Genomic DNA, 57,671 nt, shown 5'->3' with positions numbered 1-57,671 from the left:
CTGCCTGAGTCAGGCGAGCAACGATGCCCTTGGGCGCGTTGTCGGTCAAACCCATGATGGCAGTTGCCACGAGTCTGAATGCTGTTGAGTAGTCAGAGTGGATATCGCGCACCATGGCTGCCTGGGCAAGCATCTTAGTCGTTCCCACGCCAGGCGCACCCTCATGCCCAGCCAGCTCGTCGGCCCACTTGCGTGCACGGCAGAGCACGGCCGAGCGTCCAGGGTCCAACCCGGCGGAGACCAGTGTTGCCTGGAAGGCAGCCAAAACCTTCTTCGTATCGGCGGTCGTGTACGGAACGAAGTAGGCCCCATGGAGCGTAGACGGCGCGGTCCTATCCGGATCGTCTGTACGCGCTGAGATTGCGTTGGCAAGATCGAGCACGGCCGGTACGGACCGATAGTTGCGGGTCAGGGCGGCTGCAGAAACACCGGGTTTGCTGTGGTAGCTTGACAGGAACGAGCCGGTCGCGCCCATGAACTCGTAGATGCCTTGATTGGGATCGCCAATAAGGGAAATCTGAGAGCCTGCTTGGCTGAGCCTCTCAATGATCACCTGGTGCAGGATGCCGATATCCTGGGCTTCATCAATCAGGATGTGGGGATAGCGACGCGCGAGGACTCGCAAGATCTCGGGTTGGCTGCGGAGGGTAAGGTCGACCCAATAGCGTGCCAGCTCGTGCGTGTAGGCCCCTAGTTTTCCCAAGGCCGCGGCAGCCTTCGGACCATTATTGATCTTCGTCAGCATGCCGGAGTTCTGGTAAAAGAAGTCCGTTCCAGCCCCAGAAGGGCCAATGACAACGCGATGGATATGCCCTGGTGGCACTGGGTAGTTTTTGGTTCTCGGCGACTCCACCCAGAAGCAATAGTCCTTTCCTAGCAGGAATGACTCGCTCCCTGATAGCAAGAACGGGGTCGTGGTACACCCCATCGTCCGATGGGCGTGGGGTCGCAGAATGTTTGTCGCAATGAACCCGTCCAATGTGTCGATCTCAACACGCTGGTGGGAAGGGATCTTGAGCGATCCCATTGCGAGTGCCTGGTACTCGCGCCTGAAGGTCTCCACGGCGATGTTCGAGAAGGACAGGAGCGCAACTCGGCCCCGGTGATCACCGAGGCATTGACGTATGTGGGCCAGCCTGCGTACTGCCGTGAAGGTCTTCCCACTTCCCGCGCAAGCGATGACCGACATGGGTTGCAATGGAGCCGAGATGATCTGACGCTGTTCTACTGAAGGGGTATCCGTGCTCATTCGCCCTCAGCCTTCTTCGGGCCAGGCTGGCAAGCGTGTTCGACTGCAGACTTGATGTACTCCGGAACAGTGAAGTCTTCCTCTTTCGCCTTAGCGATCAGGTACGCCAAAGCTTGTGCAAAGCGCCCCTTCTGGACGTTTCCGTTCTTCCTCTCGAACATTCCGCTGAACAGTGCGCGAGCCTTCTCTGCATCTCCCGTAGCGGCGTCCACCTTCTTCTCCAGGTTCGCAGAGATCTTCGGGTGTAGCTCCTTAAGCGCCGCAAGCATGATCTTGCGATTGCTGGCGTACAAGGCCAAGTCATACTCAAGCGTCTTCAGCCCATGGAAGATCTTGAGATATGAATCCTCGAACTTGAGCATACTCAAGGTATTGGCGGACACCTGCACCTTGTCGCCAATCGAAGGGTAGACAGGAGCAGCCTTCTTCTTTCCACTGGAGGTCACATCTTCCGGCGCATGGTCGTCCGCTTCTGCGCTGCCATCGCCCTCTTCCTTTTCCTCTTCCTCTTGCTCTTCATCCTCTTCACTCGGACCCGTTGGGTCTGCATCCGTAAGCACGGAGACAGGAATCTTCAGAGCTTTCTCGCCGAACAGTGGAATGAATGAGTCGAAGTTGAGTCCTTCAACGCTAATGAGGCTGACACCATGCTTGCGTAGATCGTGGCCGCACCTCTCCGCGAGCACACTGACAAGCACCAACTCCGCAGCACCCTCAACTAGGATGGCCCGGCGTGCAAAGAAGAGCTCAGCCCGGGTTACGTCCAAATAGCGCTCAAGCTTCTCACGCTTTCCGACGGCAAACTTGATGTCTCGGGGAAAGAACGTCTCCACCTTGATTCCGGTGTCGACCAGGCAAGTCAAACTGTCGAGGTTGGCGATGCTGGCAAAGTTGGGGGAGTGGCTGGTAACGAACAGCTGGACAGGCTTCTCCTTGTCCACTGCCTTGATCTTTTCAAAGTAGCCCAGCAGAACAGCCTGCAATTGGGGATGCAGATGTGCCTCGGGCTCCTCAATGATCAGGCCTCGATAGCTGGCTTGTGGGTTCTTGGTCAGCTCGCTGAGAACGACCGCCATGAAGATAAGATTGTTGAATCCGAGCCCGTTCTGCTCAAGCTCGAACAGGTCCACGGTAAGGGAGAGACGCGAAGCCAAACGTTGGAAATCGCTGACGCTAACCCCGAGCCCGAGCAGCTGAGATAGCTGTGGCCCCAGCATCTCGGAGTGGCGGGTGGTTATGGCCTTATGGGTACTCACAATGGGCGCTTTCGTCTTGAGCTCATCATCCAGGAGCTTAAGTGCCTTATTGATCTCGATCTTGCCATCGTCATCAACGAGCAGCTGAAACAATCGGGACAGCTGGCTTGTGCGGCCGGGTCTTAGGGCATGAGATGCATCACGTAGGGGCTGTAGATAGACCCCACGAAGGTTTTCCATCATGTCCGCTGTCAGGCCGACATCATCATGGTCTCCGCACCAGCGCTTTGCTCTAAGTCGCCCCGTCTTGTCCGCCTCGGAGAAGCTGATGGTGATATGCGCCTCCATCTGCCCATCCTTAGCAGGCTTCAGGGCAGTCATGAAGTCAGCTTCATCATCGGGGCTCAAGCCTCGAAATATGTACTTGAACACGATGCTGCCGCTAGGCGATCCCGTCTTCGGCCGATGAATATCCTCCGAGTCCAGCCGCGGGTAAGGTTCGTCGTGCCCGGCAAGGAGCGACCTCAACGCATCGACAATGGCAGTCTTACCCGCGTTATTTGCACCAACCAGGACGTTCAGTCCGCTTTGGAAGTGCAGGACTGCGTTGTTGATCTTGCGGAAGTTCGAGATAGTCAGCTCGGCCAAATACACCCTAAGGTCTCCTTGTGCTCATGGCGGTGTAGCCGCCCTCCTGTCCATAGCTGCAGCACGATGACGGCCGGCTGACAGCACCTATCTACCTGCACCGATTCTACTCAATTCATGGGTATTGGACGGTCCCCTCGCCCTCATTCGCGCATCGCTTTAGGTTGCCCGGGACCTTGGCTGGACTGCGGATCGGCATGCTGGAGGGAAACGCTGACGATGGCTACATCGCGCTTGGAACAGGTATCGGCAATATTCGAAATGTGAAGACCGCCGCCGAGGTCGCCGAATGGCCAAGGAACGCCGGGGACTCCAATGCACCCGGCGGACGCTATGGCGACCGTCGGTGCACAGAGCAGTCGCCGAGGTACCGGCTCACGGCAGGCAGCACACCGCAGGCGTGGATTGATCGCCTGTTACCGGGCGCAGACTACCCGGGGGATGTAGGCCGGGCAGTGACTGCGCACTCATCACCTTTTCCGGGATGGTCGCGACCTCGTTCCCTCGCACGCGACGGGATCGCCAGCAACTGAGAAGGCTCGAGAGCTCATCGCCCTTACAAGGACCACTGCCGTCCGGGCGCATTCCCTGGCAACATCCTCGGTCATAGGAAGTCTATTTAGCAGTTGGCGTGCCACCTCGCGTTCGCTGATCTGAATCGTCCAACCTTTTGTAGACACGTACTAGCCATAAGCTATGGCCTAGGCGGAGAGGTCTGAGCACGAATCGGAACACCCCTGGACTCAATCGAAGCGTCCGGCAGATCGCTGAATACGCCCGTCCGAGTAGGTGGCCAAGCGAGCGCCAAGGGAACAAGCCTGGCGGCCACTGTTCCCTTTCTAGCCCCTATGGGAATGGGGCGTCTTCCTTCCGGAGGACGCGACGGGATCACCAGCAACCGAGAAGGCTCGAGAGCGCATGGCCTTGGTAATAATCATCGCCGTCCGAGCGCATTCTCGAGCTGCCTCTGCCGTAATAGCAAATCTCTTCACGAGTTCGCTGGCGACGCCCCGCTCTCGTGCGCCGGCTGCGAGGCGGGTCATGGAGAGGTCCATGATCGCTTTTGTCACTCCCCGACCCGCCAAGAGATCCTGCCCAGGCCGCATCTGGAGATCCCTGTAGACCCGGAACGAGGGTGCACGGTGGATAGAACTATTTGACCTCGAAACCAACAGTACGCCGAGGAACTCCTGACTCGGAAACACGCGCGTATTAAACTTGCAAAGCGCTTGGAGCACGACTTCGAACTTTCTTGCGTGCGCTCCCCAGTCCTCAAGATCAAAGGCGATCTCACCGTCCACTTCATGGTTTGGAAACAGCGACGTCGATGAGGCCGGAACTGGATTGGTCAGAATTCCGATGATGTCTACAGATTTTATCGCAGATAAGTTGAGGAGTGTTCTGAACGTGGTAGTAGATCGCCTGAAGCGGATTGCGTCCCTCCAGAATCTGTTGTGAACTAGCTTCAGCCTGTCCAATGTCCCATCTTGGCGAAGCCCTTCAAAGAAGCGCTGATAGTTCTCTGGAGGAATGACCACATCGGGGTTGGTCGCCGTCCAGCCCACAACGTCCTCGATTGAGGCGTTAGCCCACGATTGAAGCGCGCTGGGCCTCTCGTGGGTGGCTGCGCGCGCTAGTCTGCCACCGCAGCAGGCGCATAAGGCCGCCTTGACCCTTCGCAACTGCTGGATGTTCCCGCAATCTGGGCAACGATCAACGATTCTGGCTGAGTGCAACGAGCAATGTGAGTAGTGAAGGAAATTCCAGATCAGCCTTTCGCTTAGACCATTACTCTCGCCTGCCTCGAGTAGGCATTCAGGACACCAGCGGCGATTTATACGGGTAAGGCCACCATCCCTCATCTGCAGAACCTTGATGAAAGGCGAGAGGGTGCAGCCCACCAGCCGTTGATTGGTCAACTGCTCTAGCGCGCGCGCGCGGTTCAGGCTCACCTGTCCTGGTCCCACGAAGCTGTTCCGCTGTAGCAGACCATTGACTGGCTGACCTGCAATCCTGTCAAGCACTCCTGCGAGATGTGTCTTGGTGAACCCGGTAATCTCGCACATCCTCTGGAAGTATCCCCCAAGGGATTCAGTCTGGGCAGTGCCTCCATCGATGGGCGCAAGTGGCGGAAGAGTGGTCCACCGGTACCCCGCGTTTGTCATGCTCGTCATGACTCTGGACCGCCAGTACCGACTCGTTTGAGGAAGTCAGCGATTCTCTTCGCGCCGTTCAAAGGCTTCTGATCAGCAAGCTTGTTGAATGCGTGCACACTGCTCCACACCGTTCCCAGGTCCCTTTCACTGGAGGAGCTTGCGTGCAGATGCGCTTCCGTAATGGTGCTTGCGCCCTCATTCTTTCGGCGAAGCTCAGCGCGATGTACAACATCGATAGTGGGTCCAAACACGCCGGCACCATTGGCATACATCAGATCGACGTTCTTAACGAGAACCTTAGGATCCTCCAGACGGAAGCTCTGACCCATACCCTTGAGAACTGCAACGAAGTCGCGCTCGTCCTGGGGATTGCTCAAGTTGTACGGACGGATATAAACGAACCGAGATCGATTCCAGACGTCGGGATGTCCCGCCCACAGGCTCTCTGCCGTGTGGTTAGCCAGCATCACCATGACGCAACCGATCTCCTCTATCAGTCTCACCAGGTTCGACATATAGCCATAGCTGGATTGATGAAGATGCACCATGGTCAAAGTAGCCGCCTCTTCAAGGAAGATGTACTTCAGCTGACGCTGCTTCGCCACCGCTTCGAAGCTGTGCTGCAGTCTCGGTTGCGAATGCGTTGCCCTTACCTTCCTCCACAATTCACTATTCACCTCCACCTCGGCCTGGAGATGGTGCGCATCAGTGCTGATTGACCGATCCTTGGACTCGAGCCAGCCGAAATCCGGCGCCACCACGGCATGATGCAGGCGAAGCGTAAGGTCCTTGGAGTTGAACTTTCCCCGATCATTGGCCATTGCTCGCACCGATATCAAAGGTAGGGTACCGGCTGGCCAGCAACTCTGTTTCCCGGCCAGTGCAGGAAGAATAGCTTGCCGGATTTCGCTCTTACCCGATCCAGAAGGTGCTAGCGCCCAAACGAACGTACCTGAGCGCGCACTTTGGATGGCGTTCAGGAGCTCGGAATAGGCCGTCTTCATGCGGCTATGGTTCACAAAAGGGATTCCAGAGTTGCTGACCACTGTCGCTTCCTATGAATTTGAATGATTGGCTTGGTCTTGCCTTCAATGGAACAAGCTACGGCGCCTCAATGGAGTCAAAGTCATCCACGGCGCGTTTCTTGATCCCGCGCAGATCCAGTTCGTCAAGAGCATCATCTGATGGCGAATCGAGGCTACCCGAGTCCGCCTCACCCGGTTTGGGATGAGCCGCGGTGATGGGCTTCGCGTTCGCGGCTGCCGTACGCATCGCCTGAGCGTGCCTCGCGGTCTGCTTTGCTTCGCGGAGCGATGGCGCGTAGAGCTGGTCATACATACCCCTGAACGACCGCTCAATCAGGGTGGAATTAGCTAGAGGCCCGATCAAGTTGCAGAACGCCTTGAACAGTCCACGATTCGTCCTAACCCAAATGAAGCTCGGGTCCTCCGGGTCTGTTCGAAGCTGCTCAACATCGAATGACGTGTCGAGCTCCCTCAGTTCACTGGAGTGAAAGTACCGACCATTCACCTCGAACCCTCGTCCGGGTACATACTTGTTATTGCTGTGCGGGATCGCGGTTCTGAAGAGGAATTCCTCATCAACCACTGCGTGCAGGCCGGCACTAGGAAAGAGAAGATCTGCGTGGGCTGCACGTTCGGCCGGACTTGCGAAGCCTTGTACAGGAACGCTCGGGAAGTGCTCATAAAGCGTTTCCTTGGCCACCGTATGAACGGTTTCAAAGCAGTGCCTGGCAGTTTTGTAGCTCTTGAACTTCCCGTCCACGCCCCGACCCGCCTTGTCGGGATCGGTGCTGCCGACAAGCTCATGGCTGACTTGGGAATTGAACCTTTCAAAGTATCGCTCTACGTTCGAGTTGAACCTCGAACCTGCCGTTGGGCAGATATGGATTGAGAATTGATATCGCAAAGCCAGAGCTATGAGAAAGTGCGACTGATTCTCCGTTCCCCGATCGACAAAGATGCTGTTGAAGAGTCGTCCATGTCTGCGGACGTAGTTCCGTATCAGGATGGCCAAACCATCGCGCCGTGCTGGCCCGAAGACAACGGAATGCGCCATCGGCAAATCAGTCGCCTCATCTGTTCCTAGATAAATCAGAGGGGACTCTGCGCTTGCACTCATTCCATCGTCGCGCACCACCCTGACGTCAACTTTGGTACTGTCGACGTGCAGGACTGCATGTTTGGCTAAGGCTGTACCCGACCGGTCGCGCGCGTCCGAGCGCGGCCGTTGCTTTTGGTAGCCACGCATTCCCTGCGTTGCAAGGACCTTACGCAGCTCCAGGCGCGGATCAGCGAGCTTGCGTTCGAAGGCCTGGCGGCTCTGTGGCGACTCGCCGTCAGATTCACAGGCCTCCTTGAGCGCAGCGTATGCGTCCTTCTTCTGTGAATACTTGCCTGCGGCGTATGCGCGAATTGCCTCAGCCGTCCTCTTCTCCTGAACGGGGGTAAGCCGGCTCATTCGGTTGCCGCTTGCATGAAACCTGGTAAGGCACTGCTCGAGTTCGTTGTCACCTCTGCTTCGCGCCTCGGCCACATTCCGCGCTACCCCACGCAGGTGTTTGGGGACGGCTGTACCCTTCGCATGCGCGGATTGAATCAATGCGAGCCGCTTTTCGGCGTTGGTGGCGTCGACTAGCGTCGCCGTTGCGAACGCCGAGTTCAGTTGATTGCGAGATTGCCTGGCAACCTCAAAGAAGTTGCCTCCTATCTCAATAGCCTGAGCCTGACTCAAGGTCAAAAAGAAGTTGCTCGTGTCCGTAAGCGGAACATGCTCAACTGGACCGAAGGCCCAGCGGGTTCCAAGCAGAAGCGCCGCTTGGCTCACGTTGAATCCCTCGATAGTCTCGATCATCCAATCGAGGCTCTTGGGGCCGTCGGCGAGATGCGCATGGATGCGCCTGCCCAAGACTTGAGCCTCGTTGGCAGGTACCATGCGCACCTCGTTATAGATGACCTGCAGGTTCCGGAGTGGCGTGTCGACGCGGGAGGGACTGAGCCACAGGACGTGCTCCATGCCGCGCTGCCTTGCCCAAGGACCATAGGCAAGGTTCTGAAGATTTCCATCGACATCGATCCATTCACCGGACTTTGCCGTAAGCAAGCTGTCACGAGCGGAGCCGGCCTTGCATTCGACCAGCTCAACGCGACGGGTGCGGACGACCAGAAAATCCAAGGTGCCGCTCCTTACATGATTGCCAAGTCTCACTCCCTTACAGGCGACCTGCGGGAAGTAGCCAAGCACATCCGGATCCAGCTCCAGAGTCAGCGCGAACAGATGTTCAACGGTATGACTCTCCAACGTGAACAGCTGGCCACATTTCACTGAATTGAAGTGGGTCACAACGTTGTTCAGCGCGCCCTTTCCTGGCCTCCGCGCTGGACTCGAGCTAGCCATCTCAAGGATGTGCTGTCGCTGTTCGACAGTTAGGCCCTCAAGCTCCCGCAGACGCTGGGCCAGTTCTTCTTGATTCATGGAACCCTGCCTATCTACTGGGAGGCGGGCAGCCGCCTCCCTCCCGGAATGCCTAGGGGTTGATTCTTATCGGGGTAAGGGGGTAGATTCGGCATAGCGGTTCTCATCGCTGCGCCTCAAACAGACCCCGGCCTGCAAGCCGGGGTTTGTCTTTTCTGCCCCAGAAGACGCCTTAGCTCATCTGGAGGTCCTCCATGTGAAAGTTCGGGATCATTGAGTGGCCTGCCGATTGCTGACGGTCTCCGCGCTGCGCGCTGCGGTGAACAGCCATTGCGCGAGATCTCTGGAGCGGATCATGCGGCCCTTCCTCCCAGGGATGGTTGAGGTCGCTATACCCAGTCGGTTGTCATATGCCGCACGCCTGGCGGCGCTGATGCTGTTATAGCCAAGCAGCATCCAGACTTCTGAGAGCCGGACATAGAGCCCGTACTCCTCCGCCACCTGCTCGGCGAGCTGGTCAGGAGTCGTTGCGCGAAGTGCGAGCGTTTGTATCGACAAGGGCACCATGTAGGCGAGCATCACTCACTCTCTTTCATATTGCAAACAGAGAGCACATTCTCATATTTGCGGTGCACAAATTATCTGATTACGTATCAGATAATCTGATGTGCATACCGCTACAGCGGTTGTCATGTCAGAAAACTCAGCACGAGATGCAGTTCGTGGATTGCGATAGGATGGGCATGCTGCTGGCCGTTGAATGAGATGACGGCGCATTTGTAGGCGTGGGGTTGTGGCACGCCACGATGTGCTTCTAAGAGAAGTCGATTGGAAGACGAGCACATGATGAGCGTCCCTACAGATCAGCTCAGTCGCGAAGAGCTTTCAGGCTCGGCATTAAGAGCCTTCTTCAAACTCGCTGCGAGGTGGGATCTGTCGGGACTCCAGCAGAGAACGTTGCTTGGAGGTCCCCCTGATGCTTCTTACGAGGCATGGGTGCGAGGCGCTTACGAGCATATCGATGACGACGTATTGATACGGATTAGCTATCTACTTGGCATCTACAAAGCTCTTCATATCCTTCTGCCGGACTCCATTCAGGCGGATGGCTGGATAAGGCGGCCGAACATGGCACCCATGTTTGCTGGGAACACCGTACTGGAGTTTCTTTGCCGCGGAGGCTTGAGCGAACTTAGGGATGTGCGATCTTACTTGGACGGGCAGGACGCCATCACCTAGACAAGGGGGTGCCATTCACCTTGGGCCGCGTAACAAGTCGATGAGGTTGACCGGGTTTATGCAGACCTGGACCCATCAGTCTCCGTCGTATGAGATCACGGGGATGAATAAGAGTCGCTGTTCTTGCAATGGACCTGGATTCAACTAAGGGGAAGCGTCGACATTCACCCTACGATTGTCCTCGATGTACGCGTCGCAGAAACTTGGCTGAGCCTCTGTCTCGGCGGTTGGCGGCTGCTGCATCGTCACCAGGTGAGCATAGCCATGGATTGCTGGAGGCCTGCAAGCCGCCAAACTGTAGGCTTCCGCGTATTCGCTCTCAACTAGTTCCGCACTGCCAGACTCAGTTTAAATTGAAGGATGTAGGGTAGACGCTAGCGTTGAGTCATCTCGGTAAGGCCCCTCTCAGACATCCTCTTCGAACTCGCAGTGCACTGCATACAACACGCGGGCTGGGTCTACACTCAGCATCGCGGCCGGTGCCGCGCCCCAAAGCAACGCGTGCGGCGACAAGAACCACTCGGCCTCGCCCCAACCGGTACTGCGACGCAGACCATCCGGCTCACGCTGGAAAGGACCAAAGTCCCGCAACACTGCTAGGATCTCGGCTAATCGCTCAACGGGCTGGCCATCTGGGCGGAACTGCCAGGTCGGGTAGCGGTAGCTGCCGATGGGGTGCGTGACATACACGCCCAGCAGCTTCCCCTGACGTCGCAACTCGCTTGCACTGTGGCAGCCGCTGCCGAGCTTCAAGTCTAGCCCGGCATTGACCTGTGCTGCACTGAACCACTGTGAGGCGAGACTTTCGCGCCGTGCTGCGGCGGCATCCAGGATCTCTCGTGGGGGCACGGAGCGAGTCATGCGAGCCTGAGCTGAATCAAAGATGGATTGCGCATGGCTACGCGTCTCCGCTCCGGGCTAGGGGGCGCAAGTCAGCGTCCGCATTACGGGTACGATCAAGCAAACGGTGGAGTACGAGGTTGAGGCCATCATCGTCTGATGAATAGGGAGAACCGAACAACGGGGCCTGGACCCAAAGTTGCTCCTGTCCGGGATGGACATAGGGGCCGTGATCATCGAGTAGTAGTGCCTCGCCCAGATTTGGCGAGGCGAGACGTAGGTCTTTCGTCTTTCCCGACCATCTGATGTAGGGCAGCTCCACGAACCAGGCCGGGGCACTGCCTTCGCGAGCCAACATCGCAGCGATGCTGCGAAAGCGATCTTCGGGAACTGTTGTAAACATCGTCAGCTGATCAAACAGCGCCTGGATTTCCTGAAGGAACCGGTAGAGCCCGGGCCTGGGAATCTGGCTGATTGCGTTTGAGATGAGCGTTCCCTCAAGGTCAAGTGCCAAGATCGTCGGCTTCATATGCTGCCTCTATCGTTGGTGCGAGCGCCCAACCTTGCTCTCTTGGCTGATCGCTGTCTATCGTGTGAGCCTACTGGTACGCACGGGAGTGCGTCTCCCGGCGCGAGCGTGGCGCGCACAGCCAACAGGTGTACCGCAGAAGCCACAAGTTTGCGGGCATCGTTGCTATTCTCATCCAGTCGTCGAGATTGCTAAGTTCTGCCCGCGGCCGTGGCGCAGTTCCGAGCGGTTCGCGCAACGTAGCTGCAGCTGACTGACGACGATCAGTTGCTCCAGAACGCCAACGCCGAACATCTTTGTTGGTCCGGCCGCGGCAGTGATGTTTCCCAGCAATTGCGCAGGGTCTGGTGCCAGTTGTGCGCATGAAACCTGCAGATATGTAGGATCTGTCTATCTAGGCTTCTATTCTGCTGGAAATTTCACGTCATTACGATGAGTTATGGAAGTGCCAGAGTTGCGCGTTTTTCCGCGCACAACGGAAGAAGACACCCCTAATGAGCACATTTGCGCGCAAATGAGTCACATGCCGATCCAGTCCCCTGAGGAAATTGCCGAGGCCCTAGGACGGCGGATCAGGGCGCGCCGCCTTCTGGCCAACGTTTCGCAAGCATCGTTGGCCGACAAAGCAGGGATCTCTCGCAGAGCATTGGTGCAACTGGAGAGCGGGCAAGGATCAACGGTCCACACGCTGATCTCCACCCTTAAAGCGTTGGGCTTGGAAGAACAGCTGACTCTTCTCGTCCCGGTCCCGACCGTTAGTCCAATGGCTATGCTGAAGGCTAAGCGTTTGCGCAGCCGAGCGTCCTAGAGCCCGGAGAGGCGCCTGGTAGCCTCCCACGACGCAAGCGTAGCCATCTCTTGCCATCGTGTAGGGAATGAAATTTCACGAGCGTTGCAAATTGACTTTTAAAGTACAGCGCTACTGTGACGCCATGTCGGAGCGCGCGGCCGCCGAGCGGTTAGGAAGATTTATCGGGGGTAGAGCGGATGTCAGCTACTGGCTGGAAGCAGTCGTGGGCTCGACATGGCAGCAACCGACCCTAAGCCGACCTTATTGCGTGCCCGTGAGCAACTTCCGGTAACTTGCACGGACTTGCACCAGGGCGGGTCATATCCTCGAGCAGCTTAAATAGCGCAGTGAGCGTCTGGGATTCGAGCATTCGTGTTATCGCCAATAGGTTTGAGGACAAGGTTCTTCTCGTTGGACAACGGCAGATCCCCAAACTTCTTTAGCGTGCGCAGTCTACGAAGTGCGACCGACTATTCTGGAGTACAGGGCATCAGACCAACGCAGCGTCCGCGTCGTTGGCCCGTACGATTGCTCATGACATCGGCGGCCGAGAGTTCAGATCTAGCATTGCGCACTCGCCATCTCACGTGGTCGGCGCTGGATGGTGCTATCGCCTATCCAGGCGCCTTATCCAAAGCCCGGGCCGTGACCACGAACCTAGTGGCACGTGAGCTCAATCGAGACGTATTGATCCGCGCAGGCGCGCATTAATCCGATCCACCAGCCACAGGAGACTTCCGCGTACTATGCCATGAAGTCGGGCTTGATGGCTCCGGTAGAGCAAGATATGGCTCATCTGCGCCAAGCGCCCGCGTAGCGTCGCGCCCTTCAGTAGACCGAACTTTCCCAGCGAGGCGTACGCATCGTATTCGCCCAGCGACACCAAAGCGCCGAGATCGCGGTGCACGAAATCCGGTGGTGATGAACCACGTTCGATCACGCGGGGCAAATTGCGGATGAGGTACTGGGCATGTTGGTGAGCCACCTGCGCGGTCGGAGGCAGGGAGCGTTCGCTGCCGGGCAACGTCAAGCTTGAGCAGTCCCCCACGGCATAGATCCTTGGGTCCAACGTTGTCTGCAGTGTGGGTCGCACCAGGAGTTGGTTAACAGCGTTGACTTCCAAACCCGCAAGGTCAGCCAAGAGGCCTGGCGCCTTCACCCCAGCCGCCCAAATCTTCAACGATGCTTCCAACCTACTCCCATCTCCCAGCACGAAGCCATCGGCATCTACCGCACCGACCCGAGTATCCGTGCGTACTCGTACCCCCAATTGCTCTAGCCGGCTGCGAGTGGAGTCCGAGATGTCCTTGGGAAAGGCCGCCAATAGCCGTGGACCGCTCTCAATCAAGGTGATCGAAATGCGCGACACAAGGTCATGGGCACCATAGGAGGCCGCCGTCTCTGCCAACTGCACGAGTTCAGCAGCCAGTTCGACACCGGTCGCACCTCCGCCGACGATTCCGATAGACAACTGTGCTTCCTGAGCCACGCACTGAAGGATCCGCAGCCGGACCTCCTTGTTGAATGCATCGGCCTGTTCACGTGAGTCGATACGGTAGCAGTGGTCTGCGGCGCCGCGAGTCCTGAAATCGTTGGTCTGGCTGCCAACGGCAATAACCAGTGTGTCGTACTCCAACGTGCGCTCGGGAATAAGCAACCGTCCGTCGTCGGCATACACCGCAGCAATCTGCAGCTCACGTCGTTCGCGATGCAGCCCGCTAAGTTCGCCAGGCTGGTAGACAAAGCCAGTATCTCTGGCTTGCGCCAGATAGGGCGTCTGTTGCTGCGACACGTCGCGGGTGCCGGCAGCGATCATGTGCAACATTGGCTTCCAGACGTGGGCCGAGTCCCGATCGACCAGTGTGATGGTGGGCGCGCGGGAGCGGCGCCAGCGTCGCGCCAACGTGCTGGCGATCTCCAGTCCCGCGACTCCGCCTCCGACGATGACGAGCCGATGTGTTGCCCGATGGTCGGTCATGGCGCGACCCCGGAAAATGTTGGAGCCCGGCCCAGCCCAGAGGTGGCAGTGTGCCGCAAGTGCGTATCGTTGCCGTGCCATCGTGTCGGAGCAGCTATGCCTGCCACCACGCGAGGCGAACGCGCCGCAGCCGTAGGCCTTAAACGTCCCGAGGCTGCTGCCGCGTGCCCTGAGCACGCATTTGATGCATCGAAGGCACTTCTAGGCGGTGTAGAAGTCGGGTCATTGAGTGGCCGGTCGAGCATGTCTTGGGGCACATCCAGGCTTAGTTCGCGAGCGCGACGCCGCTGATCGGCACGTTCCCGAAGCTCGATCTCCATGATGCACAGCCCAGGAGAACTTCCACCAGCAACCATATCGTACGCCGTGAGGTCCGCCGCCAGCGGGAATATGCAAGCGCCGTCGGGGCCGGTTGCACAGTGACTATCGTCGAGTTTCTGCATCTGCATCCTCACCTTATCGCGGCGCGATTTCCGCCGGGGCGGTGCGCGGCATACCAGCGGCCCCCGTCGGGCTAGCTATGGAGGTGACTGGGGAGGTGGCTGGCTGCTGCGCCACCCAGCCAATGACTTGCTCGGCCAGCGCGTCAGAAGCCGCGCTGAACGCGGCGATGACGTCGGCCTCGCGCTTGCTGGTGGCAGTGCGCTCCACTTCAAAACGTCGGCCGCCCCCCTTTCCTGGTTGACCATGGTCGTCCAACCGGAGATCCAACCGAATTGCCACGACAGAGGCATCGCCGCGTTGCTCGAACTGGAACGCCTGGAGCGTTCCCACTAGGTTTCGTTCCGAGCCAAAGCTCGAGCTGTCAACACGTACGGCTTGCCTTGCGTCGTGGATGAAGGCTTCGGCAAGCCGATCGCGAAGCAAGACAGGAGCATTGTCGGCCCAGCGCAGACCTGCCCAGGCTGCCAGCCGTCCGTCCGGCTGGGCGATGATGACGCGGTCTGAATCGAGCACCCGGCTGCTGACAGGCGTGTGGATAACAAGGACGGGCCCTTGAGGCCGAGCCTGCGCGCTGGGCGCCGTGTACGTCGACCGCGGCAGTGACAACTGATACGTGGCTGCCGGCTCCTGCTTATAGAGCAGACTGCAGCCCGGTAGCGTTGCCAGCAACAGCAGCGCTGCTAGTGCGGCCGGGCGCTTGTGGAGGGCGTCATTCATGGTTTGGTTTCCTCGATATTTTCGCCGCCAAGCAAGTAGCCGGCAGGGTTGCGATCCAAGCGGCGTAGGACAGTGTTGAGGTTGGATAGAGAGAGTCGAAGTTCGTTCATGGCCGGGCCGGCACTCGCCATGCCCTGGTCAAGGGAAGCCTCGTTGCGCTGCAATACGGACTCAATTCGTGCTGAGCTGCGCTCCAGCGACGCCATGGCCTCTCGTGTGCTCGCCAGCGCCGGACGTCCTTCCTCATTCAGAATCGAGTGTGCGTCACCGATCACCGCATTAGCTTTACGCAATGCGGCGGTTGATTCCTGGCTTGCCTCGGTCAGATTGTTGACCAGAGCGGCGAGCTCGGAGCGCTGTTCAGCAATAGCGCTCGAAGTGCTCTCCAGATTGACCAAGGTTCGATGGATCAGTGCCACATTCTCTGGGGAGAACACGTCATGCGTTCGTCGCAAAATCCCATTGACCGTAGTCATGGTGTTGCCATCGCCGGACACCAGCGAGGCCAGCGCAGAGCGCGGCGCCAGGATCAATGGCTCTTCGCCATCTTTCCTGGATAGCAGAGGGACCTTCGGGCCCCCGTCGCTCAGCTGAATTACGGCGGCACCGGTAATGCCCGTGACGACTAGTTCCGCGCGAGTGTCCTGGCGGATTGCGATCGACGTGTCGACGCGAACGCGTGCGATGGCGCGGCGCGGGTCTTCCGGCAGTAGAGAAAGCGCAACAATCTCGCCCACAGTAATTCCGCTGTATTGCACAGGGCTGCCGATAGACAGACCTATTACCGGTTCGTCAAACATCACCCGGTAGTAATGGAATTCGCGATCGGAGCGAGCTCCGCCTAGCCACAGCGCGACGCCAAACCCGACTGCGACGAGGAAAAGGACGAAGATGCCAATGGTGATGTGGCGTGCATGGGTTTCCATGGTTCACAGGACCTTATTAGTTAAATTGCGACCGTCCCGCACTGCCTCATGCATTGGCGGTGGTGCCCAGACAAATGGGACAAAGATGCTCATGGGAGGATGCCTCGTGTGATAAAAGCGGTTTCATATTTCGTATGCATCATTGAATCGATGGGCTTTGACGTGTAGTCCACGCGTGCACCATGCCAATACGCAAACCAAGCCTGGAACATCAGAATGTTCCACAGGTGCGTATGCCACTTACGTTCGCCGCGTAGAAACGCCTCCCAGAGTGCCCGGACCTTGACCACGTCCAAATGCCCGTGCTGACGCAACAGACGCGGGTCGAGAAGCGCCTCGGCCCATTCACGCAATGGACCCGCTAGCCACTTGGCAATCGGCGGGCCGAAGCCACGTTTGGGGCGATACACAAGCTGATCTGGCAAGTAGCGTGCGAGTAGATGTTTGAGAATGCGCTTGTACTCGCCACCCCCACACTTCAGGTGGTGTGGTAAGCCCCAAGCCAAACGTGCGACATCCATGTCCAAAAGAGGTGAGAACGTCTGGACGCCGCTGGCGTTCGCGGCTCGGGCGACCTTGACCAAGATGCCCTCCGACAGCACCGTGCGGAAATCCAGGAGTTGAATGCGTGCCTCGTCCGACATCCCCACGGCACGCTGATCGAATGCGGTAGGCGGCTCTTTCGCACCTACAACCACACCTGTCGGATCGCGCCAGCGCGAAACACGCTGCAAATAATGACCTTCGACGCCATCTGCGGTCATTTCCGCCAGTACCGCTCGCCACCCGCCCAAGCGCCCGCGCTCGACATCAAGATGGCTTGCGCTTTGTCGCGCCAGCGCACGCGCCCAATCGGGAAGCCCGGCACACCAACGTGCGTTGCGCAAGGCGCGGCCGTAACTGGGATGACCAAAGAAGAGCTCGTCACCGCCATCGCCGGTGAAGGCGACCTTCTTGTGCTCTCCAAGCAGTTGACTTGCCAGGAGCGTTGGAATCTGCGAGGAATCCGCAAATGGCTCGCACCACACTTGCGGAACACGATCGAGAATATCGCGCGCTTGGTTGGCATCGATGCGATGGCTATGATTGTGAGCGCCCAAGTGACGCGCGACCTGCGAAGCCCACTTGCTTTCATCATGGCCGGGATCATCAAACCCGACAGTCCAGGTGTCGACCGGTGTAAACGACTGCTGCTGCATTAGCGCCACTATTAGCGACGAGTCGGTTCCTCCGGACAAAAACGCGCCACAGGTCAAGGGCGAGTGCATACGACTGGAGACCGCCTGGCGCAGCGTAGATTCCAAAGATTCAGTGGCATGCTCTAGCGACGGCACTATCGATGATTGTTCTTTCAGCGCCTCCTTCATTTCCTCCTGCGCGGACCAATAGCTTCGGCCGCCCTGTATGGCCTGCATTGACCCACGCGCCGCGTGGTCTCTCATCCCGATACGCAGGAGTGCGCCAGCCATCAACTTATGGATACCAATGTAGATGGTGTGCGGTGCCGGCACATAGTCGTGGCGCAGCAGGAGGCAAAGCGCGTCTTGGTCGATCGCTGGCATAAATTCCGGGGAAGCTTGTAACGCCTTTAGTTCGGAACCGAAACGCAAGGTGCTTCCGTGCCACCCATAGTACAGAGAGCGCTCGCCCACCGGGTCCCGTGCCAGCCACAACTCACGCTGGTGGTTATCCCACACTGCGAGGGCGAAGGCTCCCTCGCAGCACTCGATCGCCCGTTCTACACCCCAGTGGCTAACGGCTTGAAGCAGTAGCTGCTCGTCACTGCTCCTGCGAGGCGCGTCGCCGAGCCAGTCCTTCAGGCGAGCGCGGTTAGATATGCGTCCGTCAAGGCACAGCGTATAGCGTCCACATAGAGATTCCATTGGCTGCCGTGATGCGACTTCGACCGCTCGACAATGGCCTAGGATCAGTCCGGCGTCGGTGTCGGCCCAGTACGCACTGCGGCTTCCAACCTCGTGCTGCAGCGCCCATAGCATCGGCGACACCTGTTGCAGGAGCGCGTCTTCGGCCATGGGCTCGGCCCACAGTCCAACCAGGCCAGTCATTAGCCCATACTCCCGTTCGTAGCGCCTGCTGCTGCACGGCCCCGAGGACCATGGAAGTACGACTGAATCCAAGGGTGGTCATAGCCTTCTACGGCCTGGATGCGATCGTTGACCAGCACGCGGCGACTGGCCAGAACGGCCACACGGTCGCAGATGGTGTAGAGCGAGTCGAGATCGTGGGTCACTATGAACACCGTCAACCCCAGTGCATTGCGTAGGGTCAGGATCAGCTGATCGAACGCAGCGGCGCCAATTGGGTCCAAGCCCGCCGTGGGCTCGTCTAGAAAGAGGATCTCCGCGTCCAAAGCGAGGGCGCGCGCTAAGGCTGCACGCTTGATCATGCCGCCGGACAGTGAGGAGGGGGACTTGTCTGCCGCATCTGGTGGCAGACCAGCGAGTGCAAGCTTGCTTCGTGCGAGATGTTCAGCCTGCGCGCGAGGCAATCCTGCGTGCTCGATCAGTGGAAGCGCGACGTTCTCAATCACGCTTAGCGACGAGTACAACGCACCCTTCTGGAACAAAATTCCAAAGCGGCGTTCCAGCTGCGTGCGCGCGGGGCCCTGAAGCTGCAGTATGTCCTGGCCTTGAATGCGTACGACGCCGGCTTTGGGCTGCTGAAGCCCGACGATGCTGCGAAGCAGAACCGACTTGCCAGTACCGGAGCCACCGACCACCCCGAGTATCTCGCCGCGTCGTACGTCCAGATCCAGGCCCTGGTGTACCTGTTGTCCACCGAACCGGTTCTCCAGCCCCCGCACTTCAATTGCGTGGGGCGTCGTTCCTTGCTCCATGCCGCTCACCATTTCATTTCCATGAAGAACAACGCCGCCAGTGCGTCGAGCAGGATTACTACGAAGATCGACTGCACAACGCTCGATGTGGTGTGGTCGCCAACCGATTGCGCGCTACCGGCAACCTTGAATCCCTCATGGCAGCCAATCGCAGCGATCATCACGGCGAAGAATGGCGCCTTGCTCAGTCCAACCAGGAAATGCTGAACTTCGATCTTGTCCTGCACGATGGCGAGGAACTGAGATAGGGAGATGTCCAGACTGAACACGCAGACCGCAGCACCACCGGCGATGCCCGCCAGCACACCAACCAGACTCAGAAGCGGTAGCGAGATAAGTAGAGCGAGCACTCGCGGCAGAACCAGTAGTTCAATCGGGTTGAGGCCGCCTGAGCGCAGCGCATCGATCTCCTCATTGGCCTTCATGGAACCCAGTTGCGCGGTATAGGAACTGGCTGTGCGGCCCGCGATCAAGATGGCGGGCAACAAGACCCCGAACTCACGCATGAAGGCAAAGGCCACCAGGTGCACAGCGAAAATGCTGGCACCGAAGTTGGCCAACACGGTCGCACCGAGGAAGGCGACGACCGTCCCCACCATGAAACTCAGCAAAGCAACAATGGGGATGGCATCAACCGCTACGCGTTGAATCTGTGCCACCACAGCGGTCAGGCGCCAACGCCGTGGATGCGGGACGATAGCCAGCCAGGTTTCAAGAATCTGTCCGACGAAGCCTGCAAGCCCGAGGAAGCTGTTGAAGCCCCGCTCGGCCATGGCGCCAACACGCTCTAAGCCGCGCCGAAGTGCCGGGGTGGACTCGGCGCTCTCGGGCGTTGAGATCTGCTGAGCTTCCGCCGCGTCCGCGAGCGTCTCCAACAGTGCACGGCGTTCTGGTGACAGACCCTCGTCCGAGCCAACATGAGTACGCACTAGATCTGCGCCGAGCATCTCTACTAGCAGCGCGGCACCGGCAGTATCAAGCCTTCGGATATTTGCCCAGTCCAAGATCGAAATCGCGGACTGACCAGAATTCTCCACACGCAGGCCGGCGACCATCTTGGACAACTTTCCATAGTGTTCAATCGTCCAATCGCCGCCGGCTGTCCACGCCGCAGGCCCTAGCGCCTTGGCTGAGCGACGAAGCCATGCTTCAGTCATGGGATGTTCTCCAGGCTATGGCACAGCGACGGCCACCAGTTTGGCGAGAGATTGCAATCAAGCAACTCATACGGTCGCTCCCTCCTGCGTCGACTTGCCACGCACGCGCAGCGAGAACAGCAGGTCGTACAGGATCGGAATCAGACCCAGTGTCACGAGCGTGCCAAGTGCAAGCCCGCCGATCATGGAGATCGCCATACTGGTCCAAAGTGGCCCGCCAAATAGCATCAGGGGAACCAGGCCAACGATGCACGTCAGCTTGGTCATCACGATCGGGCGTAGTCGCATCACTGCCGCTGAGATCACCGCCTCACGCCGTGGCAGGCCTGAAGCCAGCTCTGCCTCGATTCGCTCCAGCAGCAGAACCGCGTTGTTGACAATGATTCCTGCCAGGGCCAGCAAGCCGAAGGTCGCAATGAAGCCGAATGGCTGCCCAGTCAGCAACAACGCAAGCGCCGCTCCAATCAGCACGAAGGGTACGCTTGCCACAACGATGAACAACTTGCGGAACGAATTGAACTGCCACACGAAGAGCAACAGGATCATGATCAGTGCATGCGGCATGAACTGCAGCAATGACTGGTTGGCCTCTGCCGAGTCCTCGATCTCGCCGCCAAGCTCAATGCGATAGCCCGGAGGCAGCTTAATCCCATCAATCTTGGGAGTGACTGCAGCGACGATCTCGTTGGCAGTCAGGGTTGGATGTCGGCCAGTTACGGTCAGCGTGCGTACCAGGTTGCGGCGCATGATCGTTGACGGCTCTGTTGCCGTGGAGACCGACGCGATCGCGGACAGTGGCAGCGGTTGACCGCCTGCCCCCGGATAGACCAGGGTGTCTGCCGGAGTTCCGGTGGCGTTTCGCTCTCTGGCATCGCCTCGCAGTACGATCGGGGCGGCGACACCATTGTCGCGAATCAGCGATGCTTGTACGCCGCTGTATCGCAACTGCAACGCGTTTGCGACGTCATCGCTACTGATGCCTGCTCGACGAGCCTTGAGCTGGTCGACCTCAATAACGTAACGCGGTACACGAGACATCCAATCGTCATAGACGTCCTGCATGCCGTCCACGCCGCGCAAGGCTACGGCAATGCGTTCGCCGACGTCACGCAATACCGTCTCGTCAGGACCGACCACGCGGTAGACGGCTACGCCAGCCTCGGTCGCACCCAACGGGAAGCGTTTGGGCTCGGCGCGTGCCTGCGGGAACGTCTCCAGCATGTGACGGCGGGCGCGATTGATCACCTGTTCGATGTCTGTGCCCGGTGCAACGCTGATTGTGAAATAGGCGATATTGGCGCCCGGCAATGGTGGGTTCAGGCCCAGAACGATGCGCGGACCGCCGTCGGCGACGTAGCCGATGCTATCGGTCACCTCCGGGTTGATCTTGGCGTCGGCAAACCAGCGGCTCATCGCTTGAACCGTACGCAGCGTTTCCCGCGAGTCGCTTCCTGGTTGCAGCACCACCGGCATCTGGAACTGCAGCCGGTCGGACTTAGGCAGGAAATTGTAGGGAATAGAAGCCAGCACAACTGCGGCGGCAACAAGCAATGCCAACATGCTGCCAATGAACAGCGCCTTGTGATCCAGGACGCGAGTGATGATCCCACGGTATCCGCGATAGAAGCGGGAGTCGTACTGTCCTGCACTCTCATCATGGCCGGCATGCACTTTGGCAAAGTGAAGACACAGCAACGGCGTGACCGTGATGCTCAGCAGCCAAGAGCCGAGCAGCGTCAGGCCGAGCACCATCGGAAGCGAGCGCAAGTACTCGTTAGTCGCGGTTTGTCCGATAAAGAAGGGCGAGAATGCCAGCACGATCACCAACGATGAGGTGAGCAGCGGTATCGCCAACGTCCGGCCCGCCTCGATGCAGGCATGACGGCGCTCCTCACCGCATGCCAGTCGGCGTTCGATGTCCTCGGCGATGACGATGCCGTTATCGACGAGCAGGCCCAAGGCCATGATGATGGCGGCGATCGAAACTGTCTGCAGCTCTACGCCCAAGGCGCGCATGGCGATCAGGCCGCCGAGAATGGTCAACGGGACGATTGCGCCGACGATCAGGCCCGTGCGCCAGCCCAAGAAGAGCATGACCACGATCATGACGATCATGATCGTCTCGCCCATCACCTGGTGCATGCGACCCATCTCGCGTGCGACCACATCCGCCTGGAACGTGACCACGTGTTGCTCGAAGCCCGCCGGCAGCTGCTGCGCAGTCTCCTCAAGCTTCGCGCGCAACTGCGCGCCGAAGTCGCCGATGTTGTAGCCCGGCGCCATCGAGACTGCAACCACGACCGCCGGCATGCCTTGATATACCGCAGCGGCCTCAGGCGGGTCAGCAGGCGTCACCTCAATACGGGCCAATTGGCCCAGTGGCACCTGACGTGTACCGGACGCACCCGTGGCCGACACCAAGAATTGGCGCAGGTCTTCTGCGCTGCGAAGCTCGCCGGAGGTTGCCGCTGTCATCGCCATGCCCGAAGCCGACACCAACCCGCCTGGGGCGACCACGTTCTGTGCTTGCAGCTGCTGCATCACCGCTGACGGTGTGAGGCCAGCCTCAACCAAGCGCCCGCGGTCGAACGACACATAGACGCGGTCCTCCTGCAGGCCGTAGAAGGTGACCCGTTCTACCGCGGACAGCGTATGTAGCTGTGCGCGCATCTCGCGCAGCGGCTCACGCATCTCGCTCATACTGTAGCCCGGCGCCGTGACCGCAATTGAAGCCACCGCTACACGTCCAAAGTCGTCGTCGACGAAGGGACCAAACGTGCCCACCGGCAATGCCTGGCCGGCCTCGGCCGATTTGGCTCGTACCCGCTGCCACAGTGCCGGCAGGTCCTTAACATGGTCGTAGGCGGTCAACTGGATAGTCGCGCTGCCTGGACGCACGGTGGTCACGATCTTCTTCAGGCTGCCTATCTCACGCAACCGCTCCTCGACCGGCTTGGCCAGCAGGCGCTCAACCTGTTCACTGGGCATGCCAGGATGAGAAATCATCACCAGCGCATCGCGGATTGTGACGGTGGGTTCTTCCTGCGAGGGGAAGCCGAGGAAGGTGACGATGCCGCCAACCAACAGCATCAGCGCCGCGAATAGCGTCAGGCGGCTAGCGCTTAGAGCCGAACGGGTTACGTTCATGGACGCCCCGCATCATTCAGATGAGACGCGACGCGCAAAGGCAGCACCGCTTGACCATCGCTGAGGAAGGCGCCGCCTGCGGCAACTACTTGTTCACCCGACCGCAATCCTGAGGTGACCCGTATGCGCTCACCCTCTATCGGGCCAAGCTTGACGGGGCGGCGGACCACAGTGCCCGCTTTGGCATCGTAGACGAACACCGCATCCTTGCCCTGCTGCGCGATCACTGCCGGCAACGGTACGGACAGATCGTTCTCGGACGCACCAGACAGCGACAGCATCAGGCTGTCGCCGCTGCGCAACGGTATCGAAGCTTCGGCCACGTCAAAGATCGCCTGGACGCTGGCGCCGCCTTCGAGCCGTGAGGAAACGCTTCGCAAGCGCAGCGTAAACGCTGCGGCATTCGCGTCGGCGCGGCTCGCTTGGACCAGTGACCCTGGAGTGAGGCCCTGCGCAATGGCTGCCGGCAGCGTCGCAACTGCCTGCGGCTGGCCTTGCCCTTCGACCTGCACCACGACCTGCCCGGCCGCGGCGTCAGCCTGCGGCTGCAGTAGCCGAGCGACCACACTGCCGTCAAAAGGCGCACGCAGTTCACTCTGGCGTAGTGCACGAGCTGCGAGGGCACGATCAGATTCGGCCACACGCAGCTGAGACTGCGCCGAGTCGTGAGCTACCTGGGCGCTGGTTAGGCTCGCCTGCGAGACCACGCCATCTTCGAACATCGCTTGTTGCTGCTGCAGTTGGATTTGCCGCTCTTTTGCCTGACCGGTCGCAGCCCGCAGATTCGCCTCAGCCTGAGTGAGGCGCAGCCGTGCCGGCTCGGCATCCAAGCTTGCCAACACCTGGCCCTTGCGTACACGGTCGCCTACGTCGACTGCAATTTCGGCAATGCGGCCACCATTCTCGAAGGCAAGGTCCGCCCGATGCTCCTGGCGTAGCGTCGCAACGAAGCGGGACGCTGCGTCTGCGGAGCCCGCTCCGATGGCCTCCAGCTTCACAGATCGCGGCTGCGCAGGTGCTGCAGCATCGGGACTGCACGCCGACAGCATCAATGCTGCGGCCAGCAGGCCAACGGGATAGAGGGAACGTGCAATATGCATGGACATACCTCCGGCCGCTTGCGCGCCGGTCAGATAATAGGAAGGAGTGCGCTGTGCAGTGGGCCTACTGGCTTGGCCCGGCATTGGCGGTAAGCGGTGAGTCATTGGTTGGGTTCTCTCTTAAAGCCGGGCGGGCAATTCGACGCCGTAGAACGCTCTGAACAGCGCGATCCGGCTCAACGCGAGATCGCGCTGGCTCTGCAGGTGTTCGAGGGCGATCTGCGTGGCCTCGACGCGGTTTGCCAGCAAGTTCTGGCGGTCCTCTAGCCCGCGGGTCACGCGTCGCTCGGCGCGTTCAATGCGCAATGACGCCAGGCGATCCTGCTCTCGCAGATTCGCTTCGGACACGGCAAAGGTTGCGCGGGCATCAAGGGAGTCAGCGACCTCTCGGAATGCGGCTTCTATGCTTCGCTCGTACTCGACTACACCGGCCTGCTTGCGGGTCCAGGCCAGGTCGAGGTTGGCTTTGTTGCGGCCGAAGTCGAAGATTGGCAACACCAACTGGGGGACAAAGGACCAGGTACGACTGCCGGACTTGAACAAGTCACCCAACGAATCGCTGGCGCTGCCAATCGAGGTGCTAAGGCGAATCGAAGGGAAGAAGGCAGCACGAGCCGCGCCGATGTCGGCATTGGCCGCGCGCAGTTCAGCCTCGGCCTGGCGGATATCGGGACGCTGCAGCAACACCGTGGAATCTAGCTCGCGCAGCGCTGCGACCGTGTCGGGCGCGACCGAGGATGCCAGCGGACCGGGCTCCACGTCAGTGTTGAATCCGGTGAGCAATTGCAGCGCCCGCCGGGCGGCGGCAACGTCATCGGCGCCGCGCAGCTCGGCAACCTGGGCCTGTTCGGTACGAGCGCGCCGGCGGTCCAGCTCGTCGCGAGCAATTAGCCCGACCGATTCCTGAGCTTTCGCCATCACAAGCAACGCTGCGCTATCGGCATGAGCCGCCTGCAAGCGCTCGTACGCCTGTGTCGTCGCGCAGAGCAGTACGTAGGCCCGAAGCACTTCGGCGAATAGGGCACCGCGTGCCGCCTCCTGCCCAGCCTCGCTGGCCAGATAGCGCTGACGGGCCGAGTCGGAGAGCGACTTCAACCGCCCGAAAACATCGAGCTCGTAATTGCTGATCGCAACGCCTGCGCGCGTCAGATCCTGTCGATAGCGTTCGCGTAGCGCGGGGTTGTCGAAGCCCTGCTGCGTCTGTTGCGCCTCTACCCCTATCGCGGGCAGTCGCGCCGAGCGCTCAATACGGTACTGCGCCCGTGCCTGCTCCACCCGCAACGCGGCAGTGCGGTAGTCGGCGTTGTGTGCCAAGGCACGGGACATCAGCGGGATCAAGTCCCGATCTGGGGTCAGCGCCAGTAGGAAGTCGCGCTCTTGCGCCGTTAACGCCGGGGCTTGGGCAGCCTCTGAAGCTGGGGCAGCGTCAGCGCTGGCCTGCCCGAACGTCACGGGCACCACGTGCGGCGGCCGCTCATAGCGGGGCGCCATTGAACACCCAGCTAAGAGCGGTACGATTAGCAAGGGGACGATCGACCAAGCTAGGAGATCGCGAGATGATTTTGGCGGCATGCGTTCTGTCCAGCGTGTTACAAGAGTCGCTGTAGGTTGCCACCCGGAATTGAAGAGGAGCTTCGGGTTTCTTTTGGATTTGATTAAGAACGGCCATTTCGCGCCCGGCGCGATCTCCTGGACCACGCAATAGCGAGCGAAGTCACTATGTCCCAACAGAAGATACTGGTCGTCGAGGACGACCTGGAGAGTGCCAGCATCTTGGATGCGTACCTGCGCAAGGACGGTTTCCAGGTCGCCATGGCGCACGATGGTGCCCAAGGCCTGCAGCTACACGCGCAGTGGCGGCCGGACTTGGTGCTGCTCGATGTGATGCTGCCTAAGATCAGCGGAACCGATGTTCTTTCGGCGATCCGCCGCGTCAGCGACACACCGGTGATCATGGTCACTGCGATCGGCGACGAACCCGATAAACTCGGCGCCCTGCGCTACGGAGCCGACGATTACATCGTTAAGCCCTATAGCCCCAAAGAAGTGGTGGTGCGAGTGCATGCGGTGCTCCGCCGTGCACGCCCCTCGCAGCGCGCGGACGGCCTGCTGCGTCATGGTAGCGTCGTTGTCGATACTGGCGCAGTCCAGGCCTGCGTTGAAGATGCGTCCGGACACCCGATTCCGCTCAACCTGACACCTGCTGAATTCAATCTGCTCGCCAAGCTACTGAATACGCCATTCAAGGCGTTTACTCGTCACGAGTTGCTGGATGCCTGCTTGCCGGAGAGCGACGCACTGGAACGATCAGTCGATGTGCACATTCACAATCTGCGCCGCAAGCTCGAACAGCACGGTGTTAACGGCGTGCTAGTGACCGTCCGCGGCTTCGGATACCGTTTCCAATGAAACTACTTGCGGCAATGAGGCTCTGGCGACGTCCCGGCTCGCTGTGGTGGTGGTTCGGCCTGCGTATGAGCGCGCTGGCAGTTGGCACCGTCTTGGTAATAGCCGTCGGCATGTGGGCGTACTTCGACATTACGGACGCGCTGGCATTGCGGCAAGCTCCTGAGGAAACTCGACAGGAGATTAAGCAACTGCGGGAAGACCCCCGGGGTAATGAGACCCGTTTATGGACGCTACTGGAGCGATACTACAATATAAAGCGCCTCAGTCCCGGCCTCACCAATCCAGACTGGCTCATGCTGGCCGTCATGGTCATCATTTCTATTCCCATCGTGATTCTGCTCGGGATGTGGATATCTCGTCCACTGTCGCGACAGTTCGTTCTTATCGCCGAGGCGGCGCGCAGGGTCAGCGAAGGTCATTTCGGCAACCGAGTCAGCGCGGTCGTCGCTACTCCGGGCGAGCTAGCGGATCTTGTGCGCAATTTCAACGACATGACCATGCGACTGCAACAGTACGAGCGCGAAGTCCGCGATTCCAGCGCGATGTTGGCGCATGAATTGAGAACCCCGCTCAATGCAGCAATGGGACGCATCCAAGGCATGATGGACGAGGTTTTCCCAATGGAACAGGACCAACTGGGGGCCGTGCTTCGCCAACTGGTGCAGATCAACCGGCTGGTGGGCGACCTGCATCTGGTCTCATTAGCACGCGCGGGTCAATTGCCGCTTGAACTGGACAGCTTTCCACTCGATGAAGTGATCGTCGAACGGCTGGAATGGGCAGCGGCCGATCTAGCGCAAGCGGGAATCCGGCCGGTGGTGTCGAATGCGACCCGTATCTGGCTATATGCGGATCGCGACCGTATTGGTCAAGTCCTGACGATCTTGATCGATAATGTTCTGCGCTACGCAGTGCGCGGCAAGGTCTTAGAAATCGATGCCTACAGCGCGTCGTCGGGCACGGTGATTACCGTCGCAGACCGTGGGCCTGGGGTCGCAGAAGCCTATCTTCCCAACATGCAGGATCGCTTCTGGCGCGCGGAAACTTCGCGCGCCCGGCACTCCGGTGGTAGTGGCCTAGGTCTGGCGATCGCCGCGGCTGTGTGCCGGGCGCATGGTGGCGAGCTGGAATGCGGCAACCGCAGCCAAGGCGGGTTGATCGTCAGTGTGCATCTCCCCGACCGAGCATCCGGGTAGGCAGGTTCAGGTGCTCGTTGTTCCGACATTCGGAAGGCCAACGTTTCGGCAACTTGAGCCGAGGCACGAATCCGGAAAGGTGTATTGCCGAAATGGGCCGCAATTGCTGCACCTACACTAATCTTCTCGACAAGGAAGAACGGTGGTCAGCCCCTGGACCACCAGCCTTCTTGTGCGTTGATCGAGTCAGCGTCGCTAGCTGCCAGTCGAGAGCCTGTTGCACCCCTGATCCTGGCCATGCAACGCTGATCGACAGGGCTGTAGGCAGCGGTAATTCACGAACCTCATGACCGGCTCGCTGGGATCAACGCGGCAGTGCGGTGGATCCGGACTGGGTGGCTGGGCGCTAGGAAAATTCAACTTCGACCGCAATAGCCTTCAGAAGGCTAGAGCTTTGGTAGACAAACCTCAGTTCATGGCCGATGTGGGATGCCGCGTCATGCTTGAGTGCTATCCGTGGCGTCAACTTCGGCTATGGCTTCGAAATTTCTTGAGCAGCTCAGAACCGGCACGCGACAGGTCCTCAGGGGCGAGCTCCTTAATGGAATCCAAAACATATCCAAAAGAAATCTTCAAACCTAGCCGGCATGATCCATACCGGCCCGATGCGTTGACACAAGCGCGAGGCGATGCCTTTTGTACGGCCAGCCTATGACTGCTGCAGGTCAATCTGAGAGGGGCCTCGCCACTTGGTCGCTTTTGATTTAGTCGCGTTGGCATGGCAAGAGGATCAAGGCTATCCCAATTCGCAAGGCACACCTGAACATCGGACTTATATGGAACGGGCAAATTTGAAGAATCGTGCTTTCATTCTCGCGCTCGCCATCATTACGCTGGTGTTCGGCTGGCTGCTGCGGCCCTTCTATGCGGCGATTTTCTGGGCCGCCGCGTTGGCAATCTTGTTCTGGCCGATCTATGAACGCATCCTGTCCTGGATGCCGCGAAAACCTGGGACGGCGTCGCTGCTCTCTCTACTGACGTGCACGCTGCTTCTGGTGGTGCCCCTGGTCCTTATCGCGGCATCTGCCGCGCAGGAGATCGGGCAGCTCTACGAACGGTTTCTGAGCGACGGGGGAAGTGGTCTTGAAGCACGTATGGAACGCATTGCGGATGGCGCTCCACCGTGGTTATGGCAGGGATTAGAACGTTTGGGCCTCGGCCCGTTTGATAGCGTCCGCGGCCAGGCGATCCGGGCCTTCGAGCAACTATTGCAGTTCCTTGCCTCACATGCCGTGGCGTTCGGTCAAGACACCTTGCAGCTCTTGGCGAACTTCGTTCTGATGCTCTATTTGCTCTTCTTCGCATTCCGGGACGGGACTCTGCTAACCGAGCGGCTTCGCGACACGCTTCCCCTCGATCGCAGTTATCTGGGCGAGTTGGGCCACCGGTTCGAAACCATGATCAAAGCCACAATCAAAGGCAACCTGATGGTCGCTGGCATCCAAGGCGCAATCGGCGGCATCTTGTTCTGGGCATTGGGCATCCAGGGCGCGGTCCTTTGGGGCGTGGTAATGGCAGTTCTCTCGCTGGTGCCAGTGTTGGGAGCATGGCTCGTCTGGGGACCTGTAGCGCTGTACTTGCTGGCCACGGGCGCCGTGTTCAAAGCCGCGGTCATGGCCGTGATCGGTGCAGGTGTGATCGGACTAATCGACAACCTGTTGCGTCCAATCCTGGTCGGCAAAGAGGCACGCATGCCGGATTATTTGGTACTGCTGTCTACCCTCGGGGGGTTGTCATTGTTCGGATTGACCGGTTTCGTTGCCGGTCCGGTCGTAGCGGCGATGTTCATGGCAATTTGGTCTCTGTCTGTTGGAGAAAATAACGGACAGGAGCGAGAAGCCCTGTCGGTGCCTCTAGTGCCAAGCGACGGATAAGGCAAGGGCAAAGACAGAGGCGTCGCCGATATCGGCGACCAGTGGGAACTGGTGAACTAGGAAGCGCGCCGCTCGTCTTGCACTAGTCCTAGGTTCGCTAGCAACCAGACAGCCAAGGATGCGCTGGCTTTTTCATACGGCCCGGCGATACGAGGCTGGAAACCAACATCTCGAAAGTTCTCTTTTGCAGATGGCACCGGACTTCACCAATGGCAAGGAAGACAAAGCAAGCTTCGCAGCTAACGTGCGCCCAGGTGCTTGATGCTGCTGGTTGGTGCTTTCGCACACAGGGAATCTACAGAACCACCATTTCCGCGATAGCGAATCGCGCGGGCGTCTCGCGCGGGGCCGTGTACTGGCATTTCCAGAATAAGGAACAGTTGCTCGCAGCTGTACTCGACCGAGGCCATGTGCCGATCTTGGAGCGCCTTATGGGTGTAACCCGGGCCTCCGCGCCGGTATTGCCCGCACTGCGCGCCTGTATGGTGCAACTTGCCTTGGATGTTCAAAGTACACCACACATGCGCGAGGCACTGGAGATCGTCTTCCGACACGGCGATTTTGCTGGGGAATGTATGCCGCCTTGGCCCCCTCAACAGGAAATGATCGGACGCACAAACGCGGTGCTAAGGGTCGTATTCGCTCGAGCGGCGCTGGCCGGTGAATTGCCAATTGCAGCAAGTCACCAAGCGGCGCTCCTGACAGGCTTTGCCTTTTTCCAAACGCTTCGGAATTGCGTGATCGCAGACGCCAGGACCGTGTCGAGGCCAAGCAGTATCGAGGGGCTTGATCTGCTCTTCGCATGGATAAGCGCCCAGATTAGGGGGGCAGAGGCCGATTGATCGCAACACGGCGTTGAGGCCTCGGGCTGCGCCATGAAGTGCACTAGCTTCCCCCACTGACTGGATGGCTGGACGTTAACTCCTCTGGGATCGTCGAAATTCGCGATCCGCGTCTATGAACGCCTGCAGCATATGCGGGACCAGCGTTGCCGCATCAACGGCCTCTCCGTACGTCTGCGAATGGAGAGCGGCGTAGCGGTCAAGATCTGCCTTAAGGCTGGCCGGGCACGAAAACGTGACCTTCACGCTCGCGGTTCTCGGTAGCGCCCCCAAGCGAAGTTTGCGTGCGCTCATTGTGAAGCCCCCCGATTGAAGAACAACGGCTGGTAGGGCCGCAGTACCAGATCGCGGTTGGCGATGATGCGAACCGGCAGGCCCGGCCGCTCAGTCAGCGTCGGCTGGATGTTCATGTTGCGCCGGGTCATTTCCTGCCCGACCTGATTGATGCTGTCCTGCGCGCTGTCGCGGCCGGCGATGATGATGCGGTCGCCGTCCTGGCGGTTCTCGGGCGCGGCCAGCTCGGCGCCGACACCTAGCAGCGTGGTCAGCGCCGCGCCGGCGAAGATGCGGCCCCAGTGGTAGTCCACGTCGTCTTCCAGCCCGGCATAGCCGGCCGGGTCGGCTCCGACCAGATTGTCGAGCGTGAGCGAAGACGTGTCGGGCAGGATGATCCGGTTCCACACCACCTGCACGCGGCTCTGCCCGTAGCTCACCTGGCTGTTGTAGCGGCCCAGAATGCGCGAACCCTTCGGCATCAGCAAAAAGCGCCCGGTAGCCGTGTCATAGACAGGCTCCGTTACCGTGGCGATCACATCGCCCGGCAAATCCGACGTGATGCCCGTCACCAGTGCCCCGGCGATGACTGTCCCAGCCATCACCTGATACGGCGAAGCCGGCATTTGCAGATTGCCGGAATTACGGGTTTCCGCAGTTCCGGCTTTCTGGAATGCCTCTTTCTGGTCTTGCCGGTTCTGTACCGCCGTCGGGTCGACGGGCTGCGCCGGTGTGGAGGCCGGCCCGGCCGCCATCGGGTCGAACGCCGCATTGGCGGCGAAGCCCGGCGCGGCGGCGGCCTGCGACTGCGCCACCGGCGCGGCCTTCTGCGTGCCTGAGCGGAAGAATACGGACGATGCCGCAGCCGCTTCGGCTTCCTTGCGCAGCGCATCGTTGGGGTCGTTGCCAGGGGCCGCATAGGCGGCCGCCACCGGCTGCTGCGACTTGACGATGGCCGGGCCAAGATCACCCGGCAGCGGCGGCCCGAGTTCGGGCACCTTGGGCGGCAAGGCCGGCGGCAGCTTGGAGTAGTCCGCCGGCAGCGCGTCCAGTTCTTCGGACTTGGAAACGCGTTCGACGTTGTAAAGCTCGGTCTGCTCGTTGGCCCCGCGCCGCTGCGGTTGCAGCGACCACATCAGCGCGCCGAGCACGGCGACCGACAGGCCGCCGGTGAGGATGGCCAGCGTGCGCCGGTTCAGGCGCGTGACCGGACGCGGCTGGGCGCGTAGCACCACCGCCTCGGGCGCGATCTTGCCCGCCGCGTGCGGCGCGGCGAGGTCGGGAGTGTCGTCTTGGTTCATGGTCAGTTCCTCCGCGCCGCGCCGTCGGTGCGCTCGATTCGCACCACGTCGCCACCATCGCCACCCAGGCGCAGTTCGGCCGCACCAAAGAGGCGATCCACGATGTAGTACGGCGAACGGAAACGATAGTTGACGAGCTGGCCGTCACCCTGCGCGCCGATGACGAACAGCGGCGGCAGTTCGCCCTGGGCGATGCCTGGCGGAAACTGGATATAGACCTTCTCGCCATCGTCGAAAGCCCGCTGCGGCTTCCACGGCGGATTGCTGCCGCTGATCGCGTAACGGAAGCGGATCTTCTCCAGCGCCAGGCCGGTATCGACCGGCGCGGCTGTCTGTGCGGCCTGGGACTGGCGCTGCAAGGCCAGCATCCTGTCTTTCGGGTAGTTCCAGGACACCGAGGCCATCCATGCCTTCTCGGTCGAGGTCAGTTCCAGCAGATACGTCCGGCGGCTGGTGGTGATAACCATATTCGTTTTCAAACCCGAGCGGGTGGGCTTGACCAGCACATTGACGCGCAGCGCCTCTCCGCTGCCGCTGGAGGTGTCGCCGACGATCCAGCGCACGGTGTCGCCAGCGGCGACCGTCACCAGTTCCTCGCCGGGCTGGAGCGAAACCACGGTGACGCGCCCCGGTGCCGCATAGACCTGATACAGCGCACCGTCGCTGTACGGCCACACCTGAATCGCGTTGACGTAGCCCTCGCGGGTCGGCGCGATGCGCGCTTCTGCATTCGCACGCGAGACGCGTACTTTCTCGTCGGCCGGCTCCGGCACGGTCGCTGGCTCGTCCACCTCCGGCAGCGGCTTCAACTGCGCAGCCAGCGCCAGCGGCTCGGGCACGGCGACAACTTCCACCGGCTTGGGCGGCTCGGGCAGCGGCTGCGCTTGCACCGGCTCATCGAGCGAGATGGACGGCGGCGGCTTGCCCTGCGAGGCGCAGCCCAGCAAGGACGACGTGGTGGCCGCCACTGTCAGCACTAAAGCGTAAAAGCGGAAAGGCAGGTTCATGGCTTGGCTCCTTCGGAAGAATCCAGCTCGCGGCTCCACGACAGGCCGTTGACGTAGATCCCCAGCGGGTTCTTGCGCAGGCGCTGTTCGGTGCGCGGGGTTTGCAGGACGGTAGAAAGCACGGCGTTCCAGCGCTCGGTGCCAGCGGGTGCGCCATTGACGAACCGCTGTTCCGTCCAACGGACGTTGAACGAGGCATCGCTGGCGCGCGTGACGCTGGTGATCTGCACCGTCACCGATTCGCGGCCGACGCGCGCGAACGGATCGTTTTTGCTCGCGTAGTCGTTTAGCACGGCCGCGCCCTTGTCGGTGGTGTAGTCGTAGGCGTCGAGCCAGTTCTGCCGCACCACGATGGGGTCGATGGACAGGGAGCGCACCAGAGCCACGAAGCGCGCCAGGTGATGCGCGATCTGCGCATCGGCGGGCCGGTACGGCGTGGCGGCCTCGCCTACAGTACGCACCTGGCCGGATTGATCGACTTCAATGACGTAGGGCGTCACGATGGACTGCGCCGAGCGCCAAACCAAGCCGCCCGCCATCAGTAAGGCCAGCACCAAGCAGCCGAAGGCCATCAGCCGCCAATTCTTCGCCTGCACGCGGGCCAAACCGATACGCTCGTCCCACACCTGGGCGGCGGCTTGATACGGAGTGGCAGGCTGCGGCGTATCGGCATAGCGCACCTGCGGTCGTTTGAATCGCATGGTCAGTTCTCCTTGTGAATCGCTTTAATCGTCTGATCCGCGCAGGCTCGGGCCTTGCCCGGAGCCGCCGCCATCGCCACCGCGCAACGTGTGTGCGGCAGTGGTCGCGGCATGGGTGATCTGCTGGCGGCGGTGCATCCGCTTGGCCCATGCGGGCTGCTCTTGCTTCTGCGAGCTGGCGGCGCCGTCTGCGGCTTCGCCTGCGGCCGCCTGGCCGGAGCCGGCCGCACCGGACGCAGCGCCGCCACCGGCCTCTGTGCCGTTCCATCCAGCACGGAAAGAGCCGGTCATCTTCTGCGCAGCGCCGGACGCGCCGGATGCGGTGCTGCGCCCGGCAGCCTGCGCGCCGGTCTTGGCAGAGTGGAACCTCCGCTCCTGGCCGGAACCAGCCGTGAGATTCAAGAGGAGCGAGGGGCGGCAGCACACGGCCCGTAGCGGACGTAACTCTGGCGATGTCGACCACTACTTCTCCTGAGTCGCCGACGCCAACGGTATGCTTCGTTCGACTCCCAAGGCCGCGAACCTTCGTGGGGCACCTAAGGGAGCGTCCTAATATTTCAAGGGCCGACAAGATTGGACCGCCATCACGACGGTGCTTGGCTCCTCGGCCGTTGGCGAGGGCCAATGCGCCGCGGAGTCAGCTCTGCCCATAGGCCGTTGCAACCATAAGTTTTCAGCCCATGCGCAACCATAGGTTCAGCAAAAACGCAAACCTATGCTTGCCCGTCTACAATGGCGCACGGCGAGTTCCCTGAACGGGAACCATATTTATATACCAGTCAGTTCAATATTCAGGGTCGATTAGACCCCCTAACGGATAATTCACACCTGTCGATCGCCTCCTCTCTCTCCCCCTCCCGGGAGGCGGTCGACGAAACCAAAATAATTAAAGGTGTGTCCCGATGAACAAGAATTCGCTGCTTGCCCTGGGTCTTTTGGCTGCTCTGCCGTTCGCTGCATCGGCAACCGACGGCCTGTCGTACAACTACGTTGAAGGCGGCTATGTGAACACCGATGCCAAGGGCGGCGACGCCGATGGCTGGAAGGTGAAGGGTTCCGTTGCGGTGCACCCGAACTTCCACATCTTCGGCGACTACAGCGCGCAGGAGACCGACAAGTTCAAGAACGACGTCGACCAGTGGCGCCTGGGTGTCGGCTACAACTACGGCATCGCACCGAACACCGACCTGGTGGCGCGCGTTGCGTACCAGAAGTATGACGAGAAGCGCGGCCTGGACTTCAACGGCTACTCCACCGAAGTGGGCGTGCGCACCGCGTTCAACCCGTACGTGGAAGGCTACGTGATGGCCGGCTACGAAGATTTCAGCAAGAAGCACGGCTACAACCCGGACGGCGAGTTCTACGGCCGCGTCGGCGCCACCGCCAAGTTCAACCAGAACTGGGGCCTGAGTGGCGAAGTGAAGCTGGCCAAGGCCGGCGACCGCGAGTGGTTCGTGGGCCCGCGCTTCACCTGGTAACAAACGCCTGTCGTTAGTGCGTGTTGTGCTGGCGTGTGACTCTCTCTCTCTCCCACACGCCAACCGAAGCCCGGCCTCGCGCCGGGCTTCACTTTTATGGGCACCGCGTTCACCGGCATCCCGGGCTTCAGTGATCGGGGCTCTGCACCAGCCCGAGCCGGATCAGGCTTTCGGCGGTCGCCACGATGGCGTCCTCGCGCGAACGCGGTGACCACCCCAGCATGCGCTGCGCCTTCTCGCTGGTTGCGTTCATGGTGCGGCCCAGCAGTGGCATCGAGCCACGCAGCGCCGGGTCCTTCAGTGCACCCAGGCGCATCACCCAGTTGGGAATGACACGGGTACTGACCTTGCCCGCGGAAGCGCCCATGCGCTGCTTCAGGATCTTTGCCACCTCGCCCAGCCACAGGCTGTCCCCGGCGATGGCGATGAAGCGCTCGCCGCTGGCCGCCGGATGGGTCATCGCACGCAAATGCAGGTCTGCCACGTCCCGCACGTCCACGAATCCGCAATTGATCTTCGGCGATCCCTTCTGGCCCTGGAGCAGATTGCGCACCAGGCGGATGGAGTGCGAATAGTCGCTGCCCAGCACCGGGCCGAGCACTGCGGTCGGGTTCACCACCGAGAGCTCCAGGCCACCGCCCTCGCGCGCGATGAAGTCCCACGCAGCACGCTCGGAGAGCGTCTTCGACTTCTGGTAGAGCCAGACATCAGCGGACAGATCGCTCCAGTCGGTCTCGTTGAACGGGCGGCCGATGTCGCCGTGGCCGGCACAGATCGCGCCGAAGGCCGAGGTCAGCACCACCCGTTGCACGCCGGCGTCGCGCGCCGCGCGCAGGACGCGCAGGTTGCCATCCACGGCCGGGCGCACCCACTGTTCTTCGCTGGTCTGTTCGCCGGTGGGTGTAGGCGATGCCCCATGCATCACGTGGCTGCAGCCGGCAACGGCTTCGGCCCAGCCCTCGTCGCGACCGAGGTCGGCCACCACCACGCTGAGGCGATCGCCCGGCTCGGCGCCACCGACCTTCAGCTGTTGGCGCACCTCCGCTTCGCGCGACAGTGAGCGCACCGTTGTGCGGACGTCGTAGCCGGCCGCGAGCAGGGCCAGGATGCAGTGCTGGGCGATGAAGCCGGTGCCACCGGTCACCAGGACGGTCGTTTTCATGGGAACTCTCCAGATACGTGGGGGGATTGGCGGGCCATCCCGACGCGGATCCTGCGGCACGGGCGGCTATGTCTACAGCTGTATACATGCGTTGCCGGCCATTGTCTACAGCTGTATACTTAACGCATGAACACGCCCGCCGCACCGACCACCCGCACGCGCCGCCAACGTGATGCCGAAGCGACCCGCGAGGCGATTCTGGCGTCCGCACGCCGGGCCTTCGCCCTGTCCGGCTATGACGGCGCCGGAGTGCGTGACATCGCGGCCGGGGCCGGGGTGACGGCGATGATGGTGAACCGCTACTTCGGCTCGAAGGAGCAGCTGTTCGCGGAGGTGGTGGAAGACACCATGACCCAGGGCAGCCTGATTGCCGGCGGCATCATGGACCAGCCGGAACCGGGCAAGGCACTGGCGCGCGCACTGGTGAAGATGACCCGCGCCGATGCCACGCCCATGGACGGATTCCTGATCACCTTCCATTCCGCATCGAGCCCACTGGCAGCGGAAATCGGCCGCGACAAGATCGCCGCGCATCACCTGGAGACCGTGGCCGCCTCGCTGCAGGGCACGCAGCGGGCCGAGCGCGCCGCGCTCATCCTGGCGATGATTTCCGGCTTCCAGGTGATGCGGCAGATGATCGCGCTGCCGGCCCTTGCCGATGCCGACGAGGACGAGCTGGCCGAGTTGCTGGGTACGGTATTCGAGCGGTTGATCCAGCGGCCTGCAGCCGGGCCGTAGGATCAGTTCACCGGCTTGCCGTAACTTTCGGCGAGGATCGCCTTGTACTCGGCCAATGACGGCAGGCCCATGGCGCTGCGCCGCGCGTCCAGGCCGGGCATGTCTTCGGTAGGGCGCAACTGCATCGCGCCGTCGTCGCCCTGCACGAACTGGCTGCCGTAGCGCTGCGGCTTGCCCTGCGCCACCAGCACGCGGTCGGTGAGCAGGGCCACGTCGGCACGGTCGGCCTCGCCTGCCTGGGCGGCGTGTTCGATCAACGGCAGCACCTGGGCCTGGAAATCAGGGTCCTGGTCGGCGTGCTGCACCAGCAGCCAGGCCGCCTTGGCGCCATCACGGCCAACCTTTGAACGGGTCGGCCATCCCTTCTCGGCGATCACGGTCTTCAGCCACTCCGCATTGGCCTTGGCTACAGGTGCGGTGCCCTTGAAGGCCTCGCCGCCGCCGTCCGCGATGGCTGCATGCTGCGCGGCCTGGTCGCGGGCTTCACGGTCGAGCAGTTCCCTGCGCAAGGGTTCGTCCATCATTCCCGCACGTTGTTTCTGCATCGCTTCCGCGCGGGCCAGCATCCGCGGCCACTCCGGTCCGGCACGCAGGGCATTCAGGCCTGGGCGATCCTTGTGCAGCAGATCCTCGAGGGGAAGGCGGTCCTGGCCCAGCAGCGCGATGACGTAGGCCATCGCCGCGGCGTGGTCACCGGTGGCGGCGGTGCATTCGACCAGCAACAGCTCGCCACCGTCCGGGAAGCGCTCACCGTTGTGGTACATCGCGCCGAGGGCACCGGCACAGCCTTTGGCGTCGTCGTCCTGATAGCGCTGCAGTGCCTCGTAGAACGAACCGGCCCCGGCCGCATGGGTGCTGCCGGTTGCAGCCAGCAGCACAAGCAATGCCGGTGCCAGCTGGGGCGTGAGGATGAATGCCAACGTGTCTTCCTCCATGAAGGCCGTTGCATGGGCAATGCCATGCCGCCGGTACCTGCAGTGTGCCAGTGTTCGTGCCCTGTGGGTGGCGGCACACTGGCGCGGAGCCAGGGAGAACCGCACTGCGTGAGTGCGGCATTGCCGTTTCGGACGGCCGTGAATGGTGCCCGGCCGAGGTCTTCGCCTGGTTTCGCGAGCGCGGCCTGTTGGCCGGCCCCTTCCTGCGTATCGCCTGCAAGGGCGGGACCCATTCGAGATCACTTGCGGACAGTCGCGCGACGCCTTCGCGCCCGCTGCCCCTTCTGCGTAGTGGCGAACTGAGAACCGCTCCGTCGCTGGCAGGGGGGTTCCGCTATGATCGCCCGCACATCGCCGCGCGCGATGCGCCCGCCTCAAGCCAGCAGCAGGAACCGCCGTGAACTCCCAGCCCGCACCGATCACCGCCCTCAACCACACGCTCGACAACGAGCCGCAGCAGATCACCGCGCCGCTGACCCACTCGGCCGCGTTCCTGGTGTTGAAGGTGAAGGACGATGCCGATTCCATCGCCAAGGTGCGCGAGGTGCTGGCCAGTACCGACGACCTGATCAAGAACACCGCCATCCGCGAGATCGAACGCACCTTCACCTGCAACGTGGCCATCGGCCATCGCGTGTGGCAGTCGCTGGTGGGCAGCACGCCGCCGCGCGAACTGAAGCCGTTCCGCGAGATCAAGGGCGCCACCCACACTGCGGTCTCCACGCCGGGCGACCTGCTGTACCACATCCGTGCACGCACGATGGACCTGATCGTGGCATTCGAACGCAACCTGCTGATGGCCTTCGGCGATGCGGTGGAAACCGTTGATGACGTGGCCGGTTTCCGCTATTTCGATGGCCGTGACCTGCTCGACTTCGTCGACGGCACCGCCAACCCGGAAGGGCTGTCACTGCCGGAAGCCACCATCGTGGGTGACGAGGACCCGGACCACGCGGGTGGCAGTTACGTGGTGGTGCAGAAGTACCTGCACAACCTCGATGCCTGGCGCGCGCAGAAGACCGAAGCCCAGGAGGCGATCATCGGCCGCACCAAGCACGACAACATCGAGCTGGACGACGCGCCGGCCGATGCGCAGAAGTCGCACAAGACGCTGTGCACGATCGAGGACGCCGACGGCGAGCACGAGATCCTGCGTGACAACATGCCGTTCGCCACGCCGGGCCGTGGCGAGTACGGCACCTACTTCATCGGCTACACGCGCCGCCTGTGGGTGATCGAGACGATGCTGGAGCGCATGTTCATCGGTAATCCTGCGCCGCTGCACGACCGTATCCTGGACTTCTCCACCGCCGTCACCGGCGTGACCTTCTTTGCGCCCGCGCGCAGGGTGCTGGCCGATCTGGGCGACTGATCGCGCCCGACCTGGCAACCACGCATGGCGTGGCTCTACGGGTTGCCCTCCGCCATCCGCCTGTCATCTACGACACCGACCATGGCGCGCTGGATGGGAGCGCAGGAGGCAGGCGATGGCCAGGACAGGGAACAAGAGCGTCATACGGCGCTGGTGGCGTCCGCTGGCTGCGGTGTTCGGCGTGTTGGCACTGGGGAGTGCCAGCGTGTCCGCGCAGGACGCTCCTGCGCACTGGATGGCCTATGCCGCCGCCGTGGGCGGCCAGCTGCAGCAGCGCCTGCAACAGGAGCAGGACCCGCAGGCCCAGCGTGTGCTGGAATGGCTGCAGGCGCATCCTGACACGCCGGCCCCGTTGCCGGTCAGCGTGTGGATCGCCGCCGATGGCCGCATCTCGAAACTGGAGTTCGACAGCCTGGGCGACCGGCAGGTGGACGCCGATCTGCGCGCGGCGCTGCTGGCCGCACCCCTGCAGGCGCCACCGCCGGACATGCGCCAGCCGCTGCGGCTGGGCCTGGCGCTGGAGCCGAAGTAGAGCCACGCCCTGCATGGATGCGCCTGGTCACTGACCCTGGCCGACAGGCGCGCGCCAACCAAGGTTGGCGACTACCGATGGATTCGCTCTACCGGACGGCCACCTGTGGCTCACGCGCGGCTGCGCTCCACGCGCGAAGGCCAAACACGGCCAGGCCGAGGAAGAACACGTACAGCGCCGCGGTCACGTGCAGCGACTTGAACAGGTAGGCGCCCACATAGACCACGTCCACTGCGATCCACACCCACCAGCACGCCACGTGCCGGCGCGCCTGCCACCACTGGCCGACCAGGCTCAGCGCGGTCAGCATCGCGTCCAGCCACGGCAGCGCGGCATCGGTGAAGGTGTGCATGGCCGCGCCCAGCGCCACGCCGCCACACAGGCCGATGGCCAGGTCGCGCAGCAGCTTGCCGCGCGCCAGCGGCACGATGCGGATGCTGCCCTCGTCGGCGGCATGCTGGCGCCAGTTGAGCCAGCCGTAGACCAGGAAACCGCCGAAGGCGACCTGCAGCAGGGTGTCCGAGTACAGCTTGGCTTCGGCGAACACCAGCCCGTACAGGGTCACCGACAGCAGGCCCACCGGCCATGCCGACAGCCGGCGCCGGGCCATCAGCCAGACGCCGAGCACGCTGCACAGCGCGGCGGTCCACTCGAGCACGACGCCGTTCACAGCGCGAACGTCACCGACAGGCGCGCCTGTCGCGGTGCGCCGGGGAACAGGTAGTAGTCACCGCCGCTGCTGCCGGTATCACGCCAGTAGAAGCGGTTGAACACGTTGTCCACCGACAGGTTCCAGGTCACCGCGCGCTGGTGCAGGCGATGCTGGAAACGCAGGCCGGCATCGAACACCGAGTAGTCCGGTGCACGCACGCCGCCGTCGGCACGGGCGACATTGGCACCGGCATAGCGCCAGCCCCCGGTCACTTCCAGGCCCTGCACGAAGGGCAACGCGTAGGCCAGGTGCACGCTGGCGCGCACCTTCGGCACGTTCACCAGCTGATGGCCTTCATAGGCCGGCGTGCCGGTGTCGCGCGCGCGCGCCTGCAGCACGCTGGCACTGGCCACGATCTGCAGCGCATCGGTCAGCTGGCCGTTGGCGGTCAGTTCCAGGCCGGTGTGGGTCTGCGTGCCCTGTTCGACGAAGGTATAGCCAGCGTCGCTGTTGTCGGGCTGGGCGTACTGGTACGGCTGTGAAATGCGGAACACCGCCGCGCCCAGCGTCAGCGCCTCGACCGGCACGTACTTCACGCCCACTTCCAGCTGCCGCGACTGCACCGACGGCAGGAAGGTATCGGCGTTGCTGGTCCAGAACGGCGCTTCCTGGCCCAGCGAAATACCGCGCACGTAGCTGGCGTAGGCGTTGAGCTGGTCCGTCGCCTTCCACACCAGCGCGGTCTGCGGCAGGAAGCGCGACAGGCGGCTGTGCCGCTGCGGGGTGCCGCGCTTGTCGTACGCGCGTTCGTCCAGGCGCACGAAGCGGCCACCGGCCAGCCACTGCCAGTCGTCACCGAAGCTCATCCGGTCCAGTGCGAAGAATGCGGTCTGGCGGCTGTCCAGGCGTCGCGCGGACGGACCGGGCATCTTCGGCGACGGCTCGAACACCGGCACCTGCGTGTCGTGGATGTTGCTGGTGCCAACGTACTCGTTGACGCTGGGGCGCTTGTCCACGGTGCGGCGGAAATAGTCGGCGCCGACAGTCAGCTGGTGGCCGACAGTGCCGGTCTCGAAGCGGCCGCGCAGCTCGGCACGCGCCTGCTGGTTGCGCCGGGTGTCGTCGGGGCTGCGGTAGTCGTAGATGTCGTAGTCGCCATTGGGGGCGAAGTAGTTGCCCGGCACACTTCCATCGGCGCACTGCGCGGCGTAATAGCAGCCGTAGGCGAAGGCGACGTTGTCATCGATCACCGAGCGGCTGTGGCCGACAGAGACGCGCGACTGCCACGCGTCGTTGAAGTCGTAGGTGTGCAGAGCGGTGATGTTGGTGCTGGCGATATCCACCGGGCGCTGCCACGGCTGGTAGCCGAGCAGATGCTCGCGGTCGACACCGCGCGGCAGGTCACGCGCGCCCAGCAGCTGGTAGCCGGACACCGAGCGCTGCGAGCTGGTCTGGTAGTTGGCATCCACTTCCAGCTTGCCGCGCTCGCCGATCAGCCAGTCGGCGGCCAGCGAGTAGAAGTTGCGGCGGCCATCGGCGTGCTCGACGTAGGAATTGCTGGAATCCCAGGCGGCGTTCAGGCGCAGGCCGAAGCGCGGGGTGATCCAGTGGCCGACATCGACGGCGACGTAGCGCGAGCCTTCCGAATCGGTGCCGAGCGTGGCGGTGCGCACTTCGGCCGGACGCTTGCCGATGTAGTTGATGATGCCACCTGGTGCCATCACGCCGGCGGCCAGGCCGGCTTCACCCTTGAGGATCTCCACCGCCTGCACGTTCTCCAGCGCAAGGCGCTGTTCGCCAGCGATGGACAGGCCGTTGAAGCGATAGCCGGTGGCGGCATCGAGCGCGAATCCGCGGATGGCGATGTTCTGGTAATAGCCCACGGGTGCATACGCATCACCCAGCGAGGCATCGTTGCTGGCCAGCTCGGACAGCGAACGCACCTGGCGGCGGTCGAGGTAGTCGCGCTCGAGCACGTTCACCGAAGCTGGCGTGTCCTTCCACGAACCGCCACCGAAGGCATTCACGCGTGAGGTATCCGCCCTCGGTTTGCCGGCCTGCACGCGCACCGCCGCCAGTTCGGTGGGCGAACGTTCGGCGCCGGTGGCAGCCGCATCGGCAGCAGCGTCGGCCTCGCTGGCATGCAGCGGCAGCGGCAGCGCGGCGCAGAGGGCGAGGGAGAGCAGGGTGGGGCGCAGGCAGCGGTTCATTCGGTTCGTCTTCGGACAACAAGGGAGACGAAGCGAAGGCGCGCAGGTGCACGGCCCATGACGGGGGTGTGGCTGCGGCTCAAAGCTCCCTACGCCGGTGCAAACCGGATCAGGTTCCAAGGGACTCTCTCAGCCTGGCAGATCCAGGCACCCCCGCTTCAGGTGACCATTTCACTACAAATGGTACGGATTTGCGAGCCGGTGGCGTTCATGCCGCGGCGTGCAGGGCCTGCAGCAGTGCCTGGCCGGGCGGGCTGTGGAACCATGCCGGATGCCCCAGCATGAAGGGCTGCCAGGCCACGTCGGCGTTCGCGGTCGCGCTGGTGACACCTTCGAAGTACTCCACTTCGGACAGTGCGAAGTCGAAATGGACCATCGGCAGCAGGTCGGCCAGCAGGTGCACGCGCGCGGCCGACAGCGGCAGCACCTGCCGATAGCCATCGAGCAACGCCCGTGCGATGTCGATGCGTACCGCCTCCATGCCGCGCTCCAGTTCCAGCCACGCCACCGCGTTGCGCTCGATCGCGGTGGCGAGGTCGAACAGTGCGCTGGTGGGCGAGGCCAGGCCGAAATCCAGCACGGTGCTGACCTGGCCGTCGCGCCACAGCAGGTTGGAGACGTGCCAGTCGTTGTGCGCCCATAGCTGCGGTTCGTCGCGCAGGCGCTCGGCCAGGCCGCTGTGCCACGGCAATACATCGCGGCGCAGCTGCGTTTCCCACGGGATGCGTGCGAGGTAGCGGGCCAGGCCGGGGCGTGTGGGCAGGTCCGCCTTGATCGCTGCAATCGGATCGTCGGCACGGATGAGATCGTCGCGCGCGACCAGCAGATGGGTACTGCGCTGGGGCGCGTGGTAGCTGGCCGCAGCGTGGTGCAGTCGCGCCAGCGCGCGACCGGCTTCGCGGGCCTGCACGACATCGGTCAGCAGCGACCACGACACTGCATCGCGGTACAGATCGTCGCCTACGCCAACGGCGTGCAGTTCAAAGGTCCACTCGCCGTGCTCGACGGCGGTATGGCCATCGGCGGCCGCCAGCACGTGCACCACGGGCACGCCTGCCGCCGCGAGATGCGCGATGAAGCGGTGCTCTTCTTCCAGGCAGGCCGCGCTGCGCACGCTGTGGTGATGGCGCTTGATGAACACCGCACCCTGCGCGCCGTCGACAATGGCGGCGGCCGACAGTGGCCGCGGGCTGTGCCAGCGCGGCTGGCTTTGCCCGTCAAGCTGCGGGTAGTGCGCGCGCAGCCAGCCGATGTCCCGTGCGCTGATCGGTGGCCAGTCGGCAGCGACCTCGTCGTTGTTGAGGCCCTGCACGCGGTGGGAGAAGGAAGTCATGCCGCAGCCCGAAAGGGGAAAGTCACATCCAAGGCTGCGCATTCAACGCCATGCCCGCGGCCAACGCAAACGGGCGGGTCATCGACCCGCCCGTCCCTGGACCCGCTCGCGGTGTGCCGTGCCGCCGCTTACCAGCCGCGATGACGGCCGCGATCGTTGTAGTAGCGGTTGTCGTAGTAGCGCTCGCGCTGCCAGCGGCGGTCGTCACCGCGGTCGTAGTAGCCGCTGCGGTAGTAGCCACGGTCGTATCGGCGGTCGTAGCGGTTGTCGTAGTAGCGGTTGTCGTAATAGCGACGGTCGCGGCGGTCGGAGGTGGTCAGGTTGCCGATCGCACCGCCGGCCACGGCGCCACCGACGGTGGCGGCGGGATCGCCATTGGAGAGCAGGTTGCCGGCCACGCCACCGACCACGGCGCCGACCAGGGTGCGCTTGTCCTTCCTCGACATCGCGCTGGCATCGCTGGCCACGGCGACACCGGCCACCAGTGCCAAGGCCATCGCCAGACCACGGAAGCTGAGTGTGGAAGTACTGAGCATGTTCGTTCTCCTGTGAGGTGCATGCCACGCTGGGCAGGGAGGGCGCGGGGCGCCCCGGCTGCCGTGATGTCCACGCTGGCGTTCCAACATTGCCGGAACATTGCCTGGCGCACCGTGCGGCTTGCGCATTCATCTAGCGGTAGAAGGCATGAAGCAAGGCTGAAAGTGGACCCGGCCGCTCAGCCGGCAGTTGGGAAAGCGGCGGCGTGTGATCGGCCCTGCCCTTGTGCGGCAAGGCGTCCGCGGCCCGGCCCGGCATCGTCCGAGGCGCCGGGCGGGTCCGTCCCTGGCGGTATTCCTGCTGCTGGTGCAGCAGCATTGGCGCGCGGGTCATGCGCGCCGGAACTCAGATATTGCCGTCGCGCAGGTAATCGAACAGTTCCGCGTCGCCCTTCAGGCCCAGCTTGAGCATGGCATCGCCCTTCTGGCGGCTGATGGTGCTGACGCTCTTGTGCAGCTGCAGCGAGATTTCCTTTACGGTCATGCCGGTGCCGAGCAGCCGCAGCACCTCCACCTCACGGGGCGACAGCGGCTTGCCGTCGCCCTCGCGCATGCGCCAGCCACCCGCGGCCTCGACCCGCTCGCGCAGGCTGCGGCTGATGTAGGCCTGGCCGCGGTAGACCGCCTGGATGGCCTGCGGTAGTTCGTCCATCGACGAGCTCTTGTCGACCAGGCCGAGCACACCGCTGTCGAGCACCATGCGCAGGATCGCCAGATTGTTGGAGACGCTCAGCATCAGCACCGGCAGCTCGGGATGACGACGGCGGATCATGCCGATCATGGCAAAGCCATCGGCCTGGGGGCTGCCGGGCATGGAGTAGTCGGTGACCAGCAGGTCGCAGGGCTGGCTGCCCAGCAGGGCCATCAATGCCTGTGCACTGTCGGCTTCGCCGACCACGCGGCCCACGCCGCTCGATTCGATGACGGCGCGGGTGCCGATACGGACCACAGGGTGGTCGTCTGCGATGATGATGCGCAAGCTCATGCTCTAGTATGACCACCGGGCAGGCCGGGCCGCGACCATCGCGATCCCTGGCAGCATTCTAGGAGATCGACGCCGATGCGTAGCTGGGCTGTTCGCGGGCTGGTCCTGCTGCTGGCCGTACTGGTGCTGCCAGCGGCCCTGGCGCAGGGCGTTCCAGGGCCGCTGCCGCTCAGCTCCCTGCAGCGTGAGTACCTCGCCGCCCATCCGAGCATCGTCGTGGGCCAGTATGACAGTGGCTGGCCGCCGTTCGAGTCCCTCCACGATGGCCAGCAGGTCGGCTTGGGTCCGGACTATCTGTCGCTTCTCGCCCGCCAGCTGGGCGTGAAGGTCGAGGCCCGTCGCTATCCGGACTGGACATCCGTGTTGGATGCGGCATGCCGTGGCGAGGTCGACGTGGTGATGAACGTCGGTCTCAGCGCCGACCGCACCCGTTGCATGGTCTACACGGCGGCCTATGGCGAAGCACCCCTGGCCCTGGTGGGCCGACCGGGCGACCTGCGTGCCTCCGACAATCCCGATCTGGATGGCTTGCGGGTGGTGATCGAGCAGGACTTCCTGACCGGTCCACAGGTGCGGGCACGGTTTCCGCGTGCCCGGCAGCTTGTCGCACACAGCTCGCTGGCGGCGCTCGAGATGGTCAGAGACGACAAAGCTGATGTCTATATCGGCAATACTTATGTCGCCACTGAACTGATCGCCGTCCACCATCTGCAGGGTGTGGTGCTGCTGCGACCCAGCGACCTGCCCCCCGAGCGGCTGCACTTCGGCGTTCCCACCAGCAAGCAGCCGCTGGCCGAAGCGCTGGACCTGGCCCTGGCCGCCACCAGCCAGGCCCAGCGCGATGCACTGGCAAGGCGCTGGTTGCCGCCACCGCAATGGTCGGCGTCGGCGCAGATGGCGCTGAGCCAGGCCGAAAAGCGGGTGCTGGAGCAGCCGCTGAAGATCGGCTTCGCCCCGAATGCGGCGCCGTTGTCGTTCACCGGCGAGGGTGGCGCGCCCAGCGGCCTGGCCAGCGAGTACCTGCATCGGCTGGTGCAGGCCGGTGCACACCTGCAGCCGGAGAGCAGCCACGACTGGTACGAGGTGCGCGAGAAGGCCCGCCGAGGCGAGCTGCAGTCGGTGATGGGCATCCCTGCCGATTCACGCTACCTGGGCCCGGAGTGGGTGTTCAGCCAACCCTTCATCAGTGTGCCGAACGTGATCGTCAGCCGTGCCGACAGCCCTGCCTTGCTGGGCCTGTCGGACCTGCAGGGAAAGCGCGTGCTGCTGTCCGATCCGGAGCGCGTGCGTGGCTACGTGCTGCAGCAGGCACCGCAGGCCAGGATCATGGCGGCACGCAGTGCCGAACAGGCGATGCAGCGTGTTCTTGATGGCGAAGCCGAGGCCTATGTAGGCAACCTGGCGCTGGTCAATCAACTGCTGCGAGGTCGTTTCCAGGGGCGCCTGCAGGTTGCTGCGCCGGCCGGTTTCAACGATCAGCTGGTGATGGCGGTGGAGCGCCGCCATGCCGCGCTGGCCACGACCTTCGACCGCCTGCTGCTGCAGATGACACCCGGCGAGCACGAGGCACTGCGCGGTAACTGGCTGTCAGCCGAGCACCGCAACGGCATCGACTGGAAGCAGGTGATGCGCTGGGGATTCCCGCTGCTGCTGGTGCTGCTGACCGCCGTGCTGGTGCACGGCATCGGCTACTGGCGCCTGCGCCGCGAAGTGGCCGGGCGGCGTCACCTGGAACAGCGCCTGGCCGAAGTCACCGACAACCTCCCGGCGGTGGTCTACCAGGCACGCCGCGACGCCGATGGCACGCTCAGTTTCCCGTTCATCGCCGGCGATCTGCAGGCGCTGTTCGGAATCAGCCGACAACAGGCCGAGCAGGATGCGAAGGCCCTGCTGGAGCGCATCGAGGAGGACGATCGCGCGCGCATCCTGCAGGCGGTCGAGCAGGCTGCGCGCCAGTTCGCGCCGTTGATCCTGGAGTTCCGCCTGCGTGCCGAGGATAGCGGCGGGCGTTGGGTGCGCAGCCAGGCCCATCCCTATTCCGCTGAAGCCGGTGCCGTGACGTGGAGTGGCTACTGGGTGGATGTGAGCGAGGCGCGTGCACAGGCCGATGCGCTGGTGGCTGCGAAGGCCGAGGCCGAACAGGCGGCGGAGGCCAAGTCCCGCTTCCTGGCCACCATGAGCCATGAGATCCGCACGCCGATGAGCGGCGTGCTCGGCATGCTGGAAGTGCTGGCGCATTCACCACTGGACGCCGAGCAGCAACGCATTCTGGGCGTGATCGAGGATTCGGCGCAGATGCTGCGGCAGATTCTCGATGACATCCTCGACTACTCGCGGATTGAAGCCGGTGCACTGCGCCTGGAGCCGGTGCCGCAGCCTCTGCGGCCGCTGCTGGAAAGCGTTTGCCGCCTGCTCTCGGCCCAGGCCAGTGCACGCGGGCTGGCGCTGCACGTGCAGATTGATCCACAGCTGGCGCCGGCGCACGAAGTGGATGGCGTACGCCTGCGGCAGATCGTGTTCAACCTGCTCAGCAACGCCATCAAGTTCACCGCCCAGGGCGAGGTCCGCCTGCAGCTGGAGGTGCTGGGGCCGACCCACGAGGACGGCGCCCAGCCGCTGTGCCTGAGCGTCACCGACACCGGCATGGGCATCGCACCGGATCAGCTGCAGCATCTGTTCGCACCGTTCACCCAGGCCGGGGCCTACATCCAGCGCGACCACGGTGGTACCGGCCTGGGCCTGAGCATCAGCCAGCGCCTGGCGCAGATGATGGAGGGCGAGTTGACCCTGCACAGCACGCTGGGTGAGGGCACCCGTGCCGAAGTGCGGTTGTCGCTGGTGGAAGCGGGCAGTGGTGATGTCGAGGCCCTGGTGGCCGAGCAGGACCAGACCGCATTGCTGCCGGCCGCGCTGCGCGGCGCGCGCGTGCTGGTGATCGAGGATCACCCGACCAACCAGGCAATGATGGCCTGGCGATTGCAGCAGCTGGGCGTGCCGCACGTGATGGTCGGCGATGGCCAGCAGGGGCTGGATCGGCTGGCGGCGGAGAGTTTCGACCTGGTGATCACCGATTGCCGAATGCCGGTACTGGACGGGTTCGGCTTCACTCGCCTGCTGCGCGAACGCGAAGGCCGCACCGGCCAGCCACGGCTGACCGTGCTGGCATTGACCGCCAGCGTGCTGGACGACGATGCACGGCGCTGCCGCGAGGCCGGCATGGATGAGGTGCTGGCCAAGCCGCTGTCACTGGCCACGCTGCGTGCGGCGCTGCTGCGCTGGTTGCCGCAGGCACAGGGCCAGACGTTCGCCGAACCGGTGGCGGAAGCGGTGGCCGACGACGGCATGGCACTGCCCGATCTGGCCGCCCTGCAGCAGCGATTCGGCTCACGGGCGGTGGCCGAGCAGCTGCGCGACAGCCTGCTGCAGGCCAGCGAGGAGGATCTGGCGGCCGTGCAGCGCGCGCTGCAGGCCGGTGACCGCGCGGCGGCGGCGCTGCACCTGCATCGCCAGGCCGGCGGCCTCGGGGCGGTGGGGGCGGGCGCGCTGGCAGGCCAGGCCAATGCGCTGGTCGAGCGCCTGCAGGATGCAACCGAAACCGATCCGGCGCCGCTGTTCGCTGCGGTCGCGGCGTTCATGGCCCGGCTGCAGCAACAGCTGCAGCGGCTGGCTCACTGAGCCGGCTGCTGCTGCAGGTAGGCGATCACCAACGCGCGGCGTTCGGCGCTGGGGAAGGCGTTGTACATGCGCGTGCCGGGCACCAGCTGGGTAGGTGACTGCAGGAAGGCATCCAGGGTCTGCGCGGTCCAGGTGATGTCGGCGCGGCGCATGCCGTCGGAATAGCCGTAATCGGGCAGGCTGCCGGCACGGCGACCGATCACGCCATGCAGGTTCGGCCCGAAGCGATGGATGCCGCCAGGCTGCACGGTATGGCAACCGGCGCACAGTTCGAACGCGCGCTGCATGGCCTGCTGGTGGGCCTGTTCGGGCGTGGCCGGTGCGGCGGGCGGGCGCTGGCAGGCCGTGGCCGCCAGTGCCATGGCAACGATGGTGAGCAGGTTGAAGGCGCGCATGGGCGGGCAGGATAGCGGTGCGCGGAAACGACCGGGCTGCGACATGCAGTCGCAGCCCGTGGCGGTCACATGCCCGAGTAGTTCGGGCCGCCGCCGCCCTGCGGGGTCACCCAGACGATGTTCTGGGTCGGGTCCTTGATGTCGCAGGTCTTGCAGTGCACGCAGTTCTGCGCGTTGATCTGCAGCCGCGCGTTGTCGGCCTCGCCGACGAATTCGTACACGCCGGCCGGGCAGTAGCGTGCTTCCGGGCCGGCGTACTCGGCCAGGTTCACCTTCACCGGAATGCTGGCGTCCTTCAGCGTCAGGTGGCTGGGCTGGTTCTCGTCGTGGTTGGTGCTGCTCAGGAACACCGAGCTGAGGCGGTCGAAGGTCAGCACGCCATCCGGCTTCGGGTAGGCGATGCGGGTGTGCTTGGCCGCCGGCTCCAGGCAGGCGTGGTCCGGGGTGCTGTGGCGCAGGGTCCACGGCGGGTTGCGCACGCCGAGCTTGGGCAGCAGCCACTGCTCGATGCCGGTCATCAGCGTGGCCACGGTCTGGCCCTTCTTGAACCACTGCTTGAAGTTCTTGGCCTGCTGCAGTTCGGTGAACAGCCAGCTGGCTTCGAACGCCTTCGGGTAGGCGTCCAGTTCATCGTGCTGGCGGTCGGCAGCCAGCGCGTCGAAGGCCGCATCGGCGCACAACATGCCGGTCTTGATCGCGGCGTGGCTGCCCTTGATGCGGCTGACGTTGAGGTAGCCGGCCTCGCAGCCGACCAGTGCGCCACCGGGGAACACCGTCTTCGGCAGCGACATCAGGCCACCGGCGGTGATGGCGCGCGCGCCGTAACCGATGCGGGTGCCACCTTCCAGGTGCTTGCGGATGGACGGGTGGGTCTTGAAGCGCTGGAATTCCTCGAACGGGCTCAGCCACGGGTTCTTGTAGTCCAGGCCGACCACGTAGCCGATGGCGACCTTGCCGCCGTCGGCGTGGTACAGGAATGCGCCGCCATAGGTGTCGTTGTCCAGCGGCCAGCCGGCGGCGTGCACCACCAGGCCCGGCTCATGCCTGGCCGGGTCGATCTGCCACAGCTCCTTGATGCCGATGCCGTAGGCCTGCGGGTCCTTGCCTTCGTCCAGCTTGTAACGGGCGATCAGCTGGCGGCCGAGGTGGCCACGCGCACCTTCGGCGAAGATCGTGTACTTCGCCTGCAGGGCCATGCCGCGCTCGAAAGCCGGGCCGATGCTGCCGTCCTTTTCGATGCCCATGTCGCCGGTGGCCACGCCGATCACTTCACCGTTGTCGCCATACAGCACCTCAGCGGCGGCGAAGCCCGGGAAGATCGCCACTTCCAGCGCCTCGGCCTGCTGCGCCAGCCAACGGGTCACTTCGCCGAGGCTGATGATGTAGTTGCCTTCGTTGTGGAAGCACTCCGGCAGCAGCGCGTTGGGCGTGCTGCGCGCGCCGGTTTCGCTGAGGAACAGGAATTCGTCGCGGGTGACCTTCTGCTTCAGCGGCGCGCCGCGCTCGGCCCAGTCCGGGAACAGCTCGGTCAGTGCACGCGGGTCCATCACCGCGCCGGACAGCACATGCGCGCCCGGCTCGGAGCCCTTCTCCAGCACGCAGACCGACAGGTCGCGACCGGCTTCGATCGCGCGCTGGCGCAGGCGGATCGCGGTGGCCAGGCCGGCGGGGCCGGCGCCGACGATCACCACGTCGAACTCCATTACTTCACGCGGGGGCAGGGCGTTGGCTTCAGCGCTCATCGATTGCATGACTCGTGGGTAGGGCCGGCATCGGGGCCACCGGCGGTGCCTGGAAATCGCGCGTGCAGCCACGAGCGAAACGGTTGTTTGAATGTGTCAGGGTACCGGGACGCGCGTGATCGAGCTAGATCGCCGATGTTCACATCCCGATTGCTGCATTGCAGCGTAGGGCCGCCGCTCTGGTGGGTGCCAACCTTGGCCGGCACGCTTTGCCCGGATGATCGACAATGGCCCGGTCCTGACTGCGCGTGAGTGCCATGGCTTTGCATCCGTACGATCTGTTCGATGTCCGTTCCCTGCTCAACGAGGAAGAGCGCGCGGTGCAGGAAAGCGTCGCCCGCTTCACCAACGAGCGGGTGCTGCCGATCATCGGCGATGCCTTCGACCAGGCACGCTTCCCCGCCGAACTGGTGCCGGAGATCGCCGCGCTGGGCCTGCTCGGCGCCACCCTGCCGGCCGAGTACGGCGGTGGCGACCTCGGTGCGGTCAGCTACGGCCTGATCTGCCAGGAGCTGGAGCGCGGCGACTCCGGCCTGCGCAGCTTCGTTTCGGTGCAGAGCTCGCTGTGCATGTACCCGATCTACGCCTATGGCAGCGAGGAACAGCGCCAGCAGTGGCTGCCGGCGATGGCGCGCGGCGAGCTGATCGGCTGCTTCGGCCTGACCGAGGCGCACGGCGGTTCCGATCCGGGCAGCATGAAGACCCGCGCAGTGCGCGACGGCAGTGACTGGCGGATCAGCGGCAGCAAGATGTGGATCACCAGCGGCCCGGTGGCCGACCTGGCCATCGTCTGGGCGCAGACCGAGGACGGCATCCAGGGCTTCGTGCTGGAGAAGGGCATGGCCGGCTTCACCACCCAGGAAATCAAGCACAAGATGAGCCTGCGCGCGTCGCTGACCGGTGCGCTGTTCTTCGACGACGTGCGCGTGCCCGACAGCCATCGCCTGCCGAACGTGAAGGGCTTGAAGGGGCCGCTGGGCTGCCTGACCCAGGCCCGCTTCGGCATCAGCTGGGGCCCGATCGGCGCGGCCATCGCCTGCCTGGATGAAGCGCTGGGCTATGCCAAGGAACGCGTGCTGTTCGGGCGCCCGTTGGCGGCCACGCAGAGCGCACAGATCAAGCTGGCCGAGATGGCCCGCCGCATCACCACCGCGCAGCTGCTGGCATTGCAGCTGGGGCGGTTGAAGGAAGCGGGCCAGCTGCAGCCGCAGCAGGTCAGCCTGGCCAAGTGGAACAACTGCCGCATGGCGATTGATATCGCCCGCGAGTGTCGCGATCTGCTCGGCGGCGCGGGTATCACCACCGAGCACGTGGCGATCCGCCACGCGCTGAACCTGGAATCGGTGATCACCTATGAAGGCACCGAGACCGTGCACCAGCTGGTGATCGGCCGCGAACTGACCGGCATCAACGCGTTCTGAAATCGGGTTGTGGTGGGTGCCAACCCTGGTTGGCACATTCCTTCAGCGCCCGGCCAGGCATTTGTGCGGACCAAGGTCCGCACCCACCAAGTGCGGTTCACACCCACCAGGAGCGGTCTGCACCCACCAGGAGCAGTTCAAACCCACCCAAGGCGCTTACGCCCCGCCAGCAAACCCGTGCTGCCGCCACGCTTCGTACATCACCACGGCGACGGTGTTGGAAAGATTGAGGCTGCGGTTGTCCGGCCGCATCGGCAGGCGCAGGCGGGCGCCATCGGGCAGGGCATCGAGCACGTCCTGCGGCAGGCCGCGGCTTTCCGGCCCGAACAGGAACGCATCGCCATCTTCAAAGGCCACGCTGTCATAACGCACGCTGGCCCGGGTACTCAGGGCGAACAGCCGCTTGGGCGCGATCCGCGCCAGCGCGGTGTCCAGGTCCGGGTGCACCTGCAGGCGCGAGTACTCGTGGTAGTCCAGCCCGGCGCGCTTGAGCTGCTTGTCTTCCAGTGCGAAGCCGAGCGGCTCGACCAGGTGCAGCTGCGCGCCGGTGTTGGCGCAGAGCCGGATCACATTGCCCGTGTTGGGCGGGATTTCCGGTTGGAACAGGATCACGTGGAACTGGGGCGCGGCATTCATCGGCGCAGTGTACCTGCGACGGCCGCCGCCTTTACGGCGCACGCCCTGCACGGGGCAGGGCGGCACCGGTTACGGGCGCAGCAGGACCTGGGCGGTTTCGGTGGCCAGGGCCTGCAGGTCGGCCGCGCTCGGGCGCACCTGCAGGGCCGGCAGGTTGACGATGACCGAGTGGGCGACGCTGGTAGCGGCGGCGGCCAGCGTGGCGGCGTAGCGCTGGGCTTCCAGTTCGGCTGCCAGGGCGACGCGCTGCTCCAGGCTGGGGCGCACTTCCACCGAGGCCAGCGTGGTGATCGGCATCGTGGCGGCGACCGGAGTGGCGGCGTAGCCGTTGCGCTCGGCCAGCTGGTCGGCGCTCGGGCGCACCTCCACGGTGGCCAGGGTCGGGATGCCGCTGGCCTGTTCCCAAGCCTGCTGGGCCAGCTGGTCGGCGGCCGGGCGGACCTGCACGGTGGACAGGGTCTTGATGGATTCGGAGGCCTGCACCGACGAAACAACCGCGGTGCCGGCAATCAGGGCGATGGCGATGGCAATGGTCTTGGCGTTCATGACGGGGCCTGTTTAGTGTTGGTTATCAGTGGTGTGGTAGTAAGGTAGTACACCAATTCTGGGCTTGCAAGGAAAATTTTCGATTTCCTGCATTTGTTCAGTCTTCAGTCATCTTGCGTCTGAAGCCCTTCCTGGCGCAGGAAGTACCAAGCAATCCGCGTGCCAACTTTTAGTTATTGATTTGAAAGGCTTTTTCCAATCTGAAATGTGTCCGCTGGGCGGACACCTGTCCATTCGATGGGCGACGGACACTGTCCGGACGCGGGCTGCCGCCGCATGTGACCTGTCAGAAGGCCGCAGTGAGGGGCCGAAATGGCGCATCAGGGCAAACACCCCCAGTGACTGGCGACCGATTCCTGCCGCTGCGTGCGCACGCTAGGATCGGGGTTCACCTACGTGACCAAGGATCCGGATATGTCTCTCGCCCTTCGCCCGCGCGCTGCACTGCTGGCTGTCGCCCTCAGCACCGCCCTGGGCACGCTTGCGCCCACCCCTGTGCTGGCCGCCAAGCCGGCTGCCCCGGCCAAGGTCGATATCCCGTATGAGCAGTTCACCCTGCCCAACGGCCTGCGCGTGATCGTGCATACCGATCGCAAGGCGCCGATCGTCGCGGTCAACGTCTGGTACCACGTGGGCAGCAAGGACGAGCCAGCCGGCCGCACCGGCTTCGCGCACCTGTTCGAGCATCTGATGTTCCAGGGCAGCGAGAACCATGACGGCGAATTCTTCGAGCCGTTCAAGCAGGTCGGTGCCACCAACCAGAACGGCACCACCAACACCGACCGCACCAACTACTTCGAGAACGTGCCGACCACCGCGCTGGACATGGCGCTGTGGATGGAATCGGACCGCATGGGCCACCTGGTCGGTGCGATCGACCAGGCGGCGCTGGACGAGCAGCGTGGCGTGGTGCAGAACGAGAAGCGACAGGGTGAGAACCAGCCGTACGGCCAGGCCTGGGACCAGATCAACAAGGCGCTGTACCCGGTCGGCCACCCGTACCACCACGGCGTGATCGGTTCGATGAACGATCTCAACGCGGCTTCGCTGGACGACGTGAAGACCTGGTTCCGCACCTGGTACGGCCCGAACAACGCGGTGCTGGTGCTGGCCGGTGACATCGACCTGGCCACCGCCAAGGAGAAGGTCGCCAAGTACTTCGGCAGCATCCCGGCCGGCCCGAGCATGGCGCAGCCGGCGGTGAACGTGGCCAAGCGCAGTGCCGACAGCCGCGAGACGATGACCGACAAGGTGCCGCAGGCACGCATCTACCGCGCCTGGAACGTGCCGCAGGTCGGCACCACCGATATCGATCAGCTGCAGCTGTTCGCGCAGGTGTTGGGGGGTGCCAAGTCCTCGCGCCTGAGCCAGCGCCTGCAGCACCAGGACAAGCTGGTGGACAGCATCGGTTCGGGCCTGTCGACCTCGCAGCTGGGCTCCAACTTCGTGATCGTGGCAACCGTGAAGCAGGGCCAGGACCCGGCCAAGGTCGAGAGGATCATCGATGAGGAACTGGACCGGCTGATCAAGCAGGGTCCGACCGCGGCCGAACTTGAACGCGCCAAGACCGGCGCCCGCGCCGGCTTCATCCGCGGCATCGAGCGCATCGGTGGTTTTGGCGGCAAGGCCGACGCGCTGGCCGAGTGCGCCGTGTTCACCGGCGACCCGGGCTGCTTCCGCACTTCGCTGGCCAACATCGACAAGGCCACGGCCGCCGATCTGAGCCGTCTGGGCGCGCAGTGGCTGGACAAGGGCAGCCACACCCTGGTGATCGAGCCGGGTGAGCGCGTGGCGTTGAAGGAAGAACCGAGCCAGACGCCGAAGCCGTTCACCGTGCCGGCGGTGGACCCGAAGTACAGCACCCTGCCCGAGCAGGTGGACCGCAAGGCCGGCGTGCCGCAGACCCGAGAGTTCCCGCAGCTGAAGTTCCCGGCGCTGCAGCGCGCCACGCTGAAGAACGGCACCCAGGTGATCCTGGCCGAACGCCACGAGATTCCGGTGGTGCAGTTCAGCTACCAGTTCCCGGGCGGCTTCAGCGCCGACCAGGGCCGCAAGCCGGGCACCGCCAACTTCACCATGAGCCTGATGACCGAAGGCGCCGGCAAGCTGGGGTCGCTGGCCTTCGCCGATGCTGCCGACGCACTGGGCGCCAGCCTGGATGCCTCGGCCGGCCTGGATTCGATGAGCGTGGACCTGTCCGCGCTGAAGGAGAACCTGGCACCGTCGCTGGCGCTGTACCGCGACCTGCTGCGCGAGCCGCGCTTCGAGCAGGGCGAGATCGACCGGGTGCGCGCCACCTGGATCGCCGGCATCCAGCAGGAGAAGGTCAACCCGGGTGCGGTGGCGATGCGCGTGCTGCCGCCGTTGCTGTACGGCAAGGGCCACCCGTACGCCATTCCGTTCACCGGCAGCGGTGATGAAGCGGCCATCAACGGCCTGACCCGCGAAGACCTGGTCGACTTCCACCACGACTGGCTGCGCCCGCAGAACGGCACCCTGATCGTGGTCGGTGACACCACGCTGGCCGAGATCGTGCCGCTGCTGGACAAGCAGCTGGGCGACTGGAAGGCCAGTGGCGATGCCCCGCAGGTGAAGGCCGCCACCGACGTCGCGCTGCCGAAGGGCCCGCGCGTGTTCCTGATCGACCAGCCGGGTGCGGTGCAGGCCAACCTGTTCGCCGGCCAGGTGGTGGCGCCGTCCAGCGCCACCAGCTCGACCCGCTTCGACATCGCCAACGGCGTGATCGGTGGTGACTTCACCTCGCGCCTGAACATGAACCTGCGCGAGGACAAGCACTGGTCATACGGTGCGCGCAGCAGCGCGGTCAATTCGGTGGGCCAGCGTCCGTGGATGGCCAGTGCGCCGGTGCAGATCGACAAGACCGGCCCGGCGATGGCGGAGATGCGCAAGGAAATCGCCGCGTTCGCCGATGGCAGCAAGCCGGCCACCGCCGCCGAGGTCAACCGCATCCGCAACATCCAGACCCTGAGCCTGCCCGGTGCCTACGAGACCGCCAGCGCGGTGGCGTCGACGATCGGTTCGATCGTGCAGTTCAAGCGCCCGGACGACTATGTGCTGCGTCGCAAGGCCGAAATCGAGGCGATGACCCCGGCGCAGGTGCAGCAGGCCGCCGCCGAGATCAAGCCGCAGGCGCTGACCTGGGTGGTGGTGGGTGACCTCAAGCAGACCGAAGCGGCCGTGCGCGCGCTGAACCTGGGCGAGGTGACGGTGATCGACGCCGAAGGCAACCCGGTCAAGAAGTAAGGGATGCGCCTGCCCGCCACCGCGGGCCGGCCAGCCCCCGTAGTGGGG

43 protein-coding genes, 1 pseudogene and 1 riboswitch (1 of these 45 running past the window's edge) are annotated in these 57,671 nt (G+C 63.1%); of the genes and pseudogenes, 12 read left to right on the top strand and 32 right to left on the bottom strand.

Features of this window, described 5'->3' with window-relative positions; translation table 11 throughout:
- The 7 genes from O0J73_RS02720 to O0J73_RS02690 form a co-directional block, all read right to left on the bottom strand.
- A protein-coding gene (locus O0J73_RS02720) for an ATP-dependent helicase (protein ID WP_308307957.1) crosses the window boundary here: on the bottom strand, window positions 1–1,249 show its 5' portion. It extends 566 nt beyond the left edge of the window; only the first 1,249 of its 1,815 coding nucleotides appear in the window; it begins with the start codon at window positions 1,247–1,249; its stop codon lies off the left edge, out of view.
- A complete protein-coding gene (locus O0J73_RS02715; protein WP_017355532.1) occupies window positions 1,246–3,099 on the bottom strand; it encodes an AAA family ATPase in 1,854 nt (617 codons plus the stop codon). The genes O0J73_RS02720 and O0J73_RS02715 overlap by 4 nt, the downstream gene beginning before the upstream one ends.
- Window positions 3,100–5,263: 2,164 nt before the next feature.
- Window positions 5,264–6,253 carry a transposition helper protein gene (locus tag O0J73_RS02710; RefSeq protein ID WP_238378118.1) on the bottom strand — a complete coding sequence of 330 codons (990 nt, stop codon included), beginning with the start codon at window positions 6,251–6,253 and terminating at the stop codon, window positions 5,264–5,266.
- A 97-nt stretch (window positions 6,254–6,350) separates the two neighbouring features.
- Window positions 6,351–8,744 (bottom strand): transposase, encoded by a 2,394-nt coding sequence (locus tag O0J73_RS02705; protein WP_308307956.1) that lies wholly within the window; start codon window positions 8,742–8,744, stop codon window positions 6,351–6,353.
- A 210-nt stretch (window positions 8,745–8,954) separates the two neighbouring features.
- The gene (locus tag O0J73_RS02700; protein WP_308307955.1) at window positions 8,955–9,263 is read right to left on the bottom strand and encodes a hypothetical protein; all 309 of its coding nucleotides are present in this window, start codon (window positions 9,261–9,263) and stop codon (window positions 8,955–8,957) included.
- Between the two features lie 1,065 nt (window positions 9,264–10,328).
- Complete coding sequence (locus O0J73_RS02695; protein ID WP_308307954.1) at window positions 10,329–10,784, bottom strand: hypothetical protein; 456 nt, start codon at window positions 10,782–10,784, stop codon at window positions 10,329–10,331.
- Window positions 10,785–10,821: 37 nt separating this feature from the next.
- Window positions 10,822–11,292: an NIF family HAD-type phosphatase gene (locus O0J73_RS02690; RefSeq protein ID WP_308307953.1), complete on the bottom strand. Its 471-nt coding sequence runs from the start codon at window positions 11,290–11,292 to the stop codon at window positions 10,822–10,824.
- Window positions 11,293–11,731: 439 nt separating this feature from the next.
- Here O0J73_RS02690 and O0J73_RS02685 point away from each other — a divergent pair, with 439 nt between their 5' ends.
- The gene (locus O0J73_RS02685) at window positions 11,732–12,100 is read left to right on the top strand and encodes a helix-turn-helix transcriptional regulator (protein WP_308307952.1); all 369 of its coding nucleotides are present in this window, start codon (window positions 11,732–11,734) and stop codon (window positions 12,098–12,100) included.
- Window positions 12,101–12,755: 655 nt separating this feature from the next.
- Here the strand turns inward: O0J73_RS02685 and O0J73_RS02680 are convergent.
- The 9 genes from O0J73_RS02680 to O0J73_RS02640 form a co-directional block, all read right to left on the bottom strand.
- Complete coding sequence (locus O0J73_RS02680; RefSeq protein WP_308307951.1) at window positions 12,756–14,060, bottom strand: NAD(P)/FAD-dependent oxidoreductase; 1,305 nt, start codon at window positions 14,058–14,060, stop codon at window positions 12,756–12,758.
- Between the two features lie 456 nt (window positions 14,061–14,516).
- Window positions 14,517–15,221 carry an ABC-type transport auxiliary lipoprotein family protein gene (locus O0J73_RS02675; RefSeq protein ID WP_308307950.1) on the bottom strand — a complete coding sequence of 235 codons (705 nt, stop codon included), beginning with the start codon at window positions 15,219–15,221 and terminating at the stop codon, window positions 14,517–14,519.
- Window positions 15,218–16,147, bottom strand: coding sequence for an MlaD family protein (locus tag O0J73_RS02670; protein ID WP_308307949.1), 930 nt, complete (start codon window positions 16,145–16,147; stop codon window positions 15,218–15,220). Before O0J73_RS02670 ends, O0J73_RS02675 begins: the two co-directional genes overlap by 4 nt.
- 89 nt (window positions 16,148–16,236) lie before the next feature.
- Window positions 16,237–18,213 carry an asparagine synthase (glutamine-hydrolyzing) gene (gene asnB / locus O0J73_RS02665; RefSeq protein ID WP_308307948.1) on the bottom strand — a complete coding sequence of 659 codons (1,977 nt, stop codon included), beginning with the start codon at window positions 18,211–18,213 and terminating at the stop codon, window positions 16,237–16,239.
- Window positions 18,213–19,004, bottom strand: coding sequence for an ATP-binding cassette domain-containing protein (locus O0J73_RS02660; protein WP_105164953.1), 792 nt, complete (start codon window positions 19,002–19,004; stop codon window positions 18,213–18,215). The genes asnB and O0J73_RS02660 overlap by 1 nt, the downstream gene beginning before the upstream one ends.
- Before the next feature lie 5 nt (window positions 19,005–19,009).
- Window positions 19,010–20,161 carry an ABC transporter permease gene (locus O0J73_RS02655; RefSeq protein WP_308307947.1) on the bottom strand — a complete coding sequence of 384 codons (1,152 nt, stop codon included), beginning with the start codon at window positions 20,159–20,161 and terminating at the stop codon, window positions 19,010–19,012.
- Between the two features lie 66 nt (window positions 20,162–20,227).
- Entirely contained in the window at window positions 20,228–23,308 is a 3,081-nt protein-coding gene (locus O0J73_RS02650; RefSeq protein ID WP_308307946.1) for an efflux RND transporter permease subunit, read from the bottom strand.
- Window positions 23,305–24,408 carry an efflux RND transporter periplasmic adaptor subunit gene (locus tag O0J73_RS02645; protein WP_308307945.1) on the bottom strand — a complete coding sequence of 368 codons (1,104 nt, stop codon included), beginning with the start codon at window positions 24,406–24,408 and terminating at the stop codon, window positions 23,305–23,307. The genes O0J73_RS02650 and O0J73_RS02645 overlap by 4 nt, the downstream gene beginning before the upstream one ends.
- Window positions 24,409–24,528: 120 nt before the next feature.
- Window positions 24,529–25,980, bottom strand: a complete 1,452-nt coding sequence (locus tag O0J73_RS02640; protein WP_308307960.1) for an efflux transporter outer membrane subunit — start codon at window positions 25,978–25,980, stop codon at window positions 24,529–24,531.
- Window positions 25,981–26,127: 147 nt separating this feature from the next.
- Here O0J73_RS02640 and O0J73_RS02635 point away from each other — a divergent pair, with 147 nt between their 5' ends.
- From O0J73_RS02635 to O0J73_RS02620, 4 genes are all read left to right on the top strand, one after another.
- Window positions 26,128–26,817, top strand: coding sequence for a response regulator (locus tag O0J73_RS02635; protein WP_105163722.1), 690 nt, complete (start codon window positions 26,128–26,130; stop codon window positions 26,815–26,817).
- A complete protein-coding gene (locus O0J73_RS02630) occupies window positions 26,814–28,013 on the top strand; it encodes an ATP-binding protein (RefSeq protein ID WP_175201556.1) in 1,200 nt (399 codons plus the stop codon). The genes O0J73_RS02635 and O0J73_RS02630 overlap by 4 nt, the downstream gene beginning before the upstream one ends.
- A 791-nt stretch (window positions 28,014–28,804) precedes the next feature.
- The gene (locus O0J73_RS02625; RefSeq protein WP_308307944.1) at window positions 28,805–29,887 is read left to right on the top strand and encodes an AI-2E family transporter; all 1,083 of its coding nucleotides are present in this window, start codon (window positions 28,805–28,807) and stop codon (window positions 29,885–29,887) included.
- A gap of 209 nt (window positions 29,888–30,096) precedes the next feature.
- A complete protein-coding gene (locus O0J73_RS02620) occupies window positions 30,097–30,729 on the top strand; it encodes a TetR family transcriptional regulator (RefSeq protein WP_175201557.1) in 633 nt (210 codons plus the stop codon).
- 75 nt (window positions 30,730–30,804) lie between these two features.
- On the opposite strand, the gene O0J73_RS02615 is transcribed toward O0J73_RS02620, so the two are convergent.
- The 5 genes and pseudogenes from O0J73_RS02615 to O0J73_RS02595 all read right to left on the bottom strand — a co-directional run.
- Window positions 30,805–31,023 (bottom strand): DUF2274 domain-containing protein, encoded by a 219-nt coding sequence (locus tag O0J73_RS02615; RefSeq protein WP_308307943.1) that lies wholly within the window; start codon window positions 31,021–31,023, stop codon window positions 30,805–30,807.
- Window positions 31,020–32,303: a TrbI/VirB10 family protein gene (locus tag O0J73_RS02610; protein WP_308307942.1), complete on the bottom strand. Its 1,284-nt coding sequence runs from the start codon at window positions 32,301–32,303 to the stop codon at window positions 31,020–31,022. The genes O0J73_RS02615 and O0J73_RS02610 overlap by 4 nt, the downstream gene beginning before the upstream one ends.
- Window positions 32,304–32,305: 2 nt before the next feature.
- A complete protein-coding gene (gene trbG / locus O0J73_RS02605; protein ID WP_308307941.1) occupies window positions 32,306–33,310 on the bottom strand; it encodes a P-type conjugative transfer protein TrbG in 1,005 nt (334 codons plus the stop codon).
- Window positions 33,307–34,011, bottom strand: a complete 705-nt coding sequence (gene trbF / locus O0J73_RS02600) for a conjugal transfer protein TrbF (protein ID WP_308307940.1) — start codon at window positions 34,009–34,011, stop codon at window positions 33,307–33,309. Before trbF ends, trbG begins: the two co-directional genes overlap by 4 nt.
- A 24-nt stretch (window positions 34,012–34,035) precedes the next feature.
- Window positions 34,036–34,374, bottom strand: a pseudogene (locus O0J73_RS02595) (P-type conjugative transfer protein TrbL); the annotation flags it as partial.
- Between the two features lie 539 nt (window positions 34,375–34,913).
- On the opposite strand from O0J73_RS02595, the gene O0J73_RS02590 reads away from it, so the two are divergent.
- On the top strand, window positions 34,914–35,489 hold the full coding sequence (locus tag O0J73_RS02590) for an Ax21 family protein (protein ID WP_004153562.1): 576 nt from the start codon (window positions 34,914–34,916) through the stop codon (window positions 35,487–35,489).
- A 127-nt stretch (window positions 35,490–35,616) separates the two neighbouring features.
- Here O0J73_RS02590 and O0J73_RS02585 read toward each other — a convergent pair whose 3' ends face one another.
- Complete coding sequence (locus O0J73_RS02585; RefSeq protein WP_308307939.1) at window positions 35,617–36,651, bottom strand: aldehyde reductase; 1,035 nt, start codon at window positions 36,649–36,651, stop codon at window positions 35,617–35,619.
- Window positions 36,652–36,777: 126 nt separating this feature from the next.
- On the opposite strand from O0J73_RS02585, the gene O0J73_RS02580 reads away from it, so the two are divergent.
- Window positions 36,778–37,389, top strand: a complete 612-nt coding sequence (locus tag O0J73_RS02580; RefSeq protein ID WP_308307938.1) for a TetR/AcrR family transcriptional regulator — start codon at window positions 36,778–36,780, stop codon at window positions 37,387–37,389.
- Between the two features lie 2 nt (window positions 37,390–37,391).
- On the opposite strand, the gene O0J73_RS02575 is transcribed toward O0J73_RS02580, so the two are convergent.
- A complete protein-coding gene (locus O0J73_RS02575; RefSeq protein WP_308307937.1) occupies window positions 37,392–38,309 on the bottom strand; it encodes a DUF6624 domain-containing protein in 918 nt (305 codons plus the stop codon).
- 412 nt (window positions 38,310–38,721) lie between these two features.
- On the opposite strand from O0J73_RS02575, the gene O0J73_RS02570 reads away from it, so the two are divergent.
- On the top strand, window positions 38,722–39,696 hold the full coding sequence (locus tag O0J73_RS02570; RefSeq protein WP_308307936.1) for a Dyp-type peroxidase: 975 nt from the start codon (window positions 38,722–38,724) through the stop codon (window positions 39,694–39,696).
- A 115-nt stretch (window positions 39,697–39,811) separates the two neighbouring features.
- On the top strand, window positions 39,812–40,228 hold the full coding sequence (locus O0J73_RS02565) for a hypothetical protein (RefSeq protein WP_308307935.1): 417 nt from the start codon (window positions 39,812–39,814) through the stop codon (window positions 40,226–40,228).
- Between the two features lie 88 nt (window positions 40,229–40,316).
- Here the strand turns inward: O0J73_RS02565 and pnuC are convergent, their stop codons facing one another.
- From pnuC to O0J73_RS02540, 5 genes are all read right to left on the bottom strand, one after another.
- Window positions 40,317–40,886, bottom strand: a complete 570-nt coding sequence (pnuC, locus tag O0J73_RS02560) for a nicotinamide riboside transporter PnuC (protein WP_197564125.1) — start codon at window positions 40,884–40,886, stop codon at window positions 40,317–40,319.
- An 8-nt stretch (window positions 40,887–40,894) separates the two neighbouring features.
- Window positions 40,895–43,090 (bottom strand): TonB-dependent siderophore receptor, encoded by a 2,196-nt coding sequence (locus tag O0J73_RS02555; protein WP_004153569.1) that lies wholly within the window; start codon window positions 43,088–43,090, stop codon window positions 40,895–40,897.
- Window positions 43,091–43,159: 69 nt separating this feature from the next.
- Window positions 43,160–43,255, bottom strand: a riboswitch (TPP riboswitch).
- 43 nt (window positions 43,256–43,298) lie between these two features.
- On the bottom strand, window positions 43,299–44,423 hold the full coding sequence (locus tag O0J73_RS02550; RefSeq protein WP_308307934.1) for a phosphotransferase: 1,125 nt from the start codon (window positions 44,421–44,423) through the stop codon (window positions 43,299–43,301).
- A 128-nt stretch (window positions 44,424–44,551) separates the two neighbouring features.
- On the bottom strand, window positions 44,552–44,959 hold the full coding sequence (locus O0J73_RS02545) for a glycine zipper 2TM domain-containing protein (RefSeq protein WP_308307933.1): 408 nt from the start codon (window positions 44,957–44,959) through the stop codon (window positions 44,552–44,554).
- Window positions 44,960–45,305: 346 nt separating this feature from the next.
- Window positions 45,306–45,944, bottom strand: coding sequence for a response regulator transcription factor (locus tag O0J73_RS02540; RefSeq protein ID WP_008268795.1), 639 nt, complete (start codon window positions 45,942–45,944; stop codon window positions 45,306–45,308).
- Between the two features lie 75 nt (window positions 45,945–46,019).
- On the opposite strand from O0J73_RS02540, the gene O0J73_RS02535 reads away from it, so the two are divergent.
- Window positions 46,020–49,619 (top strand): transporter substrate-binding domain-containing protein, encoded by a 3,600-nt coding sequence (locus O0J73_RS02535; protein ID WP_308307932.1) that lies wholly within the window; start codon window positions 46,020–46,022, stop codon window positions 49,617–49,619.
- On the opposite strand, the gene O0J73_RS02530 is transcribed toward O0J73_RS02535, so the two are convergent.
- Window positions 49,613–50,014, bottom strand: coding sequence for a c-type cytochrome (locus O0J73_RS02530; RefSeq protein WP_197564130.1), 402 nt, complete (start codon window positions 50,012–50,014; stop codon window positions 49,613–49,615). The genes O0J73_RS02535 and O0J73_RS02530 overlap by 7 nt on opposite strands.
- A gap of 65 nt (window positions 50,015–50,079) precedes the next feature.
- Entirely contained in the window at window positions 50,080–51,756 is a 1,677-nt protein-coding gene (locus O0J73_RS02525; RefSeq protein WP_197564131.1) for an electron transfer flavoprotein-ubiquinone oxidoreductase, read from the bottom strand.
- A gap of 257 nt (window positions 51,757–52,013) precedes the next feature.
- Between O0J73_RS02525 and O0J73_RS02520 the strand changes: the two genes are divergently transcribed.
- A complete protein-coding gene (locus O0J73_RS02520) occupies window positions 52,014–53,177 on the top strand; it encodes an acyl-CoA dehydrogenase family protein (RefSeq protein ID WP_004153579.1) in 1,164 nt (387 codons plus the stop codon).
- Window positions 53,178–53,333: 156 nt separating this feature from the next.
- Here the strand turns inward: O0J73_RS02520 and O0J73_RS02515 are convergent, their stop codons facing one another.
- Together O0J73_RS02515 and O0J73_RS02510 are read right to left on the bottom strand one after the other, a co-directional pair.
- Window positions 53,334–53,813 (bottom strand): tRNA (cytidine(34)-2'-O)-methyltransferase, encoded by a 480-nt coding sequence (locus O0J73_RS02515; RefSeq protein WP_004153580.1) that lies wholly within the window; start codon window positions 53,811–53,813, stop codon window positions 53,334–53,336.
- A 69-nt stretch (window positions 53,814–53,882) separates the two neighbouring features.
- Window positions 53,883–54,359: a hypothetical protein gene (locus tag O0J73_RS02510; RefSeq protein ID WP_197564132.1), complete on the bottom strand. Its 477-nt coding sequence runs from the start codon at window positions 54,357–54,359 to the stop codon at window positions 53,883–53,885.
- A 414-nt stretch (window positions 54,360–54,773) separates the two neighbouring features.
- Between O0J73_RS02510 and O0J73_RS02505 the strand changes: the two genes are divergently transcribed.
- Entirely contained in the window at window positions 54,774–57,623 is a 2,850-nt protein-coding gene (locus O0J73_RS02505) for a pitrilysin family protein (protein WP_004153582.1), read from the top strand.
- Window positions 57,624–57,671: the final 48 nt, after the last annotated feature.

This window comes from Stenotrophomonas sp. Sm6012, from assembly GCF_030985895.1.
In the GTDB taxonomy this organism is placed as follows: domain Bacteria; phylum Pseudomonadota; class Gammaproteobacteria; order Xanthomonadales; family Xanthomonadaceae; genus Stenotrophomonas; species Stenotrophomonas forensis.
The sequence above is the reverse complement of the archived record's forward strand: the minus strand, read 5'-3'. Positions and strand labels throughout refer to the sequence as shown.

Excerpts from the sequence above, each read along its gene's own strand:
- O0J73_RS02640 (WP_308307960.1), bottom strand. The coding sequence starts at position 25,980 with ATGCCGCCAAAATCATCTCGCGATCTCCTAGCTTGGTCGATCGTCCCC.
- O0J73_RS02675 (WP_308307950.1), bottom strand. The coding sequence starts at position 15,221 with ATGAATGACGCCCTCCACAAGCGCCCGGCCGCACTAGCAGCGCTGCTG.
- O0J73_RS02580 (WP_308307938.1), top strand. The coding sequence starts at position 36,778 with ATGAACACGCCCGCCGCACCGACCACCCGCACGCGCCGCCAACGTGAT.
- O0J73_RS02635 (WP_105163722.1), top strand. The coding sequence starts at position 26,128 with ATGTCCCAACAGAAGATACTGGTCGTCGAGGACGACCTGGAGAGTGCC.
- O0J73_RS02530 (WP_197564130.1), bottom strand. The coding sequence starts at position 50,014 with ATGCGCGCCTTCAACCTGCTCACCATCGTTGCCATGGCACTGGCGGCC.
- O0J73_RS02685 (WP_308307952.1), top strand. The coding sequence starts at position 11,732 with ATGGAAGTGCCAGAGTTGCGCGTTTTTCCGCGCACAACGGAAGAAGAC.
- O0J73_RS02630 (WP_175201556.1), top strand. The coding sequence starts at position 26,814 with ATGAAACTACTTGCGGCAATGAGGCTCTGGCGACGTCCCGGCTCGCTG.
- O0J73_RS02525 (WP_197564131.1), bottom strand. The coding sequence starts at position 51,756 with ATGAGCGCTGAAGCCAACGCCCTGCCCCCGCGTGAAGTAATGGAGTTC.
- O0J73_RS02660 (WP_105164953.1), bottom strand. The coding sequence starts at position 19,004 with ATGGAGCAAGGAACGACGCCCCACGCAATTGAAGTGCGGGGGCTGGAG.
- O0J73_RS02655 (WP_308307947.1), bottom strand. The coding sequence starts at position 20,161 with ATGACTGAAGCATGGCTTCGTCGCTCAGCCAAGGCGCTAGGGCCTGCG.
- trbF (WP_308307940.1), bottom strand. The coding sequence starts at position 34,011 with ATGCGATTCAAACGACCGCAGGTGCGCTATGCCGATACGCCGCAGCCT.
- O0J73_RS02710 (WP_238378118.1), bottom strand. The coding sequence starts at position 6,253 with ATGAAGACGGCCTATTCCGAGCTCCTGAACGCCATCCAAAGTGCGCGC.
- O0J73_RS02620 (WP_175201557.1), top strand. The coding sequence starts at position 30,097 with ATGGCAAGGAAGACAAAGCAAGCTTCGCAGCTAACGTGCGCCCAGGTG.
- O0J73_RS02535 (WP_308307932.1), top strand. The coding sequence starts at position 46,020 with ATGCGTAGCTGGGCTGTTCGCGGGCTGGTCCTGCTGCTGGCCGTACTG.
- O0J73_RS02690 (WP_308307953.1), bottom strand. The coding sequence starts at position 11,292 with ATGAAGCCGACGATCTTGGCACTTGACCTTGAGGGAACGCTCATCTCA.
- O0J73_RS02680 (WP_308307951.1), bottom strand. The coding sequence starts at position 14,060 with ATGACCGACCATCGGGCAACACATCGGCTCGTCATCGTCGGAGGCGGA.
- O0J73_RS02645 (WP_308307945.1), bottom strand. The coding sequence starts at position 24,408 with ATGCATATTGCACGTTCCCTCTATCCCGTTGGCCTGCTGGCCGCAGCA.
- O0J73_RS02610 (WP_308307942.1), bottom strand. The coding sequence starts at position 32,303 with ATGAACCAAGACGACACTCCCGACCTCGCCGCGCCGCACGCGGCGGGC.
- asnB (WP_308307948.1), bottom strand. The coding sequence starts at position 18,213 with ATGACTGGCCTGGTTGGACTGTGGGCCGAGCCCATGGCCGAAGACGCG.
- O0J73_RS02700 (WP_308307955.1), bottom strand. The coding sequence starts at position 9,263 with ATGCTCGCCTACATGGTGCCCTTGTCGATACAAACGCTCGCACTTCGC.
- O0J73_RS02705 (WP_308307956.1), bottom strand. The coding sequence starts at position 8,744 with ATGAATCAAGAAGAACTGGCCCAGCGTCTGCGGGAGCTTGAGGGCCTA.
- O0J73_RS02555 (WP_004153569.1), bottom strand. The coding sequence starts at position 43,090 with ATGAACCGCTGCCTGCGCCCCACCCTGCTCTCCCTCGCCCTCTGCGCC.
- O0J73_RS02695 (WP_308307954.1), bottom strand. The coding sequence starts at position 10,784 with ATGACTCGCTCCGTGCCCCCACGAGAGATCCTGGATGCCGCCGCAGCA.
- O0J73_RS02540 (WP_008268795.1), bottom strand. The coding sequence starts at position 45,944 with ATGAGCTTGCGCATCATCATCGCAGACGACCACCCTGTGGTCCGTATC.
- O0J73_RS02505 (WP_004153582.1), top strand. The coding sequence starts at position 54,774 with ATGTCTCTCGCCCTTCGCCCGCGCGCTGCACTGCTGGCTGTCGCCCTC.
- O0J73_RS02565 (WP_308307935.1), top strand. The coding sequence starts at position 39,812 with ATGGCCAGGACAGGGAACAAGAGCGTCATACGGCGCTGGTGGCGTCCG.
- trbG (WP_308307941.1), bottom strand. The coding sequence starts at position 33,310 with ATGAACCTGCCTTTCCGCTTTTACGCTTTAGTGCTGACAGTGGCGGCC.
- O0J73_RS02520 (WP_004153579.1), top strand. The coding sequence starts at position 52,014 with ATGGCTTTGCATCCGTACGATCTGTTCGATGTCCGTTCCCTGCTCAAC.
- O0J73_RS02550 (WP_308307934.1), bottom strand. The coding sequence starts at position 44,423 with ATGACTTCCTTCTCCCACCGCGTGCAGGGCCTCAACAACGACGAGGTC.
- O0J73_RS02670 (WP_308307949.1), bottom strand. The coding sequence starts at position 16,147 with ATGGAAACCCATGCACGCCACATCACCATTGGCATCTTCGTCCTTTTC.
- O0J73_RS02510 (WP_197564132.1), bottom strand. The coding sequence starts at position 54,359 with ATGAACGCCAAGACCATTGCCATCGCCATCGCCCTGATTGCCGGCACC.
- O0J73_RS02590 (WP_004153562.1), top strand. The coding sequence starts at position 34,914 with ATGAACAAGAATTCGCTGCTTGCCCTGGGTCTTTTGGCTGCTCTGCCG.
- O0J73_RS02585 (WP_308307939.1), bottom strand. The coding sequence starts at position 36,651 with ATGAAAACGACCGTCCTGGTGACCGGTGGCACCGGCTTCATCGCCCAG.
- O0J73_RS02650 (WP_308307946.1), bottom strand. The coding sequence starts at position 23,308 with ATGAACGTAACCCGTTCGGCTCTAAGCGCTAGCCGCCTGACGCTATTC.
- O0J73_RS02515 (WP_004153580.1), bottom strand. The coding sequence starts at position 53,813 with ATGAATGCCGCGCCCCAGTTCCACGTGATCCTGTTCCAACCGGAAATC.
- O0J73_RS02545 (WP_308307933.1), bottom strand. The coding sequence starts at position 44,959 with ATGCTCAGTACTTCCACACTCAGCTTCCGTGGTCTGGCGATGGCCTTG.
- O0J73_RS02615 (WP_308307943.1), bottom strand. The coding sequence starts at position 31,023 with ATGAGCGCACGCAAACTTCGCTTGGGGGCGCTACCGAGAACCGCGAGC.